This window comes from Paracoccus jiaweipingae, from assembly GCF_044335505.1.
GTDB lineage: Bacteria > Pseudomonadota > Alphaproteobacteria > Rhodobacterales > Rhodobacteraceae > Paracoccus.
Window position 1 is genome coordinate 388,956 of sequence record NZ_JBISBS010000003.1, and the last position, 55,910, is coordinate 444,865.

Genomic DNA, 55,910 nt, shown 5'->3' on the forward strand with positions numbered 1-55,910 from the left:
GATCACCACGATCATGTTCAACTTTATCGCCGCGGCGCTGCTGAACTATCTGCTGGTCAATGTGCTGCGTCCGGTGGGCAAGCAAGACCCCGCCACGGCCAATTTCCCGGCGGCCACGCATTTGCCGAAACTGTCCGAAATTGCGGCTGATTTCGGCATTCTGTGGGGCAAGAACACGCCGGTCAACGTCACCTTCATCGTGGCGCTGGCGGCCTGCTGGCTGGTCTGGCTGCTGATCTGGCGGACCCGGCTGGGCTATGAAATCCGCGCTTTCGGCAAATCCGAACCCGCCGCGCTGTATGCCGGCATCTCGCCCACGCGGATCACGCTGATCGCGATGCTGTTCTCGGGCGGGCTGGCCGGGCTGATGGCCATCAACAACACCATGGGCGAGGCCGAGCGCCTGATCCTGAACAGCGTCGAAGGCGCGGGCTTTATCGGCATCGCCGTGGCGCTGATGGGGCGCAACCACCCGGTCGGCATCCTGCTGGCGGCGCTGCTGTTCGGCTTCCTCTATCAGGGCGGGGGCGAACTGGCCCTGTGGACCTCGATCCCGCGCGAGCTGATCACCGTCATTCAGGCGCTGGTCATCCTGTTTACCGGGGCGCTGGACAATATGGTGCGGATGCCGCTGGAACGGCTGTTTCTGGCCATCCGCAAAGCGAAGGAGGCCGCGTGATGGATTGGCCGGCAATCATCCAGATCCTCGATTCCGCGCTGCGGCTGATGACGCCGCTGCTGCTGGCCTGCCTGGCGGGGCTGTATTCCGAACGCTCTGGCATTTTCGACATCGGGCTTGAGGGCAAGATGCTGATGGCGGCCTTTACCGCCGCCGCCACGGCTGCGGCGACGGGCAATGTCTGGCTTGGCGCGCTGGCCGGGGTCGGCGGCGCGGTGGCGCTGTCGCTGCTGCATGGCCTCGCCTCGATCACCTTTCGCGGCAACCAGCTGATTTCCGGGGTGGCGATCAACTTTCTGGCCTCGGGGCTGACGGTGCTGCTGGGGCAGAAATGGTTCGGCCTTGGCGGGCGCACGCCCTCGCTGTCGGGCAATGCCCGGTTCGAGCCGATCACCCTGCCCTTTGCCGACACGCTGTCCGGCGTGCCGGTGCTGGGGCCGCTTTACGCCGATGTGCTGTCGGGCCACACCATCCTGACCTATGTCGCGCTGCTGGCGGTGCCGGTGACGTGGTGGCTGTTGTTTCGCACCCGCTTTGGCCTGCGCCTGCGGGCGGTGGGGGAAAACCCGGCCTCGGTCGACACGGCAGGGGTCTCGGTCATTGCGCTGCGCTGGCAGGCGGTGGCGATCTGCGGGCTGCTGTGCGGGCTGGCGGGGGCCTATCTGGCGACCGGGCTTTCGGCGGGGTTTGTGCGCGAAATGACTGCCGGGCGCGGCTATATCGCGCTGGCGGCGCTGATCTTTGCCAAATGGCGCCCGCTGCACGCGCTGTTTGCCACCTTCCTGTTCGGCGTGATGGAGGCCCTGGCCAATTACTATCCCAATCTCGATCTGGGGGTTGTGACCGTGCCATCCATGTTCATGAACGCCCTGCCCTATATCCTGACTGTCATCATTCTGGCCGGCTTTGTCGGTCGGGCCACACCGCCGCGCGCGGGGGGGGAACCCTATGTCAAAGAACGCTGAAACCCTTGCCAGCCTGATCCGCGACCGCGCGGGCGATCAGCCGCCCGAATACGGGCTGATCCTTGGGTCTGGCCTTGGCCATCTGTCGCAATCGGTCGAGGGGGTGGCCATCCCCTATTCCGACCTGCCGGGCTTTCCCCATGCGGGCGTGTCGGGCCATGTGCCGCAACTGGTCATCGGCACGCTGGAGGGGCGCCGCGTCGCGGTCTTTGGCGGGCGGGCGCATTACTATGAATCCGGTCGCGCCGATATCATGCGCCTGCCGCTTGAGGTGCTGCGCGAACTGGGCTGCGACAAGCTGCTGCTGACCAATGCGGCTGGCAGCACCAATGCCGCCTTCCAGCCCGGCGGCCTGATGATGCTGTCCGACCATATCGCCTTTGCCGGCACCAACCCGCTGATCGGTGAAAAGACCGATGCCCGCTTTGTGCCGATGACACAGGCGCATGACCCCGCGATCCGCGATGCCCTGTCCCGCGCCGCACAGGCCGAGGGCATCGACCTGCCAGGCGGCGTTTATGGCTGGTTCAGCGGTCCCAGCTTCGAAACCCCGGCTGAAATCCGCGCCGCGCAGATTTTGGGCATGGACGCGGTCGGCATGTCGACCGTGCCCGAAATCATTCTGGGGCGGTTTCTGGGGCTGCGCTGCGCCGCGATCAGCGTCATCACCAATATGGGCGCCGGGCTGTCGGACGAATCGATCAGCCATGAACACACCAAGCAAATGGCCCCGCTTGGCGCGGCCAAGCTGGAAAAACTGCTGCGCCGCTTCCTGCGCGACGGCTGACCCGCCGCCATCAGGGGGGGGGCGGCTCAGCCCTTCTTCGTTGCCCAAATACCCGATCCGGCGGGACCGGCCTGTGTCAGGTCCCGCCTGATCAGCGCGGCCTCGACCTGCGCGGCGGCGGTTTCCGGGTCATTCAGATCCGGCAGGCGGACCACCCCGACCTCGCGCGCGGCATAACGCGAGCGGTGCTTGTCATAACGCGGGTCGTAATGATCGCGCATCAGCCCCGCCGCCAGCCCGGTCACATCGCCCGAATCCAGCATCTCGCGCCATTGCGCCACCCGATCGGCCGGGTGCAGGGGTGCCAGTTGCGACAAGATCGCCTGAACCCGCGCCGGATCGGCCACTGCATCGGCATAATCACCGGCACAAAACCGCGCCCGCGCCGCCAGCGGCACCGACAGGCGCAATCGGGGCGCGGCACAGATCGCCCGCCAGACCGCACGCGGCAGGATGCGGGCGCCGATCTTGCTGCTTTCACCCTCGACCAGCACCGGGCGGGTGGGGTCCAGCGCCTCGATCGCGCAGGCCAGCCGCCCCTCGAACAGCTTTTGCGTGGGCTGCCCGCCCGGCATCGCGCCAAACAGGCTGCCGCGATGTTGGGCCAGCCCCTCAAGGTCGATCACCTGCCAGCCCCGCGCCGCCAGCCGGTGCAGGATCGCGGTCTTGGCGCTGCCGGTATTGCCGTCCAGCACCAGAACCGGCGCGTCAAAGCCCTGAACCTCAAGCCGCTGCGTCACCAGCCGTCGCCAGCTTTTATAGCCCCCCTCCAGCCGCGCCACGCGCCAGCCGATCTGGGACAGGATGCCCGCAAACGACCCTGATCGCTGCCCGCCCCGCCAGCAATAGACCAAGGGCCGCCAGCCGCCGCCCCGGTCGGCCAGCGGTCCGGCAATATGGCGCGCGGCATTGGCCGCAACCAGCGCCGCACCGATCTTGCGGGCGTCAAAGGGCGAAACCTGCTTGTACACCGTGCCGACGCGGGCGCGTTCGGCATCCGACAGCACCGGCAGGTTGATGGCGCCGGGCAGGTGGTCCTGTTCGAATTCCGATGGCGCGCGTAGGTCGATAATGTCGTCAAACCCCGCCAGCGCGGAGTCCGACGCGGATGTCAGCCGCAGATCCACCTCAATAGACGTAGACCGGCGTCCCGACCGGCACCTGATCGAACAGGTCCATCACCGCCTCGTTGCGCATCCGGATGCAGCCATTGCTGACCGACCGCCCGATCGAGCCAGGCTCGGTCGTGCCGTGAATGCGGATGGCGGTGTCATTGCCCTTGGCATCATACAGATACATCGCCCGCGCCCCCAGCGGGTTTTTGGGACCACCGGGCATTCCGTCCTTGTATTTCGCGTAATGCTCGGGCGAGCGTTTGACCATGGCTTCGGTCGGCTTCCAGCTGGGCCATTCGACCTTGCGCCCGATGGTGGCCTTGCCCTTCCAGACCAGTTCATTCTTGCCCACCGCCACGCCATAGCGGATGGCCTTGCCCGGCGCGACGACGTGATACAGAAAGTAATCCTTGCTGACCACGATGATCGAGCCGACGGGAAAGCCGTCGCGGATATCGACCTCAGTCGGCACATAGGGGTCGGCCTTGGCGGGCGCCTTGGGCGCGACCCTGGCCTGTGCCAGGGCCGGCACGACCAGAAAGGCGGCGGCGGTCAGCATCAATTCGCGACGGTTCATTCTGTCGATCCTGCATTTGCTTGGTATTTGCCTGACTATAGCAGCGGCGCGAAAGCCGGTTCAACTCGCTTTGATGTGACGGGGGGCGGGACGGATAGGGTTAATGGACCGGGGCTGGCCTGATGGGCGCGCATTGACAGGCCGCGCCCGCGACACTAGCTGAAAGGCACGAAAGGAGGCGGCGATGCCCTGCCCCCACTGCCCCGGCCCTGCCCCCGTCCCGCCATCCGCGCCCCGCGTAAGCGATGGCGCGCGACCCCGCGCGCCGCAGACCGCCGCCACCCGTCACGCCATCCATCGCCACGCTGCCCCTTGCGGGTCCAGCCCCCGCCGGTTCCGCCGCCACCGCCCGGCCCGCCGCCCCGGCTTTGCCTGCCGCGGATGTGGTGACCGCCAGTGCCGCTGCCACATTGACGCCCGCAGCCGCGTGGCGCGGCCACGGCTGCTGGGGCGCGCCGCGCCGGCCCTGCCGCGCAGCTGCGCTGATGCGGGTCGCCTGACCGGCCCGCCGCGCAATTTGCGCCAGCGCCCCCGCACCCGGCCCCGACGCCCGCAAGCCCCGCCTTTCCGTCATCTGAAACCCGTCGCAAGCGCGTTACAAATTACGGAAAGATCATGTCAGAATATTTTGAAAAAGAACCTGAAAATACCGTCGACCTGAATATCGACGGGATGTCCTGCGCGGCCTGTGCCGGACGGCTGCAACGGGCGCTGGCGGCGCTGCCCGGCGTCACCGGCGCGCAGGTCAATTTCGCCACGGGCCGGGCGCGGGTCAGCTATGGCGCGCCAACGGATTTGGACGATCTGGTGCGCGCCGCTGGTCAGGCCGGCTATCCGGTGGCGCTGCAACAGACCGTGCTGGATGTTGGCGAAATGTCCTGCGCCGCCTGCGTGGGCCGTGTCCAGCGCGCGCTGGCGGCGGTGCCGGGGGTGGCCGAAGCGCAGGTCAATCTGGCCACGGGCCGCGCCCGCATCCGCCATATCGGCCTGCCCGCCACGACGCTGGTCAGGGCGGTCAGCGATGCGGGCTATCCGGCGCAGCCGGTGGCGCGCGGTGATGATGGCCGCGACCGCGCCCGCAAACAGGCGGCCGAGACCGCGCGCCTGCGCCGCCGCTTTTGGCTGGCCGCGGCCCTGACCCTGCCGCTGTTCGTGGTCGAAATGGGCGGCCACGCCATTCCGGCGCTGCATCACGCGCTGATGGGGGCGGTGGGCACCCAAACCCTGTGGCTGGCGGAATTCGTGCTGGCCGCGCTGGTGCTGGCCGGGCCGGGGCGGATATTCTTTGCCCATGGTATCCCCGCCCTGCTGCGCGCCTCCCCCGAAATGAACAGCCTTGTCGCGCTGGGGTCCGGGGCGGCGTTTGCCTATTCCACGCTGGTCACCTTCGCGCCGGGGCTGGTGCCGGACCCCGCGCGTCATGTGTATTTCGAGGCCGCGACCGTCATCGTCACCCTGATCCTGATGGGCCGCTGGCTTGAGGCGCGCGCCCGTGGTCAGGCCGGTCAGGCCATTGCCCGGCTGGTCGGCATGGTGCCCAAGACCGCGATCCGCCTGCAAGATGGCCAGACCACCGAGGTCGCGGTGGACGATCTGCGCCCCGGCGACCTGATCCGGCTGTTGCCGGGCGCGCGGGTGCCGGTCGATGCGCAGGTGACCGAGGGCCGGGGCCATATCGACGAAGCCATGCTGACCGGGGAACCGCTGCCCGTGCCCAAGGCGCCGGGCGATGCGGTGACCGGCGGCACGGTCAATGGCGACAGCGCCCTGACCTGCCGCGTCACCGCCACCGGCGCCGACACCGTGCTGGCCGATATCATGCGCATGGTTGACGAGGCACAGGCCAACCGCCTGCCGGTGCAGGATCTGGTCGACCGTGTCACCCGCGTCTTTGTGCCGGTGGTGATGGGGCTGGCGCTGCTGGCCGGGGGGCTGTGGCTGGTCTTCGGGCCGGAACCGCGCCTGTCACATGCGCTGATCGCGGCGGTGTCGGTGCTGATCATCGCCTGCCCCTGCGCGATGGGGCTGGCGGTGCCGATGTCGATCATGGTCGGCAGCGGGCGCGGCGCCGAACTGGGCATTTTGTTCCGGCGCGGTGATGCGCTGCAACGGCTGGCCTCGGCCCGCGTGGTCGGGTTCGACAAGACCGGCACCCTGACCCAGGGCGCGCCCGCGCTGACCGATATTGCCACCAGCACGGCCATCACCCCCGACGCGGCCCTGCGCCTGACCGCCGCCGCCGAGGCCCACAGCGAACACCCCCTTGCCGCCGCCCTGATCGCGGCGGCGCGGGCGCGCGGTCTGAGCCTGCCCGCCGCGCAGGACAGCCGGGCACAGGCCGGGCGCGGGCTGTGCGCGCGGGTCGAGGGGCAGGATCTGCGGATCGGCAACCTTGCCGCCCTGCTGGATGCCGCGATCACCCCCGACCCCGCGCTGGTGGCGCGGGCGCAGGATTGGGCCGAACAGGCCGCGACGCCGGTGCATCTGGCCGTGGATGGCCAGCATGTCGCGGCCTTTGCGCTGGCCGACCCCGTCCGCGACAGCAGCAGGGCCGCCATTGCCGATCTGCACCGGCTGGGGGTTCAGGTGGCGATGTTCTCGGGCGATGTGGATCAGGCCGCGCAGGCGGTGGGACGCGGGCTTGGCATCGACCTGGTGCAGGGCGGGCTGCGCCCCGATGACAAGCTGGCCGCGATCCGCGATCTGGGACCGGGCAGCGTGTTCGTGGGCGATGGCATCAACGACGCCCCGGCGCTGGCCGCCGCCGAAACCGGGCTGGCGATCGGCACCGGCACCGATGTCGCGATCGAGGCCGCCGATGCCGTGCTGATGCAATCCGACCCCGCCGCCGTTGCCCGCGCCCTGCGCCTGTCGCGGGCGGTGATGCGCAATATCCGGCAGAACCTGTTCTGGGCGTTTGCCTATAACACGCTGCTGATTCCGGTGGCGATGGGGGTGCTGGTGCCGTTTGGCGGGCCGCAGCTGTCGCCCATGCTGGGGGCGGGCGCGATGGCGCTGTCATCGGTCTTTGTGGTGATGAACGCGCTGCGGCTGCGCCATGTTCGCTAGGCGCCGGTTTCTGGGTGGGGCGCTGGCCGCGGCGGGGCTGGCCGCCCTGCCGGCGCTGGCCGCCCGGCCCGCCCCGCGCGTGGTCATGCTTGGCGACAGCCTGACCGCCGGGTTCGGCCTGCCGCCGGGTCAGGGGCTGGTGGCGCAGCTGCATCGCTGGCTGGCGGCGCGGGGGCATCGCGCGCGGCTGATCGACGCGGGGTTAAGCGGTGATACCAGCTATGGCGGGCGGGTGCGCGCGGCATGGCTGCTGGACCGCACCGCCGATGCCGTGGTGGTTGAACTGGGGGCGAATGACATGCTGATGGGCTGGCCGGTCAGCCGGACCGAGGCCAATCTGGACGCCATCCTGACCCGCGCCGGCAAGGGCGGACGCCCGGTGCTGCTGGTCGGCATTCACCCCCACCCCAGGGTCAGCGCCACCGCAAAGCGCGACTGGATCGCGCTGTGGCCACGTCTGGCCGCGCGGCACGGGGCACTGCTGTTGCCCGATATCTATGCCCCGATCCGCAGCGCCAGCCCAACCCGGCGCCAGACGCTGTTGCAACGCGACGGGCTGCATGCCTCGGTCCGGGGGACGGCGGCAATGGTGGACCTGCTGGGGCCGGAAATGGTCGCGCTGCTGGACCGGGTCGGGCGCTGACTGGGTTGCGGCCGCGGCCTGCCCCTGTGCAAGGTGGTGGCCGCCGGTGGCGAACAAGGTCAGCAGCGGACAGGGCGCCTGACAGGCATCCTGTTGCGTCGCGGCGATGCGCTGACCCCGCCCGGTGCGGGCATGAAAAAAGCGGCCCCGCAGGACCGCTTATCAAAGCCATCGGCCAACCTTTGCGGCGGCGGATGCCCCCTCAGTTGGTTTTGCCCATCGGCTTGCCATGCTGGTGACCCATGTCACCGTGCATCATGCCTTTCATCGGCTGACGGTCGTTATCGACGGTGACGGTCAGATCCATGCTGCCGCAATCACCGAAATCCAGCGTCACCGGCACCTGCTGGCCGTTTTCCAGCGGCGATTTCAGGCCCATGAACATGACGTGGTCACCACCGCGCGCCAGCGCATGTTCGCCCTTGGCGGGGATGGTAAAGCCCTCGTCGACACGCAGCATCTGCATGACGCCGTCGACCTCTTTATGGGTGTGCAGCTCGGTCTTCATCGACACGTCGCTGTGGGCGGCGACCAGCTGACAGTCTTTGTCGGTGGGGTTGTGAAAGGTCATAAAGGCCGCACCGGCCTTGGGGTTGGCGCCGCGCGCATAGGCGTCGGTCACGGTTACCTGGGTTTCGGCCATGGCGGCCATGGGCAGCAGCGCGGCAATGGCCGCAATCGTCAGCGTTTTCATGGGATATCCTGTGTCGGGTCTGCGTTTGTCTGATCTGCGATGCATCAATGATGCGAGAGGGGAACCCTCATCCCAGTGGCGGGCCGCGGGCGAACCGGCGCAGGACCGGATGGGACAGGCTGTGCAGAACCGGCCGAGAAGGGACAAAAAGCCGGGGGACGGCATCAGCCTCGGGCAGATCGGGTTCCCACGATTGGCCTGCCATCAATGACAGGACCATATCCGGACACAGATGAACGTGGGGGTCGCCGCCCTGATCCGTGACGGTCAGAACCGTGCCGGAACACAGGATGATCTCCTGTCCCTGCATCACCTGACCACGCGCGGCGGCATAGCTTTGTCCGGTCAGGACCAGCAGCAGCACCAGCGCAAGATGAAGCAAGGGACGTTTCATAACGGCAGGATAGGACAGCTTGCCCGCGCATACCAGCGCCGTTTTGTCGCGCCAATCAGGCGCGGCCACGGGGCCGGTCGCGCGGGGCAAAGGGACAGCCCGCGCGCATCAGGAAAAAGGCTGACTGACCCGCCGCAAGCCCGCGCCACGCCGGGGATGTCACGGTGCCGGGGGCATCAACGGCGCAGGGTCACCGCCAGCAACCGCAGAAATTGGCACGCCCGCCCCATCATGGCGACGATACGCTTGCTGTCGGATCACCGGCACGGGGCCTGCGCCTGAATTGCCGCCCGTCGCAGCCCCCGCCCCATGGTGGAACAAGCCCCGTCTTGCAAACGCAAAAACCCCACCGGATGGCGGGGTTTCGCAGGGCGGTGAAAGCCGCCGAATCAGTGGCGGATCAGGCTTTCTCGATCTCGCGCTTGATTTTCAGGGCGCGGTCCGACAGCTCGACATCTTTGGCCTTGGCCAGGAAGGCGTCCAGCCCGCCACGGTGATCGACCGAGCGCAGCGCCGAGGCCGAGATCCGCAGCGAGAAGGTTTTCCCCAGCTTTTCCGACATCAGCGACACGTCGTTCAGGTTCGGCAGGAACCGGCGACGGGTTTTGTTGTTGGCGTGGCTGACATTGTTGCCGGTGATCGGGCCCTTGCCGGTCAGTTCGCAAACGCGCGACATGGTGATTTTCCTTCGTTGCAGTTCCGGGGGCCGAGGCCGCCCTTTTGAATATGAAAGGGCGCCGCGAGGCAGCGCCCGGAATACCGTTCGCAGGTGGTTACGCGTTTTGCCCGCCTGCGTCAAGCGTCCAGACCCCGGTTTTGCGCAAAATCAGGGGTTTTTCGCGCGCCCCGGCACATCACCTGCCTGAATGAACTGCCGGGGTGCGGGCGGCGCTGTCGGCGCTGGGGCGGGCAGACGCTGTTCCAGCGCGATCAGCGCCTCTTTGCGCCACAGCCCGCCGCCATAGCCGGTCAGGCCGCCATCGGCGCCGATCACCCGATGGCAGGGGATGATGATCGCAATCTGATTCGCCCCATTCGCCCGCGCCACCGCCCGCGCCGCGCCGGTCTGACCCAGCGCGCGGGCCAGATCGCCATAGCTGCGGATCTGGCCGGGCGGGATGGCACGCAGCGCGTCCCAGACCTGACGCTGAAACGGCGTGCCATGCAGGGCCAGCGGCACGGTGAAACCGGCGCAAGCGCCGCTGAAATAGGCCGCCAGTTCGGCCTGCACCCGGTCGGTGATGGCGGTGCGCCCCAGCCCGATCCGCCCGCCCGCACCCGCCGAAAGCCGCCGCAATTCGGTCTGTAACGCCTTGCGCCCGACAAATTCCAGCAGGTGCAGCGCGTGACGGTCGGCCACCGCGATCATGCCCCCCAGCGGCGTATCCAGCCAGTCGGCCCACAGCCCCGCGGCGCCGGTCATCACCTGCGGCGGATGCCCCAGAAGGCGGCTGAAGGCGGCGCGAAATCCGCTGGCCGAATCGAACCCCGCATCCAGTTGTGCCGCGATCACCGGGCCGCCATCGCGCAGCGTCTGCACCCCGGCCCGCAGCCGCCGCAGCCGCGCCATTTCCAGAAACGTCATGCCGAAATGGCGGCGAAAGGCGCGGCGGACGGTCGACAGGTCAAGCCCCATCGCGGTCAGGTCCCCTTCACGCCATCGGCGCAGCGGATCGGCCTCAAGCGCGGCCAGAAGCGGCTGCACCACCGGGTCGCCCTCGGCCTGCGTGGACAGGGGGTGACAGCGGCGACAGGGGCGGAAACCGGCCTCCAGCGCCTCGGCCACGCGGCTGAACCAGCGACAGTTTTCCGGGCGCGGCTTGCGCGCCGGGCAGGTCAGGCGACAAAAAACCCCGGTCGAGGTCACACCGACAAAGGCGCGGCCTTCGAATCGGGGATCGCGGGCCAGCAGGGCAGAATACAGCGTGTCGGGGTCGGGCAGGCCGAACAGGTCAGATGCGTGTGTCATGGGTGAATTATGCCCCGGACCGCCTGCGGATGCGCCGCAAAATCGGGCGTTTATTTCGCGTTTGCCGACACGCCCCCGGCGCCGCCGCATTCGCCCTGCCCCAGCCAGTCCAGCATGTGCTGCGCGGCGGTGACGGCGGCCAGATCGCCCGCCGCGACACGGTCGCCAAGCCGGGTCATCTGTGCGCGCGCCGCCGGGGCCGACAGCCGGGCCAGCAAGCCTTCGCGCAGCTCTGATTCGAACCAGTGCCGCGACTGATCGGCGCGGCGGCGGTCGAAAAAGCCATTCTTGCGCCGCCAGTCCGACAGCAGCCGCATCTGGCCCCATGCCTGTTCCAGGCCCTGCCCCTCGACCGCGGACACCGCCATGGCCTTGGGGAAATCATCCGGGTCACCGGCGCGTTTGCGCAACAGCCGCAGCGCCCCGGCATAGTCGGACACGGTGCGCGTCGCTGTGGCCTTCAGGTCGCCATCGGCCTTGTTGATCAGGATCAGGTCAGCGATTTCCATGATCCCGCGTTTGACGCCCTGCAATTCGTCGCCCCCCGCAGGCGCCAGCAACAGCACGAACAGATCCGACATATCGGCCACCAGCGTTTCCGACTGGCCCACCCCCACGGTTTCGATCAGCACCACGTCAAAGCCCGCCGCCTCGCACAGGCGGATGGTTTCACGCGTGCGCCGCGCGACACCGCCCAGATGGGCGCGGCTGGGGCTGGGTCGGATAAAGGCGTTCGGGTCGCGCGACAGCTGTTCCATCCGGGTCTTGTCGCCCAGGATGGACCCGCCCGAGCGCGCCGAACTGGGGTCGACCGCCAGCACCGCCACCCGCAGACCCTGCGCGGTCAGCATCAGGCCAAAGGCCTCGATAAAGGTTGATTTGCCGACGCCGGGGGTGCCCGACAGCCCGATCCGCAGCGCCTGACGCGGCGGCAGCGCATCCAGCAGCGCCACCGCCTGTTCGCGGTGGTCGGCGCGGGTGCTTTCGATCAGCGTAATCGCGCGGGCCAGCGCGCGGCGGTCGCCACCGGCGATACGCGCGGCAAGCTGGGTCGTGCCGGTCTGTGTCATCCTGCCCCCTTCACCTGTGCTGCCAAAGGGATAAGCCGGGATCGGCCCGTGAACAAGCGCCCCATCGCCCATCAGGGCCGCGGCGGCGTCCTGTCGCGGCGGGCAAGCTTGCAAAAAGCGACCGCAAACATTAGCATTTCACAATATTGTCCGATTGACAGGTCCCCCGCCTTCATGCCGCCGCGCTGGCTTTTCACCCCCTGTTTGTGCTGTCTGGCCGCCATCGGTGCGACCGGATGGGCAGGCACACAGGCCACGGCACAGGCGATTGCGGCCACAGCACCGGGGCGTCAGCCATCGACTGCGCTGCCCGGTGCAGGCCCGGTGGCGCGTCGCGGGCTGACCCTGCTGATGGTCGACCTGCCCGGCTGTCCGCATTGCCAGCGCTGGAAGACCCAGATCGGACACAGCTATCATCACCGCGCATCCGCGCGCCGGGCGCCGCTGTCGGTCGTGGCGTTTGACGGGCCGTGGCCCGACGGGCTGGTGCTGGCCGCCCGCCCCGTCGTGACCCCGACCTTCATCCTGCTGCGCGACCGTCAGGAAGTCGGCCGGATCGAGGGCTATGCCGGGCCGGACAGCTTTTACCGCCGGCTGGACGCGCTGCTGGACAGCGCGGGATCGCGCGCCAACCCATGAAAGAACCCAACCCATGATTCACAACCCCACATCGGCCTTTCCCGACCCGGACCTGCCGCTGGCCGAGGCGGGCGACATGACCGAAATGACCCGCCGCGCCGGCGAGGCCGCGGGCTTTCTGAAGGCGCTGGCGCATGAGGGCCGGATGATGATCCTGTGCCATCTGTCCAAGGGCGAGCGCAGCGTGACCGAGCTGGAGCAGCTTTTGGGCCAGCGTCAGGCCGCCGTCAGCCAGCAACTGGCGCGGCTGCGCGCCGAAGGCCTGGTCAGTTGCCGCCGCAATGGCAAGGAACGGCTGTATCGCGTGGCCGATCCGCGCGCCGCGCAGGTGGTGGCCATGATGGTCGAGATGTTCTGTCCCGGCTGACCCCTGCGCGCGCGGGCGGGCCGTCGCGTCGCGGGCCTTACAGCCCGGCCATCCTCCCAGCCCCGGCATCAGGTCTGAGCGCCCTTCGGGGGCGCCGCCCCCATGGCCTGACGGCCATTCCCCCGGGGTATTTGCACAACGCAGAAGACCTGCCGCCCCCACCCTGTCCGATCCCGGTCCGATCCCGGCCTTTCCAGAGGCCGTCGCATCGGTTATGGCAAAAGCGAATTTCGAGATGAGGCCAAGCCATGCACGATATCCGCGCCATTCGTGAAAACCCCCAGGGATTTGACGCCGCCCTTGCGCGGCGCGGGGCCGATCCGGTCTCGGCGCAGGTGCTGGCGCTGGATGCGCAGCGGCGCGCGCGTATCAATGAAGCTGAGGACGCAAAGGCCGAACAGAACCGCGCCAGCAAAGAGGTCGGCGCCGCCAAGGCGCGCGGTGACGACGCCGCCTTTGCGGATCTGCGTGCGCTGGTGGCCGATAAGAAGGCCGCCGTGGCCGCGATGCAGGCCGAGGCGGGCGATCTGGACCGGCAGCTGACCGATCTGCTGATGACCATTCCCAACCTGCCGCTGGACAGCGTGCCCGATGGCGCGGACGAAACTGACAATGTCGAGATCCGCCGCTGGGGCAGCCCCGCGCAACTGGATTTCCCCGCGCGCGAGCATTTCGAGATCGCAGGCGTCAGGCCCGGCATGGATTTCGAAACCGCCGCCAAATTGTCGGGCAGCCGCTTTGTGCTGTTGCGCGGTGCGGTGGCGCGCATTCACCGCGCGCTGGCACAGTTCATGCTGGACCTGCATGTCGACCGCCACGGCCTGACCGAAACCTGGACCCCGGTTCTGGTGCTGGAAGAGATGATGCTTGGCACCGGGCAATTGCCGAAATTCGGGGAAGACAGCTATCAGACCCGCGAGGGGTGGTGGCTGATCCCCACCGCCGAGGTGACGCTGACCAACACCGTCAACGGCGCGGTTCTGGATGCAGCTGATCTGCCGCGCCGGATGGTGGCGCACAGCCAGTGTTTCCGGTCCGAGGCGGGCAGCGCCGGGCGCGACACGTCCGGGATGCTGCGCCAGCACCAGTTCGAGAAGGTCGAGATGGTCAGCATCACCGATGCCGAAAACGGTCTGGCCGAACATCAGCGCATGACCGATTGCGCGCAGGCCGTGCTGGAGGCGCTTGACCTGCCCTATCGCACCGTTGCGCTGTGCACCGGCGATATGGGCTTTGGCGCGCAGATCACCCATGACATCGAGGTCTGGCTGCCCGGCCAGAACACCTATCGCGAGATTTCCAGCGTCAGCTATTGCGGCGATTTTCAGGCCCGGCGGATGAACGCCCGCTATCGCCCCGAGGCGCAGGGCAAGCCGGTTTTCGTCCACACGCTGAACGGCTCGGGTCTGGCGGTGGGGCGCACGCTGATCGCGGTGCTGGAAAACGGCCAGCAGGCCGATGGCTCGGTGCGCCTGCCGGATGCGCTGGCGCCCTATCTGGGGGGACGGACGCTGTTAAGTGCGCAGGGCGAACTGACCACCGGCTGATCGCGCGGGGGTCTGTGTCAGGGCTGTCGGTGACCGGGTCCGCGCCCTCAGCGCAGGCGGGGCGCCGGCCCCAGCGGCAGTGGTCCCAGCCGCGCCTGACCATCGGCAAAGGTCAGCGGCAGGCGGATTTCACCGTCCTGCGCGGGCGGGAACGGGTCGCCCTTGACCGGCCCGGCGCTGCCAATGCCGGTCAGTGCCGCCCCCGCCAACAGGCCGGCGCGTTGCCCAACCCACCCCGCCGCGACCAGCCGCGCGATCAGCGCCCGCGCATCGCGGGTATAGATCATCGCCTGGCCAGCCGCGAAGCCCGCCGCATCGGCCTGAACCCGGCCACGGATCACGGCCGACAAATCGTCCAGCGTCACCGACAGCCCATCGCGGCTTTCAAACCCGACCAGTCCGGGCCGGGTTGCGGTGCCGGTCAGCATCCCGCGCCCCGGTGCGGCATCCAGCCAGACCATCACCGGGCCTGACAGGCCAAGGTTTTCGCCCGGCAGCCCCGGCCCGCCGGTGCCTGTCAGGCTGGACAGTGCCAGCCGCTGAACCGACAGCCGCAGCGCATAGCTGGCCCGCGCAGCGCGTGGCGCATCGCCCCCCAGCCCGACCAGCCGCGCCGACACATCGCCCTTGCCGATGACAGGACGGCCCGCAACCGCCACATTATCCAGCGTCAGACGTGCCCGGCCAAGCGCCATCCCATGCAAGGGCGAGAAATAGGCCCCGGCCTGCCCCTGTGTCAGGCTGACCGGCAGCATGGCCCCCGCAGGCCCGGCGCGAAATTCCGGTGGCAGCGCGGCATTGATACTGCCCACCCACCACGGCGTGGCCCAGACATCCAGTTCCGGCATATCGACCTGCACCCCGTCACCTGCCAGCGCCAGAGCTTCCAGCCGCAGGCCAAAGCGCGACAGCTGGCGCAGGGGGCTGACAGCGGCGACCCGCATCTGCGGCTGGTTTGCCAGTTCACGCTGCACCCGCCCCGCCAGCCAGCCCTCGGCCAGATACCAGCCCGCGGCGATCAGCGCCGCCAGAACCGCCAAAACCCACAGCAATTTGCGCATATTCCGCCCTTCCCGGCACGTCACGGGTTTTCCCGCCGCGCATGGTGACGTATCCGACAGCAAAGGGAAAGGGGACAGCATGAGCACGCAACACTGGGTTTTCGCCTATGGATCGCTGATCTGGGACCCCGGCTTTCCGGTGGCGGAACAGGCGCTGGCGCGGCTGGACGGTTATGCGCGCAAATTCTGTCTGCGTTCGGTCGAACATCGCGGCACGCCCGATCAGCCCGGACTGGTGCTGGGGCTGGACCCGGATGCGCGGCACTGGTGCGACGGGCTGGCGCTGCGGGTGGCGCAGGCGGACTGGCCGCAGACGCTGGCCGATCTGCGGGCGCGGGAACTGGTGACCGATGCCTATTCCGAGGCCGAATTGCCGCTGCGCCTGCGCGACGGGCGGCAGGTGCGGGCGATCGCCTATGTGATGCGCACCGATCACTGGCAATATGCCGGCGATCTGGACATGGCCGAACAGGCGCGCATTATCGCCGCGGCGCACGGCGGGCGCGGGCCGAATTGCGATTACCTGTTCAATACCGCCATGCATCTGGCGGAAATCGGCCTGCCCGACCCGGCGCTGGACGATCTGGCGGCGCGGGTGCGCGCGCTGTTGGCGGGCTGACGCGGCCTGCGGCGGATCGGCGCTTGGCAGCGCGGGCCCTGGGGCCTAACATCACGGCAAACCAACCCAAGGGGACAGCCTGTGACCGACCAGACCGACCCGAGCCAAAGCAACCCAGACCAGACCACCCCCGGCAAAACCGCCCCCGGCGCAGCCACCCCGGGCCAGGCCGCATCAGACCCGCCCGATCAGGCCAGCCCGCCCGACAACGCCCGTGGCGCCGCCGCTGACAGCACCGCACCGCGCCGCCTGTCGGCCAGCCGCGACGGCACACCGCGCGCGCGGCTGGATCATCCGCATTTTTCCCAGCCGGTGCGCCAGATCCTTCTGATGCTGGTGGTTCTGGCGCTGGTGGGCACCGGGGCTGTGCTGGCCTATGGCCGGATCTGGCCGATCTTTGCCGCGAATATGTGGCTGAACGGCGCCATTCTGGCGGTGTTCGCGCTGGGGGTGCTGACCTGTTTCTGGCAGGTGGCACAGCTTGTGACCTCGGTCAGCTGGATCGAGCGTTTCGCCGCCCGCCGCAAGGCCGCGCTGTCCAACGGCATCGCACCGCGCAGCGATGATGACCCCGACACCGCGCCCCGGCTGCTGGCACCGCTGGCGGCGCTGCTGGGGCGGCGGGGGCCGCTGTCGGGGGTGATCTCGACCGGGTCGGCGCGCTCGATCCTCGATTCGGTCGAAACCCGCATCGACGAGGCCCGTGATATCACCCGCTATGTCGCCAACCTGTTGATTTTCCTTGGCCTGCTTGGCACGTTTTACGGGCTGGCCACCACCGTCCCTGCCGTGGTCGAAACCATCCGCGCCCTTGCCCCGGCCGAGGGCGAAACCGGGATCGAGGTCTTTGACAAGCTGATGACCGGTCTAGAGGCACAGCTTGGCGGCATGGGCACGGCGTTCTCGTCCTCGCTTCTGGGGCTGGCGGGGTCGCTGATCGTGGGCCTGCTGGAACTGTTCGTGACCCACGGCCAGAACCGCTTTTTCCGCGAGCTTGAGGAATGGATGTCGGGCTTTACCCGCATCAGCCTTGCCGGGCCGGATGGCGAGGGTGTGGACCACAACGCCATTGCCGCCTTTCTGGACCAGCTGGCGGAACAGACCCAGAATTTGCAGCTGTTCTACGCCGAACGCGACGACCTGCGCGAGCAAGAGGCCATCGCCGCCGATGAACGCGCCCTTGTCGTGGCACGCGGCGTCACCGGTCTGACCCGGATGCTTGAACAGCAGGCCGCGGTGCAGGCCGGTCAGCATCAGGCGCTGACTGACGCGCTGGCGCAACTGGTCGCGGGCCAGAACCGGCTGGTTGATCGGGCCGCGCAACCGGCGCCGGAACGGGCACAGTTGCAGGCCATTCACGACCGTCTGGCGCGGCTGGTGGAACAGGGCGACCACCCGCCCGCCGACGCGCAGACCCGCGCGCAACTGCTGGCCATCGGGGAACGGGTCACGCAGCTTGTCGAACTGGCCGGTCGCCCGCCCGAGGATGCGCAGGCCCGGATGCATCTGCGGTCCATCGACGACCAGATCGGCCGGATGCTGGAAGAAAACGCCAGCGCCCGTGCCGATATGATGGCCGAATTGCGGTCCGATCTGGCGATCCTGCAACAGGATATCCGCGCTTTGGGGGGCGATCATGGCGCTTGACCGGCGCGGCGCAAACCGGCTTTCAGCCGCGGTCTGGCCGGGCTTTGTCGATGCGATGACCGCGCTGCTGATGGTGCTGATGTTCGTGCTGACCATTTTCATGGTGGTGCAATCGGTGCTGCGCGACCGCATCGACGCGCAGCAGGACCAGCTTGGGGCGCTGGGGCGCGAAATCGCGGATCTGTCCGATACGCTGTCCGGGTCGCAACGGCGCGCCGATGATCTGGCCGGGCGGCTGGCCGACCAGACCGCCGCCACCCTTGCGGCGCAGACCGCGCTGGCGCAGGCCCGGTCCGAGATCGACGCCCAGGCCGAGGCCGCCCGTCTGGCCGCCGCCAAACGCGAGGCGCTGGAGGCCCTGACCGCCGATCTGCGCCGCAAGGGCGCGCAGACGCAGGCCGCGCTGGATGATGAGCAGGCCGCCCGCGCCGCCGAGGCCGCCGCCGCGCAGGCGCTGCAAGACAAACTGGCCGACAGTCAGGCCGAACTGTCCGCGGCCACGCTGGCGCTGAACGAACAGCGCAAACAGGCCGAGGAAACGCTGACCCTGCTGGCCGCCGCCAAAACCGCCCGCGACGCGGCGCAGGCCGATCTGGCCGCCCAACTGACCGAGTCTGACAAACAGGTCGCCCTGCTGGCGCTGGCGCGTGACAGGCTGAATGCGCAGGAAAGCCAGACCGTCACCCAACAGCGCCGGGTGGCGGCGCTGAACGAACAGGTGGCCGATCTGCGCGCACAGCTTGGTGACCTGAAAGCGGCGCTGGACATCAGCGACAGCGCGCAGGCCGAGGCCGATACGCAGATCGAAAATCTGGGTCAGCGCCTGAACGCCGCCTTGCTGCGGGCCACGCAGGCCGAACAGAAACGCGCCGCACTCGAGGCCGAGGCCCGCCAGAAAGCCGAGGCCGAGGCCAGGGATCTGGCGCGCTATCGGTCCGAATTCTTTGGCCGCCTGTCCCAGATCCTTGCCGGACGCGAGGGGGTCAGGGTGGTGGGCGACCGCTTTGTATTCTCGTCCGAGGTGCTGTTCGGCCTTGGCGAGGCCACGCTGTCGGATGCCGGCAAGGCGCAGATCCGCAATGTCACGCAGATGCTGGACACCATCGCTGCCGACATCCCGCCCGAGATCGACTGGATCATCCGCATCGACGGCCATACCGACAATGTGCCGCTGTCGGGTCAGGGGCGGTATCGCGACAACTGGGAATTGTCGCAGGCCCGCGCGCTGGCGGTGCTGCGTTACATGGTCGACGATCTGGGCTTTCCGGCGCGACGGGTGACGGCGGCGGGTTTTGCCGATACGCGCCCGGTCTCGACCGCGGATACGGCGCAGGGCCGCGCGCAGAACCGCCGGATCGAGCTGAAACTGACCGAACGCTAGGGGCCGGGCCTTGTCGCCCCCGCCCGGCAGCCATATCTTGCCGGGCATGAGCGGTGCTTTGAATCTGATCAAACTTTGCGTGGGCGAAAGCTCGCCCGCCGAACTGGCGCGCTGGCAGCAGCAGCGCTTTGGCAATGCCCCGGCACAGCATGTCACCCGCATGTGGCCCAAGCGCGAGGCCGAGCTGCTGGACGGCGGCAGCCTGTATTGGGTGTTCAAAGGGGTGATGCTGGCCCGGCAACGCCTGATCGGGCTGGAGGAACGCATCGGCAGCGATGGCATCCGCCGCTGCGCGCTGATGCTGGACCGCCAGATCGTGCCGGTCGCCGCCACCCCGCGCCGCGCCTTTCAGGGCTGGCGTTATCTGGACGCGCGCGACGCACCGCCCGACCTGCCCGAGGGGCGCGAACAGGACGACACCCTGCCCCCCGCACTGGCCCGCGAACTGGCCGATTTCGGCCTGCGGTGACACCCGCCCCCGCGCGAAGGCCCGTCCGTCAGGCCCCCCGCCAGCCTTCTGTGCGGCAGACCCTCGCTGACGCCGGTCTCAGGCCGCCGGGGCTGACGCAGGCCGCGCCTGTGTTACGCGCCGTGGGGCACCGGGGCCACGCGCCGTGGGGCCGGTCACAGCCGGGCCAGAACCTCGTCCAGAAGGGCGGCGATTTCGTCCTGCGCGGGCTTGTTGCGCGACTCGGCCACGCCCTGCCCCAGCCCCAGCGTCTCGGCATAGGTGACGCGGTTGGCCAGCCGCGTCTGCGCCAGATCGGCATCCAGACCGGCGGCCTGCGCGGCGACATCCTCGGCCAGACGGGTATTGGGGCGGATGCGGTTCAGCACCAGCAGGGTGGGCCGCCTTTCGCGATGCGACAGGTCCAGAACCCCCTCGGTCGCCCACAGGTCGACCTGACTGCCCGCCACCGGCACCAGCACCAGATCGGCCACCCGCAGCGCCGGGCGCAGATCGCTGTCAATCTTGGGCGGGGTGTCGATAATGACGAAATCGAACCGCTTTTTCAGCTTGTCCGATTCATAAGACGCCCCCCATGCAGAGGAGGTCGAAAACTCGATCCCCTCATCCGCGCCGCGGGTTTCCAGCCGTTCGATGAACCAGCGGCCAAGGCTGCCCTGCGGGTCGGTATCGACCAGCGCCACGGTAAAGCCGCGCCCGCGCAGGGCCACGGCCAGATTGACCGCCAGCGTGGTCTTGCCCGACCCGCCCTTTTGCTGTGCCACGGTGATGATCTGTCCGGCCATGCGCACCCCCTCTGCCTGCTGCATCGCAGCATATCCAGGGCGCCCGCGCAAGGCTTATCGGGCAACAGGGGCTGCGGCCTAATGCATCTGCCCGCCGCTGTCATGGACCGAGGCGACCTCGTACATCACCGGCTCGAAGCTTTTGCACATGGCGTGGATGGCGCGGTTACGCTCGCGCATCTCGGGGGTGCGCAGCATGGCCTGATAATCGCCGCGCGCCCGCCACTGGGAATAGGTGGCAATGCGGGTCTGCGCGTCATTGACATGGATGGCACCGGCGACATAGCCGGGCTGGCGGCTGATCACCTGACGATAGGCATCCTGCAAGGCGTCCAGCACATCCTGAACCGTGCCGGGGGTGACCTCGAAGGTGCAGATGACGGTCTGGCCGTCGAAACCGGGGCGGATATCGGGCATCTTGTCCTCGCGTGCTGTGGCTGGCTTTGCCCCAGCTTGCCATGTTTTGCGCGCGGTGCAAGTGCTTGCCCCGGCGGGCCTGCGGGTCCAGACTGACCCCGGAATGACAAGGGGGCAGGCATGATTCCGGTATTCGACGGCCATAATGATTTCCTGCAACGCATGGTCGCCGCCGGGCCGGACCGTGACCGGCTGTGGCTGACGGGCGATGGCACCGGCAATCTGGACCTGCCGCGGATGCGTCAGGGCGGCTTTGCCGGCGGGTTCTTCGCGATCTGGACGCCGATGGCGGAAAACGACATTCCCGGCGGATACAAGGCCGCCATGGCCGCCCCGCCCTATGCCGTGCCGCTGCCGCGCGAGGTTCCGCTGGCCGAGGCCCTGCCGCAGGGCTTCGAACAGGCCGCTCAGCTGATGGCGATGGAACGGGCGGGCGGATTGCGCATCTGCCGCAGCGCCGGGGACATTCGCGCCGCGATGCAGGCCGGACAGATCGCCGCCATCATGCATATGGAGGGGGCCGAGCCGATCCGCGATATCGACGCCCTGCATGTCTGGCACGCGATGGGCCTGCGATCCCTGGGGCCGGTCTGGTCGCGCAGCACGGTCTGGGGGCATGGGGTGCCCTTCGCCTTCCCGGCCTCGCCCGATACCGGCGACGGGCTGACGGCGATGGGCAAGGATCTGGTGCGCGCCTGCAACCGCTTGCGTATCATGCTGGACCTGTCGCATCTGAACGAAAAGGGCTTTGACGATATTGCCCGCCTGTCCGATGCGCCGCTGGTGGCCAGCCATTCCAATGCCCATGCCCTCTGCCCCAGCTCGCGCAACCTGACCGACCGGCAACTGGACATTATCCGCGACAGCGGCGGACTGGTCGGGCTGAACTTTGCAGTGAATTTCCTTGTCGCGGATGGCAGCCGCCACCCGTTCAGCGGCTTCGGGCCAATGCTGCGGCAGCTGGATTACCTGCTGGAAAAGCTGGGGCCGGATGGCGTGGCGCTGGGGTCCGATTATGACGGCGCGACCATGCCCGCCGATCTGGCCAGCGTCGCCAACCTGCAAGCGCTGATCGCCGCCATGCAGGCACATGGCTATGATCAGGCGCTGCTGCGCAAGATCGCGCATGAAAACTGGGTCAGCCTGCTGGAACGGACCTGGGGGGCCTGATCGCCGCACCCGGCTGAAACGCCGCCGGGTATTTGGACAACGAAGAAGCACGGCGGTTTCTTCGTTGCCGAAATACCCCCGCCGGAGGCCCGGCCCACCCGCCCTCAGCTGCGGATGGCGGCAAGGGTCAGTGACAGGCAGTCACGCGGCAGCATCACCAGCATCGGCCCGTCCAAGGCCAGTTCGACCCCCCCGGTTGCCTGATTCGAGGTGCCGACCCGTCCCGCAGGGGAAAACTCGATCTTGTCGATCGGCCAGCGCAAACCGCGCGATGTGCCGCGCACCGGACCCATCGGGAACAGCGACACGCGGGTGCCCGGTGCAAGCGGCAGTTCCAGCCGGGCGGGGGCCAGAAAGCATATCTCTTGCGGCATCAGCATGACGCAGGGCGGGCCGATGCGCCGCGCCATGACCGACAGAGCCGCCAGCATGTGGTCCATCCTGCCATCGGCGAAACCGGCGGCCATGACAAAGGGGGCCTGAATGCGCGACAGGGCCTTTTCGAAATCGGTGCTGTCCTGTTCCGGGATGTGGTGGATCGCGGCAACCTGCGAACGTCCGCGTTCCGAAAGGGAATCCAGATCCCCAATCACGGCGCGGGGCATATGACCCAGTTCCAGCGCCCGGTCTGCCCCGCCATCCGCCGCAACCAGCACCGGCGCATGGTCCAGAGCCAGCGTCAGATCATCGGCCGCGACCGGCGCGCCCCCCAAAAGGGTGACGCCCTGACGCGACCGGATCAGCGGGGTCATGCGTCCGCCCCGTCCTCGCCCCGGCCGATGCCGCGAAACACGCGGCGAAACGGGATCGCCCACAAAAACCCAAGCCCGATATAGACCAGCAGCTCAGCCCAGATCGGCAGGCGTCCAAAGCTGCGCTCCAGCCAGTTCATCAGCGTCACCGCGACCACGATATAAAGCGGCATCCCGATCAGCAGGATCACCAGCGACCAGCGTTTGCGGCTTTTCAACGTCATGCTTTTCTTCCCTGTCCCAGGCCAGCGCTGCTTTGCGCCAGCCGTTGCACCTGCCGCTGCCACCCCGCCATGCGTTTGGCCGCGCCGCCACGCCGCACCGGCCCGAAATAGCGGGTGCGTAAAGGCGCGACGCCGCAAAAGCCCCAGACCTGATGCCGCATCCGCCGGCCAAACGGGTTGCCAAAACGCAGGCGCAGCCAGAATTCCGGCGTGTCCAGCGTCACCAGCAGATCGGCCGAGCGCCCCTTCAGCAGCCCGTCCCAGAACGGATCGGAGTCGTGATACCGAAAGGTGGTGCCGGGCAGAAACACCCGGTCATAAAACCCCTTGACCAGCGCTGGTTCCGCCCCCCACCACAGCGGGTGGGCCAGAACGATGTGATCGGCGGCCAGCAGCTGTTGCGTGGCCGCCGAAAGGTCGGGTTCCAGCGGTTGCGCGGCGCGATAGCCCCTGTGCAGCACGGGGTCAAAGCGCAGGTCGCGCAGCGCCAGACGCGTTACCCCGGTGCCCGCGGGCAGCGCCGCAGCATAGGCATCCAGCAAATGTGCCGACAGCCGGTCGTCATCAGGATGGCCGTCAATCAGCAGCACCTGCATCGGATCAGTCAGCGAAGGGGTCGGTGACAAGGATGGTGTCGTCACGTTCGGGGCTGGTGGACAACAGCGCCACCGGGCACTGGATCAGCTCTTCGATGCGGCGGACATATTTGATCGCCGCCGCTGGCAGATCGGCCCAGGACCGCGCCCCTTGCGTCGAGTCCTGCCAGCCCTCCATCTCTTCGTAGATGGGGGTGACCCGCGCCTGCAACGCCGCCGCCGTGGGCAGATAGTCATAGCGGGTGCCGTCGATTTCATAACCCACGCAGATGCGGATGGTGTCGAACCCGTCCATCACGTCCAGCTTGGTCAGCGCAATACCATTCACCCCCGAGATCGCGCAGGTCTGGCGCACCAGCACCGCGTCGAACCAGCCACAGCGGCGCTTGCGCCCGGTCACAGTGCCGAATTCATGGCCGCGTTCGCCAAGGCGCTGGCCATCGGCATCTTGCAATTCGGTCGGGAACGGGCCTTCGCCAACGCGGGTGGTATAGGCTTTCACGATCCCCAGAACAAAGTCGATCGAGGACGGCCCCATGCCGGTGCCGGTCGCCGCCATACCCGACATGGTGGTCGAGCTGGTGACATAGGGATAGGTGCCGAAATCAATGTCCAGCAGGCTGCCCTGTGCGCCTTCGAACAGGATGCGCTTGCCCGATTTGCGGGCATCGTTCATCAGCTTCCAGACAGGCTGTGCATAGGCCAGCAGCTTGGGCGCGATGTCCTGCAATCTGGCTTTCAGCGCGGCGCGGTCAATGGCGCTGGCCCCCAGCCCCTGACGCAGCGCGTCGTGATGGGCCAGCAGGCGGTCCAGACGCGCCTCAAGCGTTTCGTCATCGGCCAGATCCGCGACGCGGATGCTGCGGCGGCCGACCTTGTCCTCATAGGCAGGGCCGATGCCGCGCCCGGTGGTGCCGATCTTGGCATTGCCCGCCGCGTTTTCGCGCAGCTGGTCCAGATCCTGATGCAGCGGCAGGATCAGCGGGGTGTTTTCCGCGATCATCAGGTTGCTGGTGTCAATCTGAACCCCCTGCGCGGCCAGCTTGTCGATTTCGGCAAACAGCGCCCACGGGTCCAGAACCACGCCATTGCCGATCACGGCGACCTTGCCGGGCCGCACGATCCCCGAGGGCAGCAGCGACAGCTTGTAAACGGTTTCGCCAATGACCAGCGTGTGGCCGGCATTATGGCCGCCCTGAAAGCGCGCGATCACGTCGGCGCGTTCAGACAGCCAGTCAACGATCTTGCCCTTGCCCTCGTCACCCCATTGGGCGCCGACCACCACAACATTGGCCATAAGTCACTTCCCTTTCCGGTTGCCGCCGACCTCTATACAAGGCTGCGCGCGTCGGGGAAAGCGGCTTTCGGAGACGATGCCGGCGCGTGCACTGCCCGGCCCCAGCGCGGGCCTTGCCCGACACCCAGCGCGTGCATTGCACGACTCCGGTGCGGGCCTTGCCCGACTCCGGTGCGCGCATTGCACGACGCGCATTGCTGCAATGCAGCATCAGCAATGGCCATATTGGTCAGCAACGCTTACCTTACAAGGTAAGAAATGCTGACTTTATAAGGAGCCTCCCATGGCCATGTTCACCACCACGCTGGCACATACCACCCTGCCCCGTCCGGCGCTTATGGCGCGGCTGTCGCGCTGGTATGCGGGTTTTCTGTATCGCGCTTCGCGTCAGGACCGAATCGACGCGCTGGCGGCGCTGAGCGATGCCGAACTGGCACAAATGGGCATCCGCCGCGACAGCATCGCCCAATATGTCTGGCGCGACCGGATGCTGGCCTGAGGGCGGCGGCCTTCAGAATTCGATGCCGGGCTGTGCCTTGATGCCAGCCCGGAAAGGGTGCTTGACGGCGGCGATCTCGCTGACCAGATCGGCGGCCTCGATCACCTCGGGCCGGGCATTGCGACCGGTCAGAATGACATGGGTCATTGGCGGTTTGTGGTTGCGCAGGAAATCGACCACCTCGGCGGTGTCGAGATAGTCATAGCGCAGCGCGATATTGATCTCGTCCAGCAGCACCAGCCGGATTGTCGGGTCAAGGATCAGCGCCTTGGCCTTGTCCCAGGCCCGGCGGGCGGCGGCGATGTCGCGGTCGCGGTCCTGGGTTTCCCAGGTAAACCCCTCGCCCATCACATAAATCTGGCACTGATCGGCAAAATGCGTGCGCAGAAGCCGGGCCTCGCCGCTGTCCCACGCGCCCTTGATGAACTGAACCACCGCGCAGGGCATGTCATGGCCGATGGCCCGCATGATCATGCCAAAACCCGACGATGACTTGCCCTTGCCGGGGCCGGTATGGACGATGATCAGCCCCTTTTCGCCGGTTTTGGTTTCCATCATCTTGTCGCGCGCGGCCTTGATGCGGGCTTTTTTTTCGGCATGTCGGGTGGCGTCGTCGGTCATGCGGCCTCCTGCTGCGGGTCGGGGGTAAAAGGGGCAAGCTGCACCGTGTCGCCGTCAAAGGTGCAGAAACTGCCCGCCGGAACCTCGACCCAGTCGGATTCGTCCTGCTCCAGCGGTTCCGAGACCACAGCCCACCCGCGGCGGCTGGCCGACCAGCGGTGATACAGGGTCGGCGCGGCATCGTCGCTGGCGTAACGGACGGCATACAGGCGCCGGCCATCCGAAAACGCCGCAGTCAGGCGCACATAGGGCAGGCTGCCGCGCTGGCGGGCCGCCGCCTCGAACCGTGCCGTGGCCCGTTCCAGCGCCGCGCGCGGGTCATCGTCCAGACCGGCCCCCAGCGCCGCCAGAAACAGCGCCTCGCTGTCGGTGGCGCCGCGCCGAAAGCCGTAATAGTCATCGGGAATCAGCTGTTCGGCATGACGGCGCCAGTCGCCATAGCCGCCGAACTGGCCGTTATGCATAAAGCTCCAGCGGCCAACGACGAAGGGGTGGCAATTGTTGCGGCTGGTCGCGGTCCCGGTTGCCGCCCGCACATGCGCCATAAACAAGCCCGAGCGCACGCTGCTGACCAGACTGGCCAGATTGGCATCCGACCAGGCCGGCATGACATCGCGGTAAAGCCCCGGTTCGGGGCGGTGCGCATACCAGGCCAGACCGAACCCATCCGCATTCACCGGCGTCAGACAGCGCTGTGCCCCCAGCGATTGCCGGACCAGCGAATGCCCCGGCTTGCTGACAATATCTTCCAGAAAGATCGGCGCCCCGATATAGGCGGCCCATCGGCACATTGCCCTGCCCCGTCCCGTTTCTGTCTTGCGGGGCGGGCCGACAGACCTTGGGTCAACGGCCCGCCCCGGTTTCCTTTTGCTCAGCCCGCGATCAGCGCCTCGGCGGCCGTGATCGCGGCATCATACTGCGCCAGCGACGGCGCCCCGCCCTGTGCGCGGTCGGGACGGCCACCACCGCCCTTGCCGCCCAAGGCCGCAACCACTGCCTGCACCAGCGCCACGGCGCTGATGCGGTCGGTCAGATCCGGCGTCACGCCCGCCGCCACCGTCGCCTTGCCATCGCTTTCGGCCAGCGCCAGAACGATGCCACTGTCCAGCCGCGCCTTGAGGTCATCGACCAGCCCGCCAAGTTCCTTGCCCGACAGCCCATCAGCGCGATTGACCACCAGCTTGAGGCCGCCAACTTCGCGCGGGGCGGCATCGCCACCGCCGGCCATCGCCAGCTCGCGGCGCAATTGCGCAACCTCGTTTTGCAGGGCCTTACGCTCATCCGCCAGCGACCGGACCCGCGCCACCACATCTCCTGACTGCGCCTTCAGCAGCGCCGCGATCTGGCCAAGCTCGGCCTCGGCGGCGCGCAGATGCGCCATAGCGGCCGGCCCGGTCAGCGCCTCGATCCGGCGCACCCCGGCGCTGGAGGCCTGATCGCCAAGCAACACGAACGCCCCGATATCACCGGTGCGCGCGACATGGGTGCCGCCGCACAGTTCCAGACTGTAGGTCTGATGATCTGCGCCCTTGTTCGACCCGGCAAGACGCCCCATCGAGACAACCCGAACCTCGTCGCCATATTTTTCCCCAAACAGCGCCTGCGCCCCAAGATCGCGGGCCTCGTCAGGGGTCATCAACCGGGTTTCGACCGGGGTGTTCTGGCGGATAAAGTCATTCACTTCGGCCTCGACCTGCGCCAGTTCGGTGGCGTCCAGCGCCTTGCCATGACTGAAATCGAAACGCAGGCGGCCAGCGTCGTTCAGGCTGCCTTTTTGCGCCACATGCGTCCCCAACGCGCGGCGCAGCGCCTCGTGCAGCAGATGCGTGGCCGAATGGTTCGCGCGGATCGCACCGCGCCGGGCGTGATCGACAGACAGCGTCGCGCCCTGCCCGCGTTCCAGATGGCCGGTGGTGACCTGCGCATGGTGAATGAACAGCGCGCCCTGTTTGCGGGTATCGGTCACCCGCGCGGCGCCGGTTTCTGTTTTGATCAGGCCGGTATCGCCAACCTGCCCGCCGCTTTCGGCATAGAAGGGCGATTGGTTAACGACGATCTGAATCTCCTGCCCCTCGTCAGCGCGGGCGAATTCCTGACCGCCCGCCACCAGCGACAGGATCGCACCTTCGGCCTGTTCGGTGTCGTAGCCCAGAAATTCGGTGGCACCATGTTTATCGGCCAGATCGAACCAGATCGCCGCATCCGCCGTCTCGCCCGAGCCGGCCCAGGCGGCACGCGCCTTGGCCTTCTGCTCGGCCATTGCGGTGTCAAAGCCCGCAACCTCGACCTGACGGCCCTGCTCACGCAGGGCGTCCTGCGTCAGATCCAGCGGAAAACCGTAAGTGTCATACAGTTTGAACGCGGTCTCGCCGGGCAGATTCGCGCCCTCGGGCAGGCGTGACACCTCATCTGACAGCAGCCGCAGACCACGGTCCAGCGTCTGCCGGAAACGGGTTTCCTCGCCACGCAGGGTTTCCTCGATCATCGCCTGCGCGCGCACCAGTTCCGGATAGGCATCGCCCATCTGCCGCACCAGTGCCGGGACCAGACGGTGCATGACCGGGTCCTGCGCCCCCAGCATATGCGCGTGACGCATGGCCCGGCGCATGATGCGGCGCAACACATAACCGCGCCCCTCATTCGAGGGCATCACCCCATCCGCAATCAGGAAGCTGGTCGAACGCAGATGGTCCGCGATCACCCGGTGATGGACCTTGCCATCGCCATCGGGTTCGCTGCTGGTGGCATGGGCGCTGGCCTCAATCAGGCTGCGCATCAGGTCGGTGTCGTAATTGTCATGCTTGCCCTGCAACAGCGCACCGATGCGTTCCAGCCCCATGCCGGTGTCGATCGACGGGTTGGGCAGGCTCTTGCGGCTGCCATCTTCGAACTGCTCGAACTGCATGAAAACCAGGTTCCAGATCTCGATGAAGCGGTCGCCATCCTCATCAGCCGAGCCGGGGGGGCCACCCCAGATATGGTCGCCATGGTCATAAAAAATTTCGGTGCAGGGACCGCAGGGACCGGTCGGGCCCATCTGCCAGAAGTTATCATTGGTCGGGATGCGGATGATCCGGTTATCGGAAAAGCCAGCCACTTTCTTCCAGATCGCGGCAGCTTCGTCATCGGTATGGTAAACCGTGACCAGCAATTTATCCTTCGAGATCCCGAAATCGCGAGTCAGCAACTCCCACGCGAAGGGGATGGCATCCTCTTTGAAATAGTCGCCAAAGCTGAAATTCCCCAGCATTTCAAAGAAAGTATGATGACGCGCGGTATAGCCGACATTGTCCAGATCATTATGTTTGCCGCCAGCACGGACGCATTTCTGCGATGTCGCTGCGCGGTCATAGCTGCCCGATTCCAACCCCGTAAACCGGTTCTTGAACTGCACCATTCCGGCATTGGTGAACATCAGCGTCGGATCGTTGCGCGGCACCAACGGCGAGCTGTCGACGACCTGATGGCCTTTCCCGGCAAAGAAATCGAGGAATGTCGAACGGATATCATTCAATGTGGGCATGTCATTTTCCCTGAAACTGGCGGATCAGGGCATATCGCCGCGCCGCCGCGCCGTAAAGGCGCAACAGCGCGGCGTGTGGCCCGAACCGCATCAATCTTCGGTCAGATCCGTATCCTCCCCCGCCTCGGCGGTGCCGAAATCAAGGCCATGGCTGGCCCGGATCTTGTCTTCGATGGCTGTCGCGATGGCCGGGTTGTCGCGCAGGAACTGCTTGGCGTTTTCGCGGCCCTGACCAATGCGTTCGTCGCCATAGGAATACCAGGCACCCGACTTATCCACCACGCCCGCCTTGACGCCGAGGTCGATCAATTCGCCAACTTTCGAAATCCCCTCACCATACATGATATCGAATTCGACCTGACGGAAAGGTGGCGCCACCTTGTTCTTGACCACCTTGACGCGGGTGGCGTTGCCGATCACCTCGTCCCGGTCCTTAATCGCGCCGGTGCGGCGAATATCCAGACGGACCGACGCATAGAATTTCAGCGCATTCCCCCCGGATGTGGTTTCAGGGTTACCGAACATAACGCCGATCTTCATGCGGATCTGGTTGATGAAGATAACCATGCAGTTGCTGCGGCCAATACTGGCGGTCAGCTTGCGCATCGCCTGGCTCATCAGGCGGGCCTGCGCACCGACTTGGGCGTCGCCCATATCACCTTCGATCTCGGATTTGGGGGTCAGCGCCGCGACCGAATCGACGACAACCACACTGACCGCGCCCGAGCGCACCAGCGTGTCCACGATCTCAAGCGCCTGTTCGCCGGTGTCAGGCTGCGAAATCAGCAATTCGTCAAGATTAACCCCCAATTTCCGAGCATATTGTGGGTCCAGAGCATGTTCGGCGTCGACAAAGGCGCAAACCCCGCCTTTTTTCTGTTCTTCCGCGACGACATGCAGGGTCAGCGTCGTCTTGCCCGAGCTTTCAGGCCCGTAAATCTCAACAATACGGCCCTTGGGCAGCCCGCCGATTCCAAGGGCGATATCCAGCCCCAGCGACCCGGTCGATGTGGCCTCGATCTCGGCCACGGGGTTATCCGCGCCAAGCTTCATGATCGACCCCTTGCCGAATTGACGCTCGATCTGCGCAAGCGCGTTATCAAGGGCTTTTTGTCGGTCTGCCGATGCTTTCATGTCATTCCCGCCTTCTGCGTCCATTGAGCCGCGACACCTTTATGTTCGCGTCTTGTTCCTGATATTGCGCATCTGGCCCGCCGGCGCAAGCCAAGACCGCCGTGAATCCCGGTTTTATCGCCAAGTGGTAAAGGAAAGGTTTACACCGGCAAAAATATCTCGCTATCACCACGCTGATCGACAGAAATGGAACAGGACATGCTGGTATTCTGGGACGCAAGGCTGGTTTTTCTGGCAACCCCGAAAGCAGGCTCGACCGCGGTGCAGGTGGCGCTTGAATCTCTGGCCTCGATGTCGGTGGATCGCCCGGCGATCCTGAAACACACCTCCGCAAGTGATTTTCAGCGTCACGTCGCCCCTTGGCTTGAAGATCGCGCCGGGGCCAAGTTTACCACCGTCGCCCTGATGCGCGAACCGCTGAGCTGGCTGCAAAGCTGGTATCGCTTTCATTTGCAAGAAACACGCGACCAGACCGACGATCAGCCTGAAGGTGAAAACTTTGAAGCGTTCATCAATCGCTATTGCCGCGAGGTCGACGAGGGCACCAGCCTGATTGGCACGCAGGCGGGCTTTCTGGGGCATGGCAGTGAAAGGCCGGTGGACCGTATCTTCCGCTATGAGGAAATCGACCAATTCACCCATTTCCTGGAGGATTCGTTGGATTGCGTGATCAACCTGCCCCGCATCAATGTGCCACGCAGCGCCGACGTGTCGATCAGCGTCGACACACGTGAAGCCCTGCAAGCGGTTCTGGCCAACGATATCGCCCTGTATCGCAGCCTGTAACCCACCATCGGCCGTCAGTCACGACAGCCGATATGGCGATCAACCGCCGACACCAGATCGGATAGCGAGAAGGGTTTGGGCAAAAAGGCCGATTCGATCTGATCGTCGTGATCGCTGGCAAAGACATCCTCGGCATAGCCGGACATGAAGATGACCGGCGTGTCGGGTCGGGTCACCAGCGCCTGACGCACCCAGCTGGGACCGTCCATGCCCGGCATCACCACATCGGTCAGAAACCCGTCGATATGCAGATCGGGCTGCTGCAACATCTCAAGCGCGGTTTCGGCACAGTCAGCCTCGACCACCTTATAGCCCCGCAGACGCAAGGCCCGTGCGGCAAAGGCGCGGACCGGGGCCTCGTCCTCGACCAGCAAAAGCTGCGCCGACACCGGCTGATCCATCGTCTGCACGCGTGCCTGAGCCACTTCATCGCCCGCAGCCCTGACCATATCGGGCTTTTGCGCCGGGAAAACCAGATCAAAGCGCGTGCCCTGCCCCGGCTGACTGTCACAGAAGATATAACCACCGGTCTGCTTGATAATCCCGTAAGCCGTCGACAGCCCAAGCCCGGTCCCCTGACCGACGCGTTTGGTGGTGAAGAAAGGTTCGAAGATCTTGCCCATCATCTCGGGCGGGATGCCGCAGCCTTCATCCGCAACGCTGACCTGCACATAATCACCCGCGGGCAGCGAGACCGGGCCGCGGCGGTCGTCACTGGTCAGGGTCAGGTTGCGGGTGGTGATGGTGATCTGGCCGCCATCAGCCATGGCATCGCGGGCATTGACCACCAGATTCATCAGCACCTGTTCCAGCTGGCGCTTGTCCGCACGGATGGGCGACAAGGCCGGATCATGCTCGAGCGTCAGGCTGATCTTTTCTCCGATCAGGCGGTTCAGAAGATGGGTCAGATCTGACAGGCTGTCGCGCAGATCCAGCGTCGTGGGGCTAAGCGTCTGTTTGCGCGAAAACGCCAGAAGCTGACCGACAAGGCTGGCGGCGCGGTTGGCGTTCTGACTGATCTGGTCCAGATCGGCATAGTCAGGGTCATGCCGGTCATGACGCAGCATCAACAGGTCGCAATGACCGGTGATCGCGGTCAGCAGGTTGTTGAAATCATGCGCCACCCCGCCAGCCAACTGGCCGATGGCCTGCATTTTCTGGCTTTGAACGAATTGCGCCTCGAGGGTTTTCAGTTCGCTCGCGTCCGAGAGCACCGCCAGCAATCCGTCACCGTAAGCAGACAGCCCAAGCCGCAAATGCTGGTCATGCCCGGCCCCGCGCCGGCTGAGAACCTCGGCCCGGCCACTGCTGCGGCCGCTGATCACATCGCCAAGCCAGTCCGCAATCGGTCGGCCCGGCCCGTCCAGCAGCGCCGATACCGGTTGCCCCGACCGGATATCGCCCAACAAATGTATGGCCGCCTGATTGGCACGCCGGATTGCGCCATCTGCCGAAAGATGCAGCAAGGCAACGGGGATGGCGTCAAATTCATCTACCTCGCGCCGGGGTTCGGCAGGGCGGGAAAGCGTCACGCGATAAAGATCATTGCCAAGCACACGCCATGCCTGAAGCTGGCGACCATCGGCCAGAGCGGCGACGCCAGCCTGTGACAGGCCAGCGCGGCGCAGCATCAGCGCCAGATCAACCGCTGGCGCAGCCATCTGGCGCAGAAAACCCGCCCCCAGCGGGCGCCCCAGAAGGTCGCCGCAGCAATCCGCAGCCGCCATATTCTGGGCCTGCACCACGCCATCGCCATCCAGCAGCCAGGCCGCATCGCGCCTGTCCATCAGACCCGGTGTCAGCGCCGCCACCGTGCGCCGCACGGCCAGCGCCCGGCGCAAGACCCGCAGCGAAACCAGCCCGCCAAGCAGATACCAGGCGAAGGCCATGCTGGACAGCACGACAGCCCATCGTCCCACCGCAAGCTGCGGCGCGATCATCAGCACCAGCGCCCCGGCCACCGCTGGCAGGCTGAGCAAAGGCACCAAAGACAGGCTGCGCGGCGACGCAAGGGCGAGGGTTTTCAACATCGGCATCACACAAAAGCAGTCGGCATTGCCTCAGCCTTAGCACCGATTTCTTAGCAAAAGGTTAACGCGCGTCGTTTTTCTGGCGCAAAACCGCCATGAAAAACCCGTCGCTTTCCCGCAGTGGACCGAAACTTGCCTGATCTTGCAGGGAAAAATCCGCATGGCGGTTCAGAAATGCGGTGATCTGGTCGTCATTTTCACAGCGCAGCAGCGAGCAGGTCATATAGGCCAGCGCCCCACCGGGCTGCAGAAACCGCACAGATTCGTCCAGCAGCTGCGCCTGTATCTGGCACAGTTGCGCCAGCCGGTCCGGGGTCAGCCGCCATTTGCCCGCCGGGTCGCGCCGCCATGTCCCAGACCCCGAGCAAGGCACATCGGCCAAGACCATCCCAAACCGCCCTGTCACGCGCCCCGGCCGGGCAAGGCCGATCATCACCCCGGCCCGCGCCGCCCGCGCCGGCAGGTCAGCCATGCGCGCGCCATCCACGTCATGCGCCGTCACGCGTGCCCCGCGCGCCGCCAGCGCCAGGGCCTTGCCGCCCCCGCCCGCGCAGTAATCCAGCACGGTGTCGGCCTGCGGCAGGCGCGCACAGGCCAGTTGCGGCGACAGGTCCTGAAGCTCGACCAGACCGCTGCGATAGGCCTGCCCGCCCGCGATCCGGCGCGCCCCTTCAAGCACCATCAGCGCCGTGTCCGACAGGTCTGACGCCTGCACCGATACCCCGTCACGGGCCAGCGCCGCCACGGCCTGCGCAGTGTCAGCGCGGGCGCGGTTGACGCGCAGCCAGACCGGCGCGCGTTGGCGCATAGCCTGCGCGATTGCGTCAAACCCGGAACCCAGATCCGCCCGCAAGCGCCCCAGCAACCAGTCCGGCATGTCGCTGGCCTGATCCGCATCGGGCGGGCATCCAGCCTGATCCTCAGGGGGCGGAGGCAGGGCGTGGCCCTGACCGCTGAACAGCGCTGCAATATCAGCGCCTTGCGCGCGGGCCAGCCCCAGCATCAGCGCGGCGCCATCATCGCCGCCGCCAAGCGCCGCCGCGCTGCGACGCTGACGCAAGGCGTCAAAGACCAGATCACGCACCGCCGCCCGGTCGCCCGAGCCGGCAAAGCGGCTGGCACGCGACCAGCGCAACAGCGCCTGTTCCGCCGGCTGACCGGCGGCGATGGCGTCCAGCACCCCCGCCGCCGCGGCAATCCGCGCGCCGGGCGTCATTCAGCCCATCCGATAGTTCGGGCTTTCGCGGGTGATCTGCACATCATGGACATGGCTTTCCTTCAGGCCCGCGCCGGTGATGCGCACGAATTCGCACCCGCCGCGCATATCGGCCACGGTCGCATTGCCGGTATAGCCCATGGCCGCGCGCAGCCCGCCCACCAGCTGGTGAATGACCGTGCCCGCCGGACCCTTATAGGGGACCTGCCCCTCGATCCCTTCGGGGACCAGCTTGTCGCTGGCGGCGTCTTTCTGGAAATAGCGATCGGCCGAGCCGCGCGCCATCGCCCCAAGGCTTCCCATACCGCGGTAACTTTTAAAGCTACGGCCCTGATACAGAATGACTTCACCGGGGCTTTCATCGGTCCCGGCAATGGCGCTGCCGACCATGGCACAGCTGGCACCCGCCGCGATCGCCTTGGCAAAATCGCCCGAGAATTTGATGCCGCCATCCGCGATCACCGGCACATCGCCGGCGCCCTGAACCGCATCCATGATCGCGGTCAGCTGCGGCACACCCACACCCGCCACGATGCGCGTGGTGCAGATGCTGCCCGGCCCGATCCCGACCTTGACCGCATCGGCGCCGGCATCGACCAGCGCCCGCGCCCCGGCCGAGGTCGCCACATTGCCCGCCACGATCTGTGCGCGGTCACCAATTTCCTTTTTCAGCCGCGCCACCGCCTTGCCGACGCCATCGGAATGGCCATGCGCGGTGTCGATCACCACCATATCCACACCGGCCTCGACCAGCGCGAGGCTGCGCTCGAACCCTTCGTCGCCCACGGTCGAGGCCGCGGCAACCCGCAGCCGGCCCAGTTCATCCTTGCAGGCCAGCGGGTTCAGAACCGCTTTTTCGGTGTCTTTCAGCGTCAGCAGCCCAGTCAGCTTGCCCGCGCCATCGGTGACCAGCAGCTTTTCGATACGGCGGGCCTTCATCAGGCTGATGGCCTGTTCGCGGTCGGCCGGTTCGGTCAGGATCGCCAGATCCTTGTCGGTCATCATCACCCGCACCGGGGTCTTGTCGTCATTGGCAAAGCGCATGTCGCGATTGGTCACGATCCCGACCACGCGGCCCTGATCGTCGACAACCGGAAAGCCGGTGACGTTGAACCGCTCTTGCAGCGCTTTCGCATCGGCCAGCGTCTGGTCGGGGCGCAGGGTGATCGGGTCATAGACGATGCCGGATTCGAAACGCTTGACGCGGCTGACCTGATCGGCCTGCTGGCGGGTGGTCAGGTTGCGGTGAATCACCCCCATCCCCCCGGCCTGTGCCATGGCGATGGCCATGCGGCTTTCGGTCACCGTGTCCATGGCGCTGGACAAAAGCGGGATGTTCAGCCGGATCGACCGCGTGACCCAGGTGGTCACATCGGCGGTCGAGGGCATCACCGTGGACGCCGCGGGAACCAGAAGAACGTCATCGAAGGTCAGAGCCTCACGAATCTGCATGGGGGCACCTCATTGCATGGATCGTTTGGCAGTTCCCCTTTTCACGCGCGGCGGGGTTTGTCCAGCCCAAAGGCGGCCCGCAACCGGTGCTCAGGCAATGGCGGCGTTGGTTTTCACCGCCAGACCGCCCTGCGCCCACATTTTCCAGATGCGCGCAAAGACCGGCACCACGAACAGCGTCGCCGCCACCAGCAGCAGCCCGGCCACCAGCCGCACCCATTCCGCACCCGACATCACCGCCAGCGCCGACCACAGCCCCGCCGTCGCCGCCAGCGGAAAGGTCATTGCCCCCCACATCGCGGAAAACCCCGCCGCCAGCAGCCAGCGCGCACCCGCCAGCGCCGCCAGCACAACCAGACCCGAGACCGCCCCGGCCAGCCAGCCGATCGTGTCCATGCCCAGACCCGCCGCGACGGTCCCCAACAGCGCCACCGGCGCCAGATGGATCGCCAGCATCGGGCGCAGCGGCGCGGGCACACGTTCAGCCAGCAACTGACGCAGGCTGAGGCCCCAGATCACCAGCGCCGCCAGCGCCGTGGGCCAGAACAGCAGCCGCGCCAGTTCCGGCCAGTCCAGCACCAGCGCCACCCGCGCGGCCACGATGAAGCCCACGAAATTCAGGTGCCAGACCGGGGTGACGCGGCGTTGCTCGGGCGGGGCCGACAGCATGACGGGCAGCAGCACCGCCAGCATCGCCAGATGCAGCAGGATCGCCACGACCAGCGCCGCACGCCCGATGAACGGCACGAAAGGATGCAGCAGGCCCACCGCCAGATACAGGCACAGCACCCCGGCCCCAACCCCGGCCCGGCCCGGCAGGATGGCCAGATCCTCGGCCAGAACGGCGGGACGGCGCGTCAGCTTGGCGCCATAGGCGACCACCGCGCAGGCAAACAGCGCCAGCACCACACCGGCCATGAATTCCGCCAGCGCCGGGGGTAATGCGAAATCGCGCACCCCCGCCCGCCAGGCCAGCGCCAGCCCCATCAGCCCCAGAAGCGGCGGAAAGATGGCCGGCGGCACCCGGCGCCAGCGCCCGGCGGGCGCGGTGCGGGGGGCTTTGAAACGGGGCAAGGGCTGGCGCATGGGAACCTCCGGCGGTAATGATGGACGGCTTATATCTCAGCCCCTGCATATTTACCACGGCAAGGGGGCAACGTGGCGCGGGTGACACGATGTCGCAGAAACTGCCCGCGGAACGTAGCGTCACATTGCGGTTACGATTGACCGGCGCCACGATGACAAACCAAGCTGTTCACACGCGGCCGGGACCACGAGCATTCGCGCACCGGGGCCGCAAGGGAGGAGAACAATGAAAACGTCCATCTGCGCCATCGGCGCATTGCTGCTGACCACCGCGCCGGTTTTCGCGGGCGGGATTGCCCGGTCCGACCAGTCTGTCGGCATCCTGTTCGAAGAAGGCAAAAACTATGTCGAGCTGTCCTATGGCCGGGTCCGCCCCGAGGTTTCGGGCAGCTTTGTGGGCCGCAACCCGCTGACCGGCGCCCCTGTGCGGGTCAATATCAGCGATGTGGCCGGCAACCACTATCTGCCCGGTATCCGCTACAAGACCGAGATCAACGACAAGGTCAGCGTTGCCTTTATCTATGACCATTTCTATGGCGCCGATATCGCCTATGAGGGCGACCCCGCGCGCACTGTTCTGGGCGGCACCAGGGCCAAGGTGAATTCGCAGGGCTTTACCTTCCTTGCGCGCTATAAATTCGACGATAACTGGTCGGTTCATGGCGGCATCCGGGCCAGCAAGGCCGATGCGTCGGTGACATTGTCGGGTCTGGGCTATGGCCCGGTCTTCAACGGCACCAACCGCACACTGAACGGCTATTCCGCCAATCTGGAATCGGACTGGGGCGTGGGCTATGCCATCGGTGCCGCCTATGAGCGCCCCGAGATCGCGATGCGCGTCGCGCTGACCTATCAGTCCAAGATCACCCATAATTTCCCCACCACTGAACGTCTGGGCGCCTTTGCCGTCTCGACCGGCACCGAAACCGAGGTCGTGACCCCGGAATCCGTCACCCTCGACTTCCAGTCGGGCGTGGCCCCCGACACGCTGGTTTTTGGCTCGGTGCGCTGGGAACACTGGACCCAGATGGTCACCAAACCGGTGTTTTTCGACCGCGCCACCGGTGGCGAAAACCTGACCGATCTGTCCAATTCGACCACCTATACGCTGGGTGTGGGCCGCAAGTTCAACGAGAACTGGTCCGGCTCGGTCTTTGCCAATTACGAAAAGGTCGGTGGCGGCGACGAGGTCTCGCCGCTGGCGCCCACCAATGGCTATAAGGGCATTGGCCTGGCCGCCGTCTACAGCAAGGACAACATGAAGATCACCACTGCGGTGCGTTATCTGAAACTGGGCGATGCGAAACCGACCACCAGCCAGCCGGTCGCGCAGATGGATGACAACTATGTCGTCGCCGCCGGGATCAAGGTCGGCTTCAGCTTCTGATCCGCCACCGCGCGCAACACCCGGACAGGCCCCGCCCCGCGCGGGGCCTTTTCATGTGCGCGCCAAGGGGTTAGGAAACCCCAAACGGGGGCGTGGGATGATCTATCGCAACAGTCGCGAATGGCGCGAGGCCACGGGCCGCAAGGTGTTGCTGTTCGGCATGTCCGGGCTTGGCAAGACCTATTTGTCCAACATGCTGCGCGCCAGCGGCGAATGGTTTCATTACAGCATCGACTATCGCATCGGCACCCGGTACATGGGCGAGCTGATCGCAGATAATTTCAAGCGCGAGGCCATGAAAGTGCCTTTCCTGCGCGACCTTCTGCTGTCGAATTCGGTCTATATCGCCAGCAATATCACCTTTGACAATCTGGCGCCGCTGTCGACCTATCTGGGCAAACCCGGCAGCCAGACCCGTGGCGGGCTGGAATTTGACGAATATATGCGCCGCCAGAACCAGCACCGCAGCGCGGAAATCGCGGCGCTGCTGGACACGCCGCATTTCATCGCCCGCGCGCAGGATATTTATCGCAACCCGCATTTCGTCTGCGATTCCGGTGGCTCGATCTGCGAGGTGGTCGACCCCGAAAACCCCGCCGATCCGGTGCTGTCGACGCTGGAATCGGCGCTGCTGATGGTCTGGATCAAAGGCTCGGACGCACATACGGCGGAACTGGTGCGCCGCTTTGATCGCGCGCCCAAGCCGATGTATTACCAGCCCGAATTTCTGGAACGTGCCTGGGTCGATTACCGCGTCGAAAAGGGCCTGCGCGAGAACGAGGTCGACCCCGACGATTTCATTCGCTGGACCTATGCCCGCGCGCTGGCGCATCGTCAGCCGCGCTATGCCGCGATGGCGCGGCGCGGCGTCACCGTGCTGGCCGAAGAGGTGGCGCAGGTCCGCAGCCCTCAGGATTTCACCGACCTGATCGCCACGGCGATCGACAGAAAGGCCTAACCCATGCCCATCACCCTGCCCAATGACCTGCCCGCCTTTGACATTCTGTCGCGCGAAGGTGTCATGGTCATGTCGCCGGGACGGGCCGCCACACAGGATATCCGGCCGCTGCGCATCGGGCTGCTGAACCTGATGCCGAAAAAGATCCAGACCGAAAACCAGTTTGCCCGGCTGATCGGGGCGACGCCCTTGCAGATCGACTTTCACCTGATCCGCATGTCCGACCACGAAAGCCGCAACACCGCCGCCGACCATCTGGCCAGCTTTTACCGCACCTTCGCCGAGGTCGAGGCCTCGGGCGAGCGCTTTGACGGGCTGATCGTCACAGGCGCTCCGGTCGAGCATCTGGCCTATCCCGAGGTGACCTATTGGGATGAATTGCGGCGTCTGTTCGACTGGACGCAAAGCCATGTTTTCTCGACTTTTGGCGTCTGCTGGGGGGCGATGGCGATGGCCAACCATTTTTATGGCGTGCCCAAACATATGCTGCCGGCCAAGGCGTTCGGCTGTTTTCGTCATCACAACATGGCGCCGACCTCGCCCTATCTGCGCGGGTTTTCCGATGATGTGCTGATCCCCGTCAGCCGCTGGACCGAGATGGATCAGGCCGAGCTGGAGGCGGTGGGCATGAAAACGCTGCTAGCCTCGGATCAGGTCGGGCCATGTCTGGTCGAGGACGCGGCCCATCGCGCGCTGCTGATCTTTAACCACCTCGAATATGACAGCAACACGCTGAAAGAGGAATATGACCGCGATATCGCCGCTGGCAAGCCGGTGAATGTCCCGGCCAATTATTACCCCGATGACGACCCGGACTTAGCGCCCTCGAACCGCTGGCGCAGCCATGCGCATCTGCTTTACGGCAACTGGATCAACGCCATCTATCAGGACACGCCCTTCGACCTGGCCGATATCGGAAAATAACGCAATCTGCGCTGGCGTTAAACTTTTCTTGGGATTCAGGCATTATAGGTGGGAATCACCCAGATGCCGGACCTGACCATGACCAAAGCCGCCCTGCCCGACCTGCCCTATGTCGGCGCCATTACCCGCTTCCTTGAACAGGACGCCCCCAAAGACCTGCGCAAAGCGGTAAAGGACGCGCGCAAGGATCAGATCCTTGACCCCGGCTATCCTTATCGCACGGAAATGGACCGGGACGACTATGACCGGCACATGCAGGGGCTGCAATGTCAGCTGGTGCGCATGATGTCGGACGTGATCAGGACCGGTCGCCGCGTGGCGATTTTGTTCGAGGGGCGCGACGCCGCCGGCAAGGGCGGCACCATCGAACGGGTGCGCGAAAACCTGAACCCGCGTTCGGCCTATATCGTCGCCCTGCCCAAACCCACGGATCGCGAGGCCACGCAATGGTATTTCCAGCGCTATACCGACTGGCTGCCGGCGGCGGGTGAAATTGCGCTGTTCGACCGCAGCTGGTATAACCGTGGCGTGGTGGAAAAGGTGTTCGGCTTTACCAGCGACCATGACCGCGACCGCTTTTTCCGGCAATTACCGCGATTCGAGGAATTGCTGGTCAATGATGGCATCACGCTGGTCAAGCTGTGGCTGAATGTCGGTCGCGCCGAGCAATTGCAGCGCTTTCTTGACCGCGAAAAAGACCCGCTGAAGCAATGGAAGCTCAGCAATATCGACGTCGAGGGGTTGGGCAAATGGGATGCCTATACCGATGCCATTCGCGAAACCCTGTCCTTGTCACATAACCCGGTCGCGCCGTGGACGGTGATCCGCGCCGATGACAAACGCCGCGCCCGCATTGCGGCGATTCAGACCATCCTTGGCGCGCTGGATTATGCCGGCAAGGATGACAAGGTGATTGGCAGCATCGACCCGCGCATCGTCGGCGGCCCGGAAATGTTGCTGGCATGAGGCCGGCACTGTGGCACCGGCTGACCCCTGCGAAAGCGCTGGCACGGCTGGCGCTGGTCGCGGTGCTGGCGGTGCTGTTCCCGGCATTGGCACCGGCGCAGGACCTGCCCGCACCGGCATATACATCGGTCAATGACTTTGCCGGGTTGCTGGATCTGGACGGCACGCGGGTGCTGGATCAGGCGCTGATCGCCCTGCATGACGAAACCGGGGTGCAGGGCACCGTGGTCACCCTGACCGACCGCGCCCGATATGGCGGCCATGACGGGCTGGAGGCTTTTGCCACCCGCCTGTTCAACGACTGGGGCGTCGGACAGGCGGACCGTAACGACGGCTTTATGGTGCTGGTCCTGCGCGATGACCGCGAGGCCCGGATCACCCTTGGCGCCGGATACCCCGCCAGCGCCGACGCCCGTGCCGCACAGATCATGGACAAGGTGATGCTGCCGGCCTTTCGCAACGACCAGATGTCGGCAGGCATCACCAATGGCACGCTGGTGGTAATCGACCAGATCGCCCGCCCCCATGCGCAGGGTCTGGGGCTGACGCCCCCTGCCCAAAGCGATCCGGCACCGCAAGGCGCGGCGGGGGGCTTGGCGGCGATGGCGGCGCTGGCGTTCGGGCTTTTGTTCCTGCGCCGCCAGCGCCGGCGACGGCGCTGCCCCGAATGCGGCCACAGCCCGGTCATGGTCGAGACCGCAGCCCGCCGCGACCAGCGCAAGGATGGCGGCTGGCAAGTGGCGGCCGATCTGGTGACGCGAATCTGTCCGGCCTGTGGCTGGCGCGAACAGCATCAGACGCCGACGCCGCAGATCACCACCTATACCCCCACCGGCAGCATTCTGTCGCGCAGCGCCAACCCCGCCTGGCGGTCCGCCACCCCTCGCAGCAGTGCGCGCAGCCGTGGCGGCTTTGGCGGCGGCTCGTCCTCGGGCGGGGGGGCATCGGGGCGGTGGTAGGGCAACAGGGGCAGGTTTCAGGTCAGGTTTGATAAGCAGCAGAAACGCCCGAAAATCCGCCGCAACGGGAAAATCTGCTATTGACGACGCGCCGCGATGAATGGACCGGGCCGCTGCGCGCTGCTTTGAATGGATGTGATGGTTAAATAATCGCCAAAAATTAGGAAAAGCGAATTGGAAAATATAAAATAGGCTGAATGCTGACGCGCATTTATGGCACAACAAAAACCACCCGCTATCATTGATCGTGAAATTTAAAAAAATTGAATAAAAATTTCAAATTCTCAGACAGGGCACAGGATTGATAAAAAATCCGAAAAACATGAGGAGAAAGAGGGAGAAACATAACCGGAATGTGGGCATTCTTTCAAAAGACGTCTGGGATGGGGCAGACGCGCGCTGGCGCGCCGAAAATGATGACATAACGCCCTGCAAAAAGGCATGGCCGTTTCTGAAATCAGGGCATTCTTCACATGAATGAGGGCAGGCTGGCCCCATTTACCCGGACCCGGATTGCCGCCATCGGGGTCGATCTCTCAAGGCGTCCAATCTTATTGGCACGGCGCTGACGGGATGGTGGTTGACGACAGCTTTGCCTGCCTGTCATCCGCATCGACGCCCACGCCTTGCGGCATTCGTCGACCGCCCCCGCCAGCATGACCTTTGTCAGCCGCCGCGCCCTTAACCCGGCGCTTCATCCGGCGCGGGCAGCATCACCCGCCCATCTGCCAGCCCGGCCTCCAGCAGGTCCAGTGCTGCCGCCAGCCGGTGGTCGATCACGTCCAGATAACGGGTCCAGTCCATCAGCCCATCCAACGGCGCCGCCCCGTCCGAAATGCCGCGCAGCCCCATCATCGGCAGCCCCGCCCGCTGACAGGCCCGGCACAGGGCATAGCTTTCCATATCGACCATCTCGGCGTCGATACCGTCATAGGCATCGCCCGAAACGATATTCGCGCCCGTCGACAGCCGCGCCCCCGGCAGGCCCGGCACCTGCACCGGCAGCGCGATTTGCGCCGGCTGGTCCAGAAACGGCGTCAGCCCGGCCCCGAACCCCAGCGCCGTGGCATCCATATCGCGATAGCTTACCGACACCGCCTGAAAGACCGCCCCCTGTTCCAGCGCGCGCGACCCGGCACTGCCCAGACTGACCACCAGCGCCGGGCGCTGACCAGCCAGCGCCAGCCGCGCCAGCGCATCCGACAGCACCACTGCGGCCTCGACCGGGCCGACACCGGTCATCAGCGGCGTGATGCGCGACCGCAGCGCCGGGCCATATTCGTGGTCCAGCGCCATGACGAACAGAACCGGCAGGCCGGCAACAGGGGTCAGCGGGGGCAAAATGGTCTGGCTCATGCCTGCAATCTGCACCGGGGCGGCGGGTACTGCAATCCGCCTTGCGATGAAACAGGTCGCCCGCTAGCCTTTGACGGACCGTCTTTTTTCCAGGGGAGTTTCACCACCATGTCCGCCATCCTGCGCAGCACCGTCGCGCTGGCCTTTCTGGCCGGCCCCGCCCTTGCCGCCGATCCCGAACTGACCGTCTTTGACTGGGCCGGTTTCGAGGAACCCGTCATCTTCAGCGCTTATGTCGACCAGCATGGCGCCAGCCCGACCTTCGCCTTTTACGGCGACGATGACGAGGCGTTCCAGAAACTGGCTTCGGGCTTCAAGGCCGATCTTGCGCATCCGTGCAGCCAGATGGTGTCGAAATACCGCGATGCCGGGCTGATCGAGCCATGGGATACCAGCCGCATTCCCAATTTCGACAAGATCGACCCCAAATTCCTGAAATCCGAGATTTTCAAGGACGATCAGGGCGTCTGGTATATTCCCACCGACTGGGGCGCGACGGCCATCGCCTATAACAAGGATACCGTCCCGGCCGAAGATATCGCCACGCTTCAGGTCTTTACCGACCCCAAATATCAGGGCCGCACCAGCCTGCCCGATTCGTCCGATGATGTGTGGGCGCTGGCCTATCTGGCGACCGGCGTCACCGACTGGACCAAGGTCAGCGACGCGCAATTCGCCGCCGCCGCCGACTGGCTGCGCAAGGCGCATCAGAATGTCGCCTCGTACTGGACCGACCCGGCCTCGCTGAACCAGTTGATGGCCTCGGGCGCGGTCGATATCGCGTGGTCTTGGAATGACAGCCCCACCCAGCTGCGGGCCGAGAATTTCCCCGTCGGCTTTAACCGCACCCCCGAGGGCGGCAGCTCGACCTTCTTTTGCGGTTTCGTGAACCTCAGGGACGGGCCGGGCAAGGAAGACAAGGCCTATGATTTCATCAACGCCTGGCTTCAGCCCGCCGCCGCGCCGGGGCTGTTGTCGGTCATCGGCTATGGCCACAGCTCGACCGAGGCGATGAAGGAAATCAGCCCCGAACAGCAGGAAGAATTCGGCATCTCGCCCATTGACGGGCCGGTTCTGGCGCAGACCCCGAACGACCCCGCCCAACGCGAAAAGCAACTGGCCGAGTTCGAGAAAATCAAAGCCGGGTTTTAAGCCCGCATCACCCGTGGCGGGGGTCCGCCCCCGCCCGCAAACCGGATAGCTGACATGAGCCTGACACGCGAGGAACAGGAACGCATCGCCTTTGATCAGCCGGCCTTTTCGCGCATGATCGGGCTGCGCATCCTGCGCGCCGAACCCGATCTGGTGGTGGGGGAATTGCCGGTCACGCAATCGCTGGGAAACCGCAACGGTGTGCTGCATGGCGGCGCGATCATGGGGTTTGCCGACAATCTGGGCGGCACGGCGACGATGATCAACCTGCCCGCAGGGATGACCACCACGACGGTGGAAAGCAAAACCAATTTCCTGCGCCCGATCCGCATTGGCGACACCGCCACCGGCCATTGCGTGCCGCTGCACAAGGGCCGCACGATGATGGTCTGGCAAAGCACCATCACCCGTGGCGATGGCAAGACGGCAGCGGTGGTCACCCAGACCCAGCTGGTGCTGGAATGGAAGGCCGGGGCTGACTGACCCTGACGGCATCCGTTTGCGCGGTGACGTAACCGGCTGGCAGATATGACGACCGCCGGGCGCGTGTTCATGTCCGGGGGCTTGTGTTCCGCCGCCCCCCGCGTCGCCTTTCCTCTGCGCCGCCTGTCCCCGTACCGCCCGCCCCCGCACAGTGGATTGCCCTGACACCGCCCATTCCTGCGCAGTTTTTCCCCGGCAGCGCCTTTTGGCTGCTGCCAACCCGGCGTGGCCCGCCCGCGCAGCCTGCGAAACTGCCGCCTTGCGCAACCCGCCCTTGCGCCCGCGTCGCGCCCCCTTGCAGGCCGGAAAAGCCGCCCCTATATTCACCTTGTCCGGGGCAACCCGGACTATGGACATAAACGCGCATGGAATAAGCGGATCGGACCCGGGGGCGGTACCCGGCGGCTCCACCAGATACCCTCGTTGGGGGACCATGGGGCCGAAACAGGATCGACGAACGTCTAAAGATGTTTGCTTTGTCTCGGTGAGCGACCACCGTTATCGGTGCAAATTGTACAGTTGCCAACGACAACCGTGCTCCGGTCGCTCTGGCTGCGTAAGCAGCTCGGGTAACCGAAACCTAACTCCTTGCGCTTAGCCGCGTAAGGCGGGGCCGGCAGGAGCCTTGCAACAGAATCCTGCCACTTTCCCCCTTCCCTTCTGTCTGACTGACCCCGGCATTTGCGCGGGCGCGGCGCGGCGCGGATGCGCGCATCCGGCCTGTCACGCGCGATACCCAAGTATTTTACAAGGCTTCTCTGGACGTCCAGGCGTCAAGGCGTTAGGTCACTTGGCAAAGGGTGGCGCGTGCCACCCGCGACCCAGCCAGCAGGCCCCGCCTCAGCCACGGTCCTCACATGCGTGAAGGAGAGATCTGATGCGGCGTATTCTGCTGTCGGCGCTGACCGCGCTGTCCCTTGCCCCGGTGGTTCTGGCGCAGCCCGCGCAAGCCGCCGATGTCACCATCGACACGGCCCGCGGGCCGGTGACGCTGGCGGCCCCGCCCGCGCGGGTGGCGGCCTTTGACGTGGCGGCCATTGACACGCTGACGGCGCTGGGTGTGCCGCTGGCCGGGGTGCCTGACAAACTGTATGTCCCGGCGCTGAAAGATCTGGATGCCCCCCATGTCGGCACCCTGTTCGAGCCGGATCTTGAGGCACTGGCCAATCTTGGCCCCGACCTGATCATTGTCGGCGGCCGCACCGCCACCCAGCGCGACGCACTGGCGCAGCTGGCCCCCACCATCGACATGAGCATCGGCACCGAGGTTCTGGCCCATACCAGCGACCGGCTGGCGGCCTATGCCGCGCTGTTTGACCGTCAGGCACAGGCGCAGCCGCTGAAACAGGCGCTTGACGACAAGCTGGCTGCACTGGCGCAGGCGGGCAAAGACAAGGGCCGGGTTCTGGTGGTGATGACCAATGGCCCGAAAATGTCGCTTTACGGGCCGGGGTCGCGCTTTGGCTGGCTGTATCAGTCCACCGGCATGGCCCCCGCGGTCGAGGGGCTGGACAGCGGCGCTAATCACGGCAATGCCGTCAGCGCCGAATTCATCGCCAAGGCCGACCCGGACTGGCTGTTCGTTCTGGATCGCGGCGCCGCCATCGGCGAGGAAGGCCAAAGCGCGCAGGCCACGCTGAACACCCCGCTGATCGCGGGCACCAAGGCATGGCGCAACGGGCAGGTCGCCTATCTGCCCTCGGCCAGCCTGTATATCGCCAGCGGCGGCTATGCCTCGACCGTCGAGGTGATCGACGCGCTGACCGCCGCCCTGAACGGTGCGGCGAAAGCGGCGGAAACCGGGGCGCCGGCACAGTGACTGCCTGGCGCGGGGGGGCAACCGCGTTGCTGGCTGCGCTGATCCTGGCCAGCCTGCTGGTCGGGTCGGCGGGGATCGGCCTGCCCGCCAGCGGCGATGCGGGTGCCATGCTGGTGATGATGGAATCGCGCTTGCCGCGCACGCTGGCCACCCTGCTGACCGGGGCGGCCCTGGCGGTGTCGGGGGTGATCATCCAGTCGCTGGTGCGCAACCGCTTTGTCGGGCCGGAAACCTCGGGCGGGCCGGAAAGCGCGGCTTTGGGGCTGATGCTGGTGACCCTGCTGGCCCCGCAGGCCCCGATCTGGGTCAAGATGGCGGTTGCCAGCCTCAGCGCGATGGGGGGCACGGCGCTGTTTCTGGCCCTGATCCGCCGCCTGCCCCCGCAAGAGGTCCTGCTGATCCCGATCACCGGGCTGGTGCTGTCGGGGGTGATCGGGGCGCTGGTGACATGGATCGGCTGGCAGGCGGATATGGTTCAGTATGTGATCACATGGCTGATGACGGGCGAATTTTCGGGCGTGGTGGCGGGACGTTATGAATTGCTGTGGATCGCCGGTGCCGCGGCGGCGCTGTCATGGTTCGTGGCCGACCGTTTTGCCATTCTGGCCCTTGGCGAGGGCATGGCCACCGGGCTTGGGCTGTCAACCCGCTGGGTGATGCGGCTGGGGCTGGTGGTGGTGGCAGTGGTTTCGGCGCTGGTGGTGGTGACGGTGGGCATGATCCCCTTTGTCGGGCTGGTGGTGCCCAATATCGTGTCGCGGCTGATGGGCGACAACCTGCGCCGGTCGCTGCCGGTGGTGGCGCTGGCCGGGGCGGGACTGGTGCTGGGATGCGACCTGATCGGGCGGCTGCTGGTCTGGCCATATGAGATCCCGGTCGGGACCATCCTTGGCGTGGTCGGGGCGGTGCTGTTCTTGTGGCTGCTGCATCGCAGGCCGGCCCATGTTCAGGCCCATGTCTAGTTTCATGTCCAAGGCGGGGGTCTGGTCGCGCCACCCTGCGGCGCTGCGGCTGGCGGGGCTGCTGGCATTGCTGGCGGTGCTGGCCGGGCTGTGGCTGCTGGCCGGTCTGGGGGCGGGCAATCGCGGCTTTATCATCGGGCTGCGGGCCACCCGGCTGGCGGCGCTGGTGACGGTCGGGGCCTCGGTCGGGGTGGCGACGATGCTGTTTCAGACGGTGACGGCGAACCGGGTGCTGACGCCGTCGATCATGGGGTTTGACGCGCTTTACCTGCTGCTTCAGAACCTGCTGGTGCTGGGATTGGGGGTGACGGGCTTTGCCGCGCTGGCCGGACCTCAGCGTTTCGCGCTGGAAACCGGGGTGATGGTGGCGCTGGCGGCGACGCTGTTCGGCACGCTGCTGGCACAGGGCACGCGCGACATTGCCCGCACCGTTCTGACCGGGGTGATCCTTGGGGTGCTGTTTCGTGCCGCCAGCGGTCTGGTCGCGCGCATTGCCGACCCCAGCGAATATGCCATCATCCAATACAGCAGCTTTGCCAGCTTTTCGCGGGTCGACCCGGCGGTGCTGCCATGGGCGATGGCGGCAACGGGGGTGGCGGTGCTGGCGGCGATGGCGATGGCGGCGCGGCTGGATGTGCTGGCGCTGGGGCGCGATGGCGCGGTGTCGCTGGGGCTGCGCCACGACCGGGTGACGCTTGTGGCGCTGGGGCTGGTGGCGGTGCTGGTCTCGACCGCGACGGCGCTGGTGGGACCGGTGGCGTTTTTCGGGCTGATCGTGTCGGGCCTGACCCATGCACTGATGCGCAGCCCGCGCCATGTGCTGTTGCTGCCCGCGGCGGCGCTGATCGCGATGAACCTGCTGCTGGCCGGGCAATTGCTGTTTGACCGCCTGCTGGGACAGCAAGGCACGCTGTCGGTGGTGATCGAATTCGCCGGCGGGCTGTTTTTCCTGTCTCTCTTGCTGAAAGGCCGCATCCGATGATCCGCATCTCGGGGCTGACCCATCACATCGGCGGCGCGCCGATCCTGACCGACATTACCACCGACCTGCCCAAGGCCGGGCTGACCGCGCTGATCGGGCCGAACGGCGCGGGCAAATCGACACTGCTGCGGCTGATCGGGCGGCTCGAGGCCCTGCAACAGGGCCAGATCCAGATCGACGGCCACGACCTGCGCCGCACCCCCAGTCAGGATCTGGCGCGGATCATGGCGATCATGGGCCAGCACAACACCATCGCCAGCCGCCTGCGCCTGACCGAGCTGGTGGGCTTTGGCCGCTGGCCCCACCACCATGGCCGCCCCGGCCCGCGTGACCGCCAGATCGTCGCTGACGCGCTGGCCGATTTCGGCCTGTCCGATCTGGCGCATCGTTTCGTCGACGAGGTCTCGGGCGGGCAGGCACAGCGCGCCTGTCTGGCCATGGCCTTTGCGCAACAGACCGACTGGCTGTTGCTGGACGAGCCGCTGAATAACCTCGACATGGCCCATGCGCGGGCGCTGATGACCCGGCTGTCCGATCTGGTGCGCCGACAGGGCAAAAGCGTGGTGGTGGTGCTGCATGACATCAACTATGCCGCCGCATGGGCCGATCATGTCGTGGCGCTGAAAGATGGCCGCCTGATGGCCGCCGGCAGCCCCGACCAGATCCTGACCGCACCGGTGCTGGAACGGCTTTATGACACGCCGGTCAACGTGACCACGCATCAGGGGCGGCCACTGGTGCTGCACCACCTGTAACCCAACGCGGTCGTGACCGGCCCGCCGGGGAAAAGGCTGGACGCGCCGGGGGGAATTGCCTAAAGCATCTGTTACATTATATCAGAAACTCCCCATGCGCCCCGTTTTCCACCTTCTTCTTGCCGGTGTTCTGCCGCGTCTTGCCCTGGCCCTGGCCCTGTCCGCCCTGCTGTGGCTGGCCCTGTGGGGGGTGATCGCGTGACCCTGAAATTCGAGAACCTGACCCTTGGCTATGACCGCCACCCGGCCGTGCATCACCTGACCGCCGAGATCCCGGACAGCAGCCTGACCGCCCTGATCGGGCCGAATGGCGCGGGCAAATCGACGCTGATGCGCGCCATCGCAGGCGAGCTGGTGCCGCTTGAAGGGCGGATCACCCGTGCGCCGGGCCGCATCGCGTGGTTGCCGCAACAGGCCGAGGTCGATCGCAGCTTTCCCATCTCGGTCTTCGATTTCGTGGCCATGGGGCTGTGGGCGCGGATCGGCGCCATGCGCGGGGTTGCGCGTGGCGATGCGCGCGCCGTGGAACAGGCGCTGACGGCGGTCGGGCTGCCGGGTTTCGGCCCGCGCCCGATCGGTGCCCTGTCGGGCGGCCAGATGCAGCGGGTGCTGTTTACGCGCCTGTCGCTTCAGGATGCCGGGCTGTTGCTGCTGGACGAACCGCTGACCGCCGTCGATGCCCGCACCGCCAATGACCTGCTGTCGATCATCCACGACTGGCAGCACGAAGGCCGCACCATCATTGCCGTCCTGCACGACATGGAGGTGGTGCGCAGCCATTTCCCGCAAACCCTGATGCTGATGCGCGAAAAAATCGCCCATGGCCCGACCGCGCAGGTGCTGACCCCGGAAAACCTGCGCCGGATGCGTCAGGTATCGGCCAGCGTCGATGACGACGCCGCCATCTGCGAACGCGGGGCCGCGTGATGGCCCTGCTGCAACCCTTCCTTGATTTCGCCTTCATGCAGCGGGCGCTGCTTGGCTGTATCGCCATCTCGCTTGGGGCGACACCGGTCGGTGTCTTCCTGATGCTGCGCCGCATGAGCCTGACCGGCGACGCCATGGCCCATGCCATTCTGCCCGGCGCGGCGGTGGGGTTCCTGATCTCGGGGCTGTCGCTGGGGGCAATGACCATCGGCGGCATCGTGGCCGGGCTGGCTGTGGCACTGCTGACCGGGCTGGTCAGCCGGGTCACCGAACTGCGCGAGGACGCCTCGCTGGCGGCCTTCTATCTGATCAGTCTGGCGCTTGGGGTGCTGATCGTGTCGGCCAAAGGTTCGAATGTCGACCTGCTGCATGTGCTGTTCGGCACGGTGCTGGCGCTGAATGACGCGGCGCTGATCCTGCTGTGCACCATCACCACCATCACCCTTGTGGCGCTGGCGGTGCTGTATCGCCCGCTGGTGCTGGAGTGCGTGGACCCGCGGTTTCTGCGTTCGGTCAGCCAGCTCAGCGCGGTGGCGCATTTCGCTTTTCTGGGTCTGGTGGTGCTGAACCTTGTGGCCGGGTTTCAGGCGCTGGGAACGCTGATGGCCGTGGGCATCATGATACTGCCCGCCGCCGCCGCGCGGTTCTGGGCGCGCAACCTGCCGGCCATGATGCTGGCGGCGGTGCTGGTGGCGGTGCTGGCCTCGGTCAGCGGGTTGTCGGTGTCCTATCACTTCGGCCTGCCATCGGGTCCGGCGATCATTCTGGCCGCCGGGCTGATCTATCTGCTGTCACTGTGCCTTGGCCCGGTGGGCAGTCTTGCCGCACGCTATCTGCCGCGGCGCCATCTTGAATCGTGAAAGGAATATTCATGCTGACACGTCGCACGATGCTGGCCTCGGCCGCGCTAAGCCTGATCCTGTCCACCACCGCGTTTGCGCAGGACAAACTGAATGTCGTGGCTTCGTTCTCGATCCTGGGTGACATGGTTCAGAATGTGGGCGGCGACCGCATTGCCCTGACCACGCTGGTCGGTCCCGATGGCGATGGCCATGTCTATCAGCCCACCCCCGCCGATGCCGAGGCCGTCGCCAAGGCCGGTCTTCTGGTGATCAACGGGCTGGAATTCGAGGGCTGGACCCCGCGCCTGATTGAGGCTGCGGGCTATCAGGGCCCCGTCGTGATCGCGGCCGAGGGGATCACCCCGCTGAAAAACGCCGAAGACGATCACGACGACCATGCGGATCACGACGATCACGACCACGGGGATCATGACGATCACGCTGGTCATGATCACGCCGGTCATGATCACGACGACCACGACCACGCCGATCATGACGACCACGATCATGACGAGCACGCCAAAGACGACCACGACCACGATGATCACGCTGCCGATGACGGCCATCACCACCATGGTGCCTATGACCCCCATGCCTGGCAAAGCGTCGCCAATGCCAGGGTCTATGTCGCCAATATCGCCCGCGGCCTGACCGAGGCCGACCCGGCAGGCGCCGAAACCTATGCCGCCAATGCCAAGGCCTATACCGACAAGCTGGACGCGCTGGACAGCCAGCTTCACGCCGCTGTCGACGCCCTGCCGCAGGACAGCCGCACCATCGTCACCTCGCATGATGCGTTCGGCTATTTCGCCCGCGACTACGGCCTGAAATTCGTTGCCCCGCAAGGCGTCTCGACCGAGGCCTCGGCCTCGGCCCGCGATGTCGGCGCGCTGATCACCCAGATCCGCGATCAGCAGATCAAAGCCGTGTTCGTCGAAAACATCAGCGACAGCCGGTTGCTGCAACAGATCGCCTCGGAAACCGGTGCCAGGATCGGCGGCACGCTGTTCTCGGATGCGCTGTCGCCGGCGGATGGCCCCGCCGCGACCTATATCGACATGATGCGGCACAATATGTCGGAAATCAGCAAAGCGCTGGCGAAATAAACCCGGTCAAGGCCCCGCACCGCACGGGGCCTTGCATCCCCCGGCCCATCGCGGCAATCCTGCACCCGCCCGGACGACCGGAGGCCACGATGCCCGACTTTCCCCGAACAGATGATTGGGCGCTGCTGCCGCAGGCCCTGTTCGATGGCGAATGCCTGCGCCGCGATCTGGCCATCCATATCAGCGGCGACCGCATTCAGGCGCTGTGCCCGCCGCAGGCCCTGCCCGATAACCTGCCCCGGCTGCACAGTGACCTGATCGCGGCACCGGGCTTTGTCGACCTTCAGGTCAATGGCGGCGGGGGCGTGTTGCTGAACGCCGACCCCACCGCACAAGCCATGCGCGCCATCGCCGCCGCGCATCGCCAGCGCGGCACCACCGCCATCCTGCCGACGCTGATCACCGACGCCCCCGCCCTGATGGACCGTGCCGCCGATGCCATCCGTCAGGCCATCGGGGCCGAGGGCATCGCCGGCATTCATTTCGAGGGGCCGCATATCGCCCCCGCCCGGCGCGGCACCCATGCGGCGCGCTTCATCCGTCCCTGGGACCAACACAGCCACGACCTTGTGACCGGGCTTGCCCGCGACGGCATTCCGGTTCTTCTGACCCTTGCGCCCGAAACCGTGCCGCCCGGCACCATCCGCCAGCTTGTCACAGCCGGGGTCGTCGTCTCGATCGGCCACAGCGCCGGAACCGAGGCCACCACCCGCGCCGCAATTGCCGAGGGCGCACAGGCCGCGACCCACCTGTTCAATGCCATGACGCCGATGGAATCGCGCGCGCCCGGCGTTGTCGGGGCGGTGATCGACAGCGACATCCATGCCGGGCTGATCGTCGACGGCCACCATGTCAGCGACACGGCGCTGCGCGTCGCCATCCGCGCCCGCCCCCGCCCCGACCGCACGTTCCTTGTCTCGGACGCGATGCCCACGGTAAACGGATCCGGTCAGTTCACCCTCTATGGCCAGACAATCCACCTGTCCGACGGCAAACTGGTCAATGCCGAGGGCGCGCTGGCCGGCGTCCATATCGACATGGCCGGCGCCGTCGCCAATACCGTGACCCGCCTTGGCCTGCCGCTGGAACAGGCGCTGGCGATGTCATCGGCCATTCCTGCTGGCCTGATGCGGCTGTCAGACCACGGCCATCTGGCGCCCCGCTATCGCGCCGATCTTGTTCTTCTGACCCCGGATGGCCAGACACAGGCGGTCATCTGGGGCGGACGCGGCCAGCTCATCACCCGATAACGCCACCCTGCACGGACAGGGAAAGCAACACGTGAAGGTTGCAAAGCCGAATAAACAACCTTAACGTGTCATTTCAGGATAAACTCACCTGATTGGCGTGCCATGCCCGTTTATGAAGTCCAGCTTGTCACCATCGCCACCGGGGCTTGGCGGACGGAAGCGTACGGATATAACAGCGTCCCCGTCCCCCGAACCGGCGACCATTATGATCTGTCCAATGCCAGCCTGTCGATCATCCGCATCAATGATCAAGGCCCGGCAGGGGGCGCTGGCGACGTGTTCAACGTTGGCTACGGCGCTGAAGGGACACAGCAAACCCTTGCCGAGGATACCCTGCTTGGCAATGATGCCACCCAATACCTTTACCCCGCCGGAACCACGATTGCGGTGTCATATACCCGTATTCTGGCGACGGCGACGCCGGTCGATGCCGATGGCAATCCTCAGCTGGATCAGGACGGCAACCCGATCCAGCTGCAATACACGCTCTCGCTGCCAATGGATGGCAACGATATCTATGAAAGCCTTGGCGGCAAACAATCTTTCATGATCCTGCCTCTGGGGCATGACACCCCGTTCGATCTGACCATGACACTTCGCTATGACGGTCTGGCGGATGCGATGTCTGCCCCCTATCCGCCTCAGCCGATCTATCCCGATGCACCCTGCTTTACATCCGGCACGCTGATCGACACGCCGCACGGTCCGGTGCCGATTCAGGATCTGCGCCCCGGCGATCTGGTGCTGACCCGCGACAACGGCCCCCAGCCCATCCGCTGGGTCGGCGGGCGGCTTCTGGATGCGCGTGCACTGGACCTTCGCCCCAACCTGCGCCCGATCCGCATCCGCGCCGGGGCGCTTGGGCCGGGCCAGCCCTGCCGCGACCTTGTCGTCTCGCCCCAGCACCGCATTCTGGTTCAGTCCAGCATCGCCGCCCGCATGTTCGACAGCCCCGAGGTGCTGATCGCCGCCAAACATCTCTGCCTGCTTGACGGCATCACCCCCGAGGCCCCGCCCGACGGCGTCCACTATCTGCATATCCTTCTGGACCGGCACGAGGTTCTGCGCTCGAACGGTGCCTGGACGGAAAGCCTGCTTACCGGTCCCCAGGCCCTCAAGTCGCTGACCGCGCCGGCCCGGCACGAAATCCTGTCGATCTTTCCCGAACTGGCCGCCGCCATCACCCCACCCGGCGCCCGCCCGCTGATCGAGGGGCGCCGCAGCCGCAAACTGGCCGAACGCCACCAGCGCAACCGCAAGGCGCTGGTGGCCTGACGCCCCCGCATCGGCGGGGCGCCTGTCGCCGGTTTATTTCACCGTGATCCGGCCATCGGTTTTGGCGACGAAATCCGGGCCTTTCTTGGCCAGATATTCTGCCAGCACATCGGCCAGATCCGGCCCGAAATCATAGGCCTTGCGCGCCTCGTTGGCGAAAACGGCATACCCGTCACCACCCCCGCGCATATAGTTGTTGCTGACCACCCCATATTCCGCCGCCGGGTCAATCGGCACCCACTGTTCGCCATCCGCAACCATCACGTCGCTGATGCGCTGGCCCGGCGCAGCTGCGGGGTCGACGGTATATTTCAGCCCCGCCACCTGCGCGAACCGGCCCGCGCCCTCTTCCATCTGGCTGGCACCGTTTTCCAGCGCCGTCACCACGCCTGCCCCGCTTAACCAAAAGGTCGACAGCGTGTTCTGGAACGGCAGGACCGAGATCACCTCACCCATCGAGACCGGCCCCGCGTCAATCGCGGCCCGCAACCCGCCGCCATTCTGAATGGCAATCTGAATACCCTGGT

General features: G+C 66.1%; 55 protein-coding genes and 1 other RNA gene (2 of these 56 cut by a window edge). 32 read left to right on the forward strand and 24 right to left on the reverse strand.

Annotation, left to right across the window (positions count from 1 at the left end; genetic code table 11):
* The 3 genes in view from ACFXP9_RS08075 to ACFXP9_RS08085 are tightly spaced (each overlapping or abutting the next) and all read left to right on the forward strand, a layout consistent with a single transcriptional unit that may run on beyond the window.
* Positions 1–679: the 3' portion of an ABC transporter permease gene (locus tag ACFXP9_RS08075; RefSeq protein ID WP_397206723.1), read on the forward strand. 422 nt of this gene lie to the left of the window's left edge; 679 of the gene's 1,101 nt are visible here — the last part of the coding sequence; its start codon lies off the left edge, out of view; it ends in the stop codon at positions 677–679.
* A complete protein-coding gene (locus ACFXP9_RS08080) occupies positions 679–1,644 on the forward strand; it encodes an ABC transporter permease (RefSeq protein ID WP_397206721.1) in 966 nt (321 codons plus the stop codon). The genes ACFXP9_RS08075 and ACFXP9_RS08080 overlap by 1 nt, the downstream gene beginning before the upstream one ends.
* Positions 1,628–2,431, forward strand: a complete 804-nt coding sequence (locus ACFXP9_RS08085; protein ID WP_397206719.1) for a purine-nucleoside phosphorylase — start codon at positions 1,628–1,630, stop codon at positions 2,429–2,431. Before ACFXP9_RS08080 ends, ACFXP9_RS08085 begins: the two co-directional genes overlap by 17 nt.
* Before the next feature lie 26 nt (positions 2,432–2,457).
* Here the strand turns inward: ACFXP9_RS08085 and mnmH are convergent, their stop codons facing one another.
* Entirely contained in the window at positions 2,458–3,558 is a 1,101-nt protein-coding gene (gene mnmH, locus ACFXP9_RS08090) for a tRNA 2-selenouridine(34) synthase MnmH (RefSeq protein WP_397206717.1), read from the reverse strand.
* 1 nt (position 3,559) lies between these two features.
* The gene (locus ACFXP9_RS08095; RefSeq protein WP_397206715.1) at positions 3,560–4,123 is read right to left on the reverse strand and encodes a L,D-transpeptidase; all 564 of its coding nucleotides are present in this window, start codon (positions 4,121–4,123) and stop codon (positions 3,560–3,562) included.
* A gap of 615 nt (positions 4,124–4,738) precedes the next feature.
* On the opposite strand from ACFXP9_RS08095, the gene ACFXP9_RS08100 reads away from it, so the two are divergent.
* Complete coding sequence (locus ACFXP9_RS08100) at positions 4,739–7,192, forward strand: heavy metal translocating P-type ATPase (RefSeq protein WP_397210144.1); 2,454 nt, start codon at positions 4,739–4,741, stop codon at positions 7,190–7,192.
* Positions 7,182–7,835, forward strand: a complete 654-nt coding sequence (locus ACFXP9_RS08105) for a GDSL-type esterase/lipase family protein (protein ID WP_397206711.1) — start codon at positions 7,182–7,184, stop codon at positions 7,833–7,835. Before ACFXP9_RS08100 ends, ACFXP9_RS08105 begins: the two co-directional genes overlap by 11 nt.
* A 202-nt stretch (positions 7,836–8,037) precedes the next feature.
* Here the strand turns inward: ACFXP9_RS08105 and ACFXP9_RS08110 are convergent, their stop codons facing one another.
* From ACFXP9_RS08110 to meaB, 5 genes are all read right to left on the reverse strand, one after another.
* A complete protein-coding gene (locus tag ACFXP9_RS08110) occupies positions 8,038–8,529 on the reverse strand; it encodes a copper chaperone PCu(A)C (protein WP_397206709.1) in 492 nt (163 codons plus the stop codon).
* A gap of 67 nt (positions 8,530–8,596) precedes the next feature.
* On the reverse strand, positions 8,597–8,911 hold the full coding sequence (locus tag ACFXP9_RS08115) for a hypothetical protein (protein ID WP_397206707.1): 315 nt from the start codon (positions 8,909–8,911) through the stop codon (positions 8,597–8,599).
* Positions 8,912–9,323: 412 nt separating this feature from the next.
* On the reverse strand, positions 9,324–9,599 hold the full coding sequence (gene rpmB, locus ACFXP9_RS08120) for a 50S ribosomal protein L28 (RefSeq protein WP_397206705.1): 276 nt from the start codon (positions 9,597–9,599) through the stop codon (positions 9,324–9,326).
* A 150-nt stretch (positions 9,600–9,749) separates the two neighbouring features.
* A complete protein-coding gene (locus ACFXP9_RS08125) occupies positions 9,750–10,892 on the reverse strand; it encodes a bifunctional transcriptional activator/DNA repair enzyme AdaA (protein ID WP_397206703.1) in 1,143 nt (380 codons plus the stop codon).
* Between the two features lie 50 nt (positions 10,893–10,942).
* Complete coding sequence (gene meaB / locus ACFXP9_RS08130) at positions 10,943–11,962, reverse strand: methylmalonyl Co-A mutase-associated GTPase MeaB (RefSeq protein ID WP_397206701.1); 1,020 nt, start codon at positions 11,960–11,962, stop codon at positions 10,943–10,945.
* Positions 11,963–12,136: 174 nt separating this feature from the next.
* Here meaB and ACFXP9_RS08135 point away from each other — a divergent pair, with 174 nt between their 5' ends.
* The 3 genes from ACFXP9_RS08135 to serS all read left to right on the forward strand — a co-directional run bounded on the left by ACFXP9_RS08135 (position 12,137) and on the right by serS (position 14,515).
* A complete protein-coding gene (locus ACFXP9_RS08135) occupies positions 12,137–12,601 on the forward strand; it encodes a thioredoxin domain-containing protein (protein WP_397206699.1) in 465 nt (154 codons plus the stop codon).
* A 13-nt stretch (positions 12,602–12,614) separates the two neighbouring features.
* Positions 12,615–12,968 (forward strand): ArsR/SmtB family transcription factor, encoded by a 354-nt coding sequence (locus ACFXP9_RS08140; protein ID WP_397206697.1) that lies wholly within the window; start codon positions 12,615–12,617, stop codon positions 12,966–12,968.
* Between the two features lie 248 nt (positions 12,969–13,216).
* Positions 13,217–14,515: a serine--tRNA ligase gene (gene serS, locus ACFXP9_RS08145; RefSeq protein ID WP_397206695.1), complete on the forward strand. Its 1,299-nt coding sequence runs from the start codon at positions 13,217–13,219 to the stop codon at positions 14,513–14,515.
* Positions 14,516–14,562: 47 nt separating this feature from the next.
* Here serS and ACFXP9_RS08150 read toward each other — a convergent pair whose 3' ends face one another.
* Positions 14,563–15,576 (reverse strand): DUF2125 domain-containing protein, encoded by a 1,014-nt coding sequence (locus ACFXP9_RS08150; RefSeq protein ID WP_397206693.1) that lies wholly within the window; start codon positions 15,574–15,576, stop codon positions 14,563–14,565.
* A gap of 79 nt (positions 15,577–15,655) precedes the next feature.
* Between ACFXP9_RS08150 and ACFXP9_RS08155 the strand changes: the two genes are divergently transcribed.
* The 4 genes from ACFXP9_RS08155 (at position 15,656) to ACFXP9_RS08170 (ending at position 19,692) form a co-directional block, all read left to right on the forward strand.
* Positions 15,656–16,195 carry a gamma-glutamylcyclotransferase gene (locus ACFXP9_RS08155; RefSeq protein ID WP_397206691.1) on the forward strand — a complete coding sequence of 180 codons (540 nt, stop codon included), beginning with the start codon at positions 15,656–15,658 and terminating at the stop codon, positions 16,193–16,195.
* 81 nt (positions 16,196–16,276) lie between these two features.
* Complete coding sequence (locus ACFXP9_RS08160; protein ID WP_397206689.1) at positions 16,277–17,842, forward strand: hypothetical protein; 1,566 nt, start codon at positions 16,277–16,279, stop codon at positions 17,840–17,842.
* Positions 17,832–19,223, forward strand: coding sequence for a peptidoglycan -binding protein (locus tag ACFXP9_RS08165; RefSeq protein ID WP_397206687.1), 1,392 nt, complete (start codon positions 17,832–17,834; stop codon positions 19,221–19,223). The genes ACFXP9_RS08160 and ACFXP9_RS08165 overlap by 11 nt, the downstream gene beginning before the upstream one ends.
* Before the next feature lie 46 nt (positions 19,224–19,269).
* Complete coding sequence (locus ACFXP9_RS08170) at positions 19,270–19,692, forward strand: DUF1489 family protein (RefSeq protein ID WP_397206685.1); 423 nt, start codon at positions 19,270–19,272, stop codon at positions 19,690–19,692.
* A gap of 155 nt (positions 19,693–19,847) precedes the next feature.
* Here the strand turns inward: ACFXP9_RS08170 and parA are convergent, their stop codons facing one another.
* Together parA and ACFXP9_RS08180 are read right to left on the reverse strand one after the other, a co-directional pair.
* On the reverse strand, positions 19,848–20,477 hold the full coding sequence (parA, locus tag ACFXP9_RS08175) for a ParA family partition ATPase (protein WP_397206683.1): 630 nt from the start codon (positions 20,475–20,477) through the stop codon (positions 19,848–19,850).
* A 78-nt stretch (positions 20,478–20,555) separates the two neighbouring features.
* Positions 20,556–20,894, reverse strand: a complete 339-nt coding sequence (locus tag ACFXP9_RS08180) for an antibiotic biosynthesis monooxygenase family protein (protein ID WP_397206681.1) — start codon at positions 20,892–20,894, stop codon at positions 20,556–20,558.
* 120 nt (positions 20,895–21,014) lie between these two features.
* Here ACFXP9_RS08180 and ACFXP9_RS08185 point away from each other — a divergent pair, with 120 nt between their 5' ends.
* The gene (locus ACFXP9_RS08185; RefSeq protein WP_397206679.1) at positions 21,015–22,064 is read left to right on the forward strand and encodes a dipeptidase; all 1,050 of its coding nucleotides are present in this window, start codon (positions 21,015–21,017) and stop codon (positions 22,062–22,064) included.
* Between the two features lie 104 nt (positions 22,065–22,168).
* Here the strand turns inward: ACFXP9_RS08185 and ACFXP9_RS08190 are convergent, their stop codons facing one another.
* From ACFXP9_RS08190 to ACFXP9_RS08205, 4 genes are read right to left on the reverse strand one after another with little or no spacing between them, the layout of a single operon-like run.
* Entirely contained in the window at positions 22,169–22,816 is a 648-nt protein-coding gene (locus ACFXP9_RS08190) for a thiamine diphosphokinase (protein WP_397206677.1), read from the reverse strand.
* Complete coding sequence (locus ACFXP9_RS08195) at positions 22,813–23,040, reverse strand: DUF2842 domain-containing protein (protein WP_397206675.1); 228 nt, start codon at positions 23,038–23,040, stop codon at positions 22,813–22,815. The genes ACFXP9_RS08190 and ACFXP9_RS08195 overlap by 4 nt, the downstream gene beginning before the upstream one ends.
* Positions 23,037–23,636, reverse strand: coding sequence for an NAD(P)H-dependent oxidoreductase (locus tag ACFXP9_RS08200; protein WP_397206674.1), 600 nt, complete (start codon positions 23,634–23,636; stop codon positions 23,037–23,039). The genes ACFXP9_RS08195 and ACFXP9_RS08200 overlap by 4 nt, the downstream gene beginning before the upstream one ends.
* A gap of 4 nt (positions 23,637–23,640) precedes the next feature.
* Positions 23,641–24,933 carry an adenylosuccinate synthase gene (locus tag ACFXP9_RS08205; protein ID WP_397206672.1) on the reverse strand — a complete coding sequence of 431 codons (1,293 nt, stop codon included), beginning with the start codon at positions 24,931–24,933 and terminating at the stop codon, positions 23,641–23,643.
* 283 nt (positions 24,934–25,216) lie between these two features.
* Between ACFXP9_RS08205 and ACFXP9_RS08210 the strand changes: the two genes are divergently transcribed.
* Positions 25,217–25,432, forward strand: a complete 216-nt coding sequence (locus ACFXP9_RS08210) for a hypothetical protein (RefSeq protein ID WP_397206670.1) — start codon at positions 25,217–25,219, stop codon at positions 25,430–25,432.
* A 12-nt stretch (positions 25,433–25,444) separates the two neighbouring features.
* Here the strand turns inward: ACFXP9_RS08210 and cobO are convergent, their stop codons facing one another.
* From cobO to recA, 4 genes are all read right to left on the reverse strand, one after another.
* Positions 25,445–26,053, reverse strand: coding sequence for a cob(I)yrinic acid a,c-diamide adenosyltransferase (gene cobO, locus ACFXP9_RS08215; RefSeq protein ID WP_397206668.1), 609 nt, complete (start codon positions 26,051–26,053; stop codon positions 25,445–25,447).
* On the reverse strand, positions 26,050–26,844 hold the full coding sequence (locus ACFXP9_RS08220; RefSeq protein ID WP_397206666.1) for a class II glutamine amidotransferase: 795 nt from the start codon (positions 26,842–26,844) through the stop codon (positions 26,050–26,052). The genes cobO and ACFXP9_RS08220 overlap by 4 nt, the downstream gene beginning before the upstream one ends.
* 80 nt (positions 26,845–26,924) lie before the next feature.
* Positions 26,925–29,576: an alanine--tRNA ligase gene (gene alaS, locus ACFXP9_RS08225; protein WP_397206664.1), complete on the reverse strand. Its 2,652-nt coding sequence runs from the start codon at positions 29,574–29,576 to the stop codon at positions 26,925–26,927.
* 90 nt (positions 29,577–29,666) lie between these two features.
* Complete coding sequence (recA, locus tag ACFXP9_RS08230; protein ID WP_397210146.1) at positions 29,667–30,734, reverse strand: recombinase RecA; 1,068 nt, start codon at positions 30,732–30,734, stop codon at positions 29,667–29,669.
* Positions 30,735–30,908: 174 nt separating this feature from the next.
* On the opposite strand from recA, the gene ACFXP9_RS08235 reads away from it, so the two are divergent.
* Positions 30,909–31,496 (forward strand): hypothetical protein, encoded by a 588-nt coding sequence (locus ACFXP9_RS08235; RefSeq protein ID WP_397209302.1) that lies wholly within the window; start codon positions 30,909–30,911, stop codon positions 31,494–31,496.
* Between the two features lie 14 nt (positions 31,497–31,510).
* Here ACFXP9_RS08235 and ACFXP9_RS08240 read toward each other — a convergent pair whose 3' ends face one another.
* From ACFXP9_RS08240 to ACFXP9_RS08255, 4 genes are all read right to left on the reverse strand, one after another.
* Positions 31,511–33,532, reverse strand: coding sequence for a hybrid sensor histidine kinase/response regulator (locus ACFXP9_RS08240; RefSeq protein ID WP_459253785.1), 2,022 nt, complete (start codon positions 33,530–33,532; stop codon positions 31,511–31,513).
* A gap of 55 nt (positions 33,533–33,587) precedes the next feature.
* A complete protein-coding gene (locus ACFXP9_RS08245) occupies positions 33,588–34,742 on the reverse strand; it encodes an RsmB/NOP family class I SAM-dependent RNA methyltransferase (RefSeq protein WP_397209301.1) in 1,155 nt (384 codons plus the stop codon).
* Entirely contained in the window at positions 34,743–36,194 is a 1,452-nt protein-coding gene (guaB, locus tag ACFXP9_RS08250) for an IMP dehydrogenase (protein ID WP_397209300.1), read from the reverse strand.
* 90 nt (positions 36,195–36,284) lie between these two features.
* Entirely contained in the window at positions 36,285–37,280 is a 996-nt protein-coding gene (locus tag ACFXP9_RS08255; RefSeq protein ID WP_397209299.1) for a TDT family transporter, read from the reverse strand.
* Between the two features lie 226 nt (positions 37,281–37,506).
* Here ACFXP9_RS08255 and ACFXP9_RS08260 point away from each other — a divergent pair, with 226 nt between their 5' ends.
* The 5 genes from ACFXP9_RS08260 to ACFXP9_RS08280 all read left to right on the forward strand — a co-directional run bounded on the left by ACFXP9_RS08260 (position 37,507) and on the right by ACFXP9_RS08280 (position 42,474).
* Positions 37,507–38,667 (forward strand): OmpP1/FadL family transporter, encoded by a 1,161-nt coding sequence (locus ACFXP9_RS08260; RefSeq protein WP_397209298.1) that lies wholly within the window; start codon positions 37,507–37,509, stop codon positions 38,665–38,667.
* Positions 38,668–38,764: 97 nt separating this feature from the next.
* Positions 38,765–39,625: an ATPase gene (locus tag ACFXP9_RS08265; RefSeq protein ID WP_397209297.1), complete on the forward strand. Its 861-nt coding sequence runs from the start codon at positions 38,765–38,767 to the stop codon at positions 39,623–39,625.
* Positions 39,626–39,628: 3 nt separating this feature from the next.
* Positions 39,629–40,549: a homoserine O-succinyltransferase gene (locus ACFXP9_RS08270; RefSeq protein WP_397209296.1), complete on the forward strand. Its 921-nt coding sequence runs from the start codon at positions 39,629–39,631 to the stop codon at positions 40,547–40,549.
* Positions 40,550–40,627: 78 nt separating this feature from the next.
* Positions 40,628–41,515 (forward strand): polyphosphate kinase 2, encoded by an 888-nt coding sequence (ppk2, locus tag ACFXP9_RS08275; protein ID WP_397209295.1) that lies wholly within the window; start codon positions 40,628–40,630, stop codon positions 41,513–41,515.
* A complete protein-coding gene (locus tag ACFXP9_RS08280; protein WP_397209294.1) occupies positions 41,512–42,474 on the forward strand; it encodes a TPM domain-containing protein in 963 nt (320 codons plus the stop codon). The genes ppk2 and ACFXP9_RS08280 overlap by 4 nt, the downstream gene beginning before the upstream one ends.
* 681 nt (positions 42,475–43,155) lie before the next feature.
* Here ACFXP9_RS08280 and ACFXP9_RS08285 read toward each other — a convergent pair.
* Positions 43,156–43,830 carry a 5'-methylthioadenosine/S-adenosylhomocysteine nucleosidase gene (locus ACFXP9_RS08285; RefSeq protein ID WP_397209293.1) on the reverse strand — a complete coding sequence of 225 codons (675 nt, stop codon included), beginning with the start codon at positions 43,828–43,830 and terminating at the stop codon, positions 43,156–43,158.
* 108 nt (positions 43,831–43,938) lie between these two features.
* Between ACFXP9_RS08285 and ACFXP9_RS08290 the strand changes: the two genes are divergently transcribed.
* From ACFXP9_RS08290 to ACFXP9_RS08345, 12 genes are all read left to right on the forward strand, one after another.
* Entirely contained in the window at positions 43,939–44,982 is a 1,044-nt protein-coding gene (locus tag ACFXP9_RS08290) for an ABC transporter substrate-binding protein (protein ID WP_397209291.1), read from the forward strand.
* Between the two features lie 54 nt (positions 44,983–45,036).
* Positions 45,037–45,465: a PaaI family thioesterase gene (locus ACFXP9_RS08295; protein WP_397209290.1), complete on the forward strand. Its 429-nt coding sequence runs from the start codon at positions 45,037–45,039 to the stop codon at positions 45,463–45,465.
* A 291-nt stretch (positions 45,466–45,756) separates the two neighbouring features.
* Positions 45,757–46,111: a transfer-messenger RNA gene (ssrA, locus tag ACFXP9_RS08300) on the forward strand.
* A 231-nt stretch (positions 46,112–46,342) separates the two neighbouring features.
* Complete coding sequence (locus tag ACFXP9_RS08305; RefSeq protein WP_397209289.1) at positions 46,343–47,284, forward strand: siderophore ABC transporter substrate-binding protein; 942 nt, start codon at positions 46,343–46,345, stop codon at positions 47,282–47,284.
* Between the two features lie 26 nt (positions 47,285–47,310).
* Positions 47,311–48,246, forward strand: a complete 936-nt coding sequence (locus ACFXP9_RS08310) for an ABC transporter permease (protein WP_397209288.1) — start codon at positions 47,311–47,313, stop codon at positions 48,244–48,246.
* A 4-nt stretch (positions 48,247–48,250) separates the two neighbouring features.
* A complete protein-coding gene (locus tag ACFXP9_RS08315) occupies positions 48,251–49,228 on the forward strand; it encodes an iron chelate uptake ABC transporter family permease subunit (RefSeq protein WP_397209304.1) in 978 nt (325 codons plus the stop codon).
* Positions 49,225–49,983 (forward strand): iron ABC transporter ATP-binding protein, encoded by a 759-nt coding sequence (locus ACFXP9_RS08320; protein ID WP_397209287.1) that lies wholly within the window; start codon positions 49,225–49,227, stop codon positions 49,981–49,983. The genes ACFXP9_RS08315 and ACFXP9_RS08320 overlap by 4 nt, the downstream gene beginning before the upstream one ends.
* Before the next feature lie 198 nt (positions 49,984–50,181).
* Positions 50,182–50,910, forward strand: a complete 729-nt coding sequence (locus ACFXP9_RS08325; RefSeq protein ID WP_397210148.1) for a metal ABC transporter ATP-binding protein — start codon at positions 50,182–50,184, stop codon at positions 50,908–50,910.
* Positions 50,910–51,770, forward strand: a complete 861-nt coding sequence (aztB, locus tag ACFXP9_RS08330; protein WP_397209285.1) for a zinc ABC transporter permease AztB — start codon at positions 50,910–50,912, stop codon at positions 51,768–51,770. The genes ACFXP9_RS08325 and aztB overlap by 1 nt, the downstream gene beginning before the upstream one ends.
* An 11-nt stretch (positions 51,771–51,781) precedes the next feature.
* Positions 51,782–52,858: a metal ABC transporter substrate-binding protein gene (locus ACFXP9_RS08335; RefSeq protein WP_397209284.1), complete on the forward strand. Its 1,077-nt coding sequence runs from the start codon at positions 51,782–51,784 to the stop codon at positions 52,856–52,858.
* An 89-nt stretch (positions 52,859–52,947) separates the two neighbouring features.
* A complete protein-coding gene (gene nagA / locus ACFXP9_RS08340; protein WP_397209283.1) occupies positions 52,948–54,108 on the forward strand; it encodes an N-acetylglucosamine-6-phosphate deacetylase in 1,161 nt (386 codons plus the stop codon).
* 102 nt (positions 54,109–54,210) lie between these two features.
* Positions 54,211–55,383, forward strand: a complete 1,173-nt coding sequence (locus tag ACFXP9_RS08345; protein WP_397209281.1) for a Hint domain-containing protein — start codon at positions 54,211–54,213, stop codon at positions 55,381–55,383.
* A gap of 33 nt (positions 55,384–55,416) precedes the next feature.
* Here the strand turns inward: ACFXP9_RS08345 and ACFXP9_RS08350 are convergent, their stop codons facing one another.
* Positions 55,417–55,910 carry the final stretch of a bifunctional metallophosphatase/5'-nucleotidase gene (locus ACFXP9_RS08350; RefSeq protein ID WP_397210150.1) on the reverse strand. 1,111 nt of this gene lie beyond the right edge of the window, so 494 of the gene's 1,605 nt are visible here — the last part of the coding sequence; its start codon lies off the right edge, out of view; it ends in the stop codon at positions 55,417–55,419.

Bases quoted from the DNA above. Each gene is read 5' to 3' on its own strand.
- ACFXP9_RS08080 (WP_397206721.1), top strand. From the start codon at position 679: ATGGATTGGCCGGCAATCATCCAGATCCTCGATTCCGCGCTGCGGCTG.
- ACFXP9_RS08085 (WP_397206719.1), top strand. From the start codon at position 1,628: ATGTCAAAGAACGCTGAAACCCTTGCCAGCCTGATCCGCGACCGCGCG.
- ACFXP9_RS08095 (WP_397206715.1), bottom strand. From the start codon at position 4,123: ATGAACCGTCGCGAATTGATGCTGACCGCCGCCGCCTTTCTGGTCGTG.
- ACFXP9_RS08100 (WP_397210144.1), top strand. From the start codon at position 4,739: ATGTCAGAATATTTTGAAAAAGAACCTGAAAATACCGTCGACCTGAAT.
- ACFXP9_RS08105 (WP_397206711.1), top strand. From the start codon at position 7,182: ATGTTCGCTAGGCGCCGGTTTCTGGGTGGGGCGCTGGCCGCGGCGGGG.
- ACFXP9_RS08110 (WP_397206709.1), bottom strand. From the start codon at position 8,529: ATGAAAACGCTGACGATTGCGGCCATTGCCGCGCTGCTGCCCATGGCC.
- rpmB (WP_397206705.1), bottom strand. From the start codon at position 9,599: ATGTCGCGCGTTTGCGAACTGACCGGCAAGGGCCCGATCACCGGCAAC.
- ACFXP9_RS08125 (WP_397206703.1), bottom strand. From the start codon at position 10,892: ATGACACACGCATCTGACCTGTTCGGCCTGCCCGACCCCGACACGCTG.
- meaB (WP_397206701.1), bottom strand. From the start codon at position 11,962: ATGACACAGACCGGCACGACCCAGCTTGCCGCGCGTATCGCCGGTGGC.
- ACFXP9_RS08135 (WP_397206699.1), top strand. From the start codon at position 12,137: ATGCCGCCGCGCTGGCTTTTCACCCCCTGTTTGTGCTGTCTGGCCGCC.
- ACFXP9_RS08140 (WP_397206697.1), top strand. From the start codon at position 12,615: ATGATTCACAACCCCACATCGGCCTTTCCCGACCCGGACCTGCCGCTG.
- serS (WP_397206695.1), top strand. From the start codon at position 13,217: ATGCACGATATCCGCGCCATTCGTGAAAACCCCCAGGGATTTGACGCC.
- ACFXP9_RS08150 (WP_397206693.1), bottom strand. From the start codon at position 15,576: ATGCGCAAATTGCTGTGGGTTTTGGCGGTTCTGGCGGCGCTGATCGCC.
- ACFXP9_RS08155 (WP_397206691.1), top strand. From the start codon at position 15,656: ATGAGCACGCAACACTGGGTTTTCGCCTATGGATCGCTGATCTGGGAC.
- ACFXP9_RS08165 (WP_397206687.1), top strand. From the start codon at position 17,832: ATGGCGCTTGACCGGCGCGGCGCAAACCGGCTTTCAGCCGCGGTCTGG.
- ACFXP9_RS08170 (WP_397206685.1), top strand. From the start codon at position 19,270: ATGAGCGGTGCTTTGAATCTGATCAAACTTTGCGTGGGCGAAAGCTCG.
- parA (WP_397206683.1), bottom strand. From the start codon at position 20,477: ATGGCCGGACAGATCATCACCGTGGCACAGCAAAAGGGCGGGTCGGGC.
- ACFXP9_RS08180 (WP_397206681.1), bottom strand. From the start codon at position 20,894: ATGCCCGATATCCGCCCCGGTTTCGACGGCCAGACCGTCATCTGCACC.
- ACFXP9_RS08185 (WP_397206679.1), top strand. From the start codon at position 21,015: ATGATTCCGGTATTCGACGGCCATAATGATTTCCTGCAACGCATGGTC.
- ACFXP9_RS08190 (WP_397206677.1), bottom strand. From the start codon at position 22,816: ATGACCCCGCTGATCCGGTCGCGTCAGGGCGTCACCCTTTTGGGGGGC.
- ACFXP9_RS08195 (WP_397206675.1), bottom strand. From the start codon at position 23,040: ATGACGTTGAAAAGCCGCAAACGCTGGTCGCTGGTGATCCTGCTGATC.
- ACFXP9_RS08200 (WP_397206674.1), bottom strand. From the start codon at position 23,636: ATGCAGGTGCTGCTGATTGACGGCCATCCTGATGACGACCGGCTGTCG.
- ACFXP9_RS08205 (WP_397206672.1), bottom strand. From the start codon at position 24,933: ATGGCCAATGTTGTGGTGGTCGGCGCCCAATGGGGTGACGAGGGCAAG.
- ACFXP9_RS08210 (WP_397206670.1), top strand. From the start codon at position 25,217: ATGGCCATGTTCACCACCACGCTGGCACATACCACCCTGCCCCGTCCG.
- cobO (WP_397206668.1), bottom strand. From the start codon at position 26,053: ATGACCGACGACGCCACCCGACATGCCGAAAAAAAAGCCCGCATCAAG.
- ACFXP9_RS08220 (WP_397206666.1), bottom strand. From the start codon at position 26,844: ATGTGCCGATGGGCCGCCTATATCGGGGCGCCGATCTTTCTGGAAGAT.
- alaS (WP_397206664.1), bottom strand. From the start codon at position 29,576: ATGCCCACATTGAATGATATCCGTTCGACATTCCTCGATTTCTTTGCC.
- recA (WP_397210146.1), bottom strand. From the start codon at position 30,734: ATGGACGCAGAAGGCGGGAATGACATGAAAGCATCGGCAGACCGACAA.
- ACFXP9_RS08235 (WP_397209302.1), top strand. From the start codon at position 30,909: ATGCTGGTATTCTGGGACGCAAGGCTGGTTTTTCTGGCAACCCCGAAA.
- ACFXP9_RS08240 (WP_459253785.1), bottom strand. From the start codon at position 33,532: ATGCCGATGTTGAAAACCCTCGCCCTTGCGTCGCCGCGCAGCCTGTCT.
- ACFXP9_RS08245 (WP_397209301.1), bottom strand. From the start codon at position 34,742: ATGACGCCCGGCGCGCGGATTGCCGCGGCGGCGGGGGTGCTGGACGCC.
- guaB (WP_397209300.1), bottom strand. From the start codon at position 36,194: ATGCAGATTCGTGAGGCTCTGACCTTCGATGACGTTCTTCTGGTTCCC.
- ACFXP9_RS08255 (WP_397209299.1), bottom strand. From the start codon at position 37,280: ATGCGCCAGCCCTTGCCCCGTTTCAAAGCCCCCCGCACCGCGCCCGCC.
- ACFXP9_RS08260 (WP_397209298.1), top strand. From the start codon at position 37,507: ATGAAAACGTCCATCTGCGCCATCGGCGCATTGCTGCTGACCACCGCG.
- ACFXP9_RS08265 (WP_397209297.1), top strand. From the start codon at position 38,765: ATGATCTATCGCAACAGTCGCGAATGGCGCGAGGCCACGGGCCGCAAG.
- ACFXP9_RS08270 (WP_397209296.1), top strand. From the start codon at position 39,629: ATGCCCATCACCCTGCCCAATGACCTGCCCGCCTTTGACATTCTGTCG.
- ppk2 (WP_397209295.1), top strand. From the start codon at position 40,628: ATGACCAAAGCCGCCCTGCCCGACCTGCCCTATGTCGGCGCCATTACC.
- ACFXP9_RS08280 (WP_397209294.1), top strand. From the start codon at position 41,512: ATGAGGCCGGCACTGTGGCACCGGCTGACCCCTGCGAAAGCGCTGGCA.
- ACFXP9_RS08285 (WP_397209293.1), bottom strand. From the start codon at position 43,830: ATGAGCCAGACCATTTTGCCCCCGCTGACCCCTGTTGCCGGCCTGCCG.
- ACFXP9_RS08290 (WP_397209291.1), top strand. From the start codon at position 43,939: ATGTCCGCCATCCTGCGCAGCACCGTCGCGCTGGCCTTTCTGGCCGGC.
- ACFXP9_RS08295 (WP_397209290.1), top strand. From the start codon at position 45,037: ATGAGCCTGACACGCGAGGAACAGGAACGCATCGCCTTTGATCAGCCG.
- ACFXP9_RS08305 (WP_397209289.1), top strand. From the start codon at position 46,343: ATGCGGCGTATTCTGCTGTCGGCGCTGACCGCGCTGTCCCTTGCCCCG.
- ACFXP9_RS08315 (WP_397209304.1), top strand. From the start codon at position 48,251: ATGTCCAAGGCGGGGGTCTGGTCGCGCCACCCTGCGGCGCTGCGGCTG.
- ACFXP9_RS08320 (WP_397209287.1), top strand. From the start codon at position 49,225: ATGATCCGCATCTCGGGGCTGACCCATCACATCGGCGGCGCGCCGATC.
- aztB (WP_397209285.1), top strand. From the start codon at position 50,910: ATGGCCCTGCTGCAACCCTTCCTTGATTTCGCCTTCATGCAGCGGGCG.
- ACFXP9_RS08335 (WP_397209284.1), top strand. From the start codon at position 51,782: ATGCTGACACGTCGCACGATGCTGGCCTCGGCCGCGCTAAGCCTGATC.
- nagA (WP_397209283.1), top strand. From the start codon at position 52,948: ATGCCCGACTTTCCCCGAACAGATGATTGGGCGCTGCTGCCGCAGGCC.
- ACFXP9_RS08345 (WP_397209281.1), top strand. From the start codon at position 54,211: ATGCCCGTTTATGAAGTCCAGCTTGTCACCATCGCCACCGGGGCTTGG.